33 protein-coding genes, 1 tRNA gene, 1 pseudogene and 1 riboswitch (1 of these 36 running past the window's edge) are annotated in these 41,270 nt (G+C 61.9%); of the genes and pseudogenes, 15 read left to right on the forward strand and 20 right to left on the reverse strand.

The features are described 5' to 3' along the window. The 8 genes from BMW76_RS27050 to BMW76_RS27085 all read left to right on the forward strand — a co-directional run. Positions 1-1,357, forward strand: partial view of a mannose-1-phosphate guanylyltransferase/mannose-6-phosphate isomerase gene (locus BMW76_RS27050; RefSeq protein WP_090870805.1) — the 3' portion only. It extends 248 nt beyond the left edge of the window; only the last 1,357 of its 1,605 coding nucleotides appear in the window; the start codon falls outside the window, past its left edge; the stop codon is at positions 1,355-1,357. 65 nt (positions 1,358-1,422) lie between these two features. Next, positions 1,423-2,808 carry an undecaprenyl-phosphate glucose phosphotransferase gene (locus tag BMW76_RS27055; RefSeq protein ID WP_090870807.1) on the forward strand — a complete coding sequence of 462 codons (1,386 nt, stop codon included), beginning with the start codon at positions 1,423-1,425 and terminating at the stop codon, positions 2,806-2,808. Positions 2,809-2,862: 54 nt separating this feature from the next. Further along, complete coding sequence (locus BMW76_RS27060) at positions 2,863-4,002, forward strand: polysaccharide biosynthesis/export family protein (protein ID WP_090870809.1); 1,140 nt, start codon at positions 2,863-2,865, stop codon at positions 4,000-4,002. 80 nt (positions 4,003-4,082) lie between these two features. Next, positions 4,083-6,305 carry a polysaccharide biosynthesis tyrosine autokinase gene (locus tag BMW76_RS27065; protein WP_090870810.1) on the forward strand — a complete coding sequence of 741 codons (2,223 nt, stop codon included), beginning with the start codon at positions 4,083-4,085 and terminating at the stop codon, positions 6,303-6,305. A gap of 59 nt (positions 6,306-6,364) precedes the next feature. Then, entirely contained in the window at positions 6,365-7,492 is a 1,128-nt protein-coding gene (gmd, locus tag BMW76_RS27070) for a GDP-mannose 4,6-dehydratase (protein ID WP_090870812.1), read from the forward strand. A 5-nt stretch (positions 7,493-7,497) separates the two neighbouring features. Further along, positions 7,498-8,481 (forward strand): GDP-L-fucose synthase family protein, encoded by a 984-nt coding sequence (locus BMW76_RS27075; RefSeq protein WP_090870814.1) that lies wholly within the window; start codon positions 7,498-7,500, stop codon positions 8,479-8,481. A 105-nt stretch (positions 8,482-8,586) separates the two neighbouring features. After that, complete coding sequence (locus BMW76_RS27080) at positions 8,587-9,729, forward strand: glycosyltransferase family 4 protein (protein WP_090870816.1); 1,143 nt, start codon at positions 8,587-8,589, stop codon at positions 9,727-9,729. 117 nt (positions 9,730-9,846) lie between these two features. Beyond that, entirely contained in the window at positions 9,847-11,187 is a 1,341-nt protein-coding gene (locus BMW76_RS27085; RefSeq protein WP_090870818.1) for a glycosyltransferase WbuB, read from the forward strand. A gap of 181 nt (positions 11,188-11,368) precedes the next feature. Here BMW76_RS27085 and BMW76_RS27090 read toward each other — a convergent pair whose 3' ends face one another. Continuing rightward, positions 11,369-12,073 carry a hypothetical protein gene (locus BMW76_RS27090; RefSeq protein WP_090870820.1) on the reverse strand — a complete coding sequence of 235 codons (705 nt, stop codon included), beginning with the start codon at positions 12,071-12,073 and terminating at the stop codon, positions 11,369-11,371. 200 nt (positions 12,074-12,273) lie between these two features. On the opposite strand from BMW76_RS27090, the gene BMW76_RS27095 reads away from it, so the two are divergent. Next, on the forward strand, positions 12,274-12,939 hold the full coding sequence (locus tag BMW76_RS27095) for a DapH/DapD/GlmU-related protein (RefSeq protein ID WP_090870822.1): 666 nt from the start codon (positions 12,274-12,276) through the stop codon (positions 12,937-12,939). Between the two features lie 255 nt (positions 12,940-13,194). After that, entirely contained in the window at positions 13,195-14,940 is a 1,746-nt protein-coding gene (locus BMW76_RS27100; protein WP_090870824.1) for an FAD-dependent oxidoreductase, read from the forward strand. A gap of 137 nt (positions 14,941-15,077) precedes the next feature. Here BMW76_RS27100 and BMW76_RS27105 read toward each other — a convergent pair whose 3' ends face one another. Continuing rightward, a complete protein-coding gene (locus tag BMW76_RS27105) occupies positions 15,078-16,337 on the reverse strand; it encodes a glycosyltransferase (protein ID WP_090870826.1) in 1,260 nt (419 codons plus the stop codon). A gap of 72 nt (positions 16,338-16,409) precedes the next feature. Then, positions 16,410-17,918, reverse strand: coding sequence for a hypothetical protein (locus tag BMW76_RS27110; protein ID WP_090870828.1), 1,509 nt, complete (start codon positions 17,916-17,918; stop codon positions 16,410-16,412). 383 nt (positions 17,919-18,301) lie between these two features. Between BMW76_RS27110 and BMW76_RS27115 the strand changes: the two genes are divergently transcribed. Next, positions 18,302-19,447, forward strand: a complete 1,146-nt coding sequence (locus BMW76_RS27115) for an acyltransferase family protein (protein ID WP_090870881.1) — start codon at positions 18,302-18,304, stop codon at positions 19,445-19,447. Positions 19,448-19,571: 124 nt separating this feature from the next. On the opposite strand, the gene BMW76_RS27120 is transcribed toward BMW76_RS27115, so the two are convergent. Continuing rightward, complete coding sequence (locus BMW76_RS27120) at positions 19,572-20,831, reverse strand: glycosyltransferase family protein (protein WP_090870830.1); 1,260 nt, start codon at positions 20,829-20,831, stop codon at positions 19,572-19,574. A 282-nt stretch (positions 20,832-21,113) separates the two neighbouring features. Here BMW76_RS27120 and BMW76_RS27125 point away from each other — a divergent pair, with 282 nt between their 5' ends. Together BMW76_RS27125 and BMW76_RS27130 are read left to right on the forward strand one after the other, a co-directional pair. Continuing rightward, entirely contained in the window at positions 21,114-22,361 is a 1,248-nt protein-coding gene (locus BMW76_RS27125) for an oligosaccharide flippase family protein (protein ID WP_090870832.1), read from the forward strand. Continuing rightward, a complete protein-coding gene (locus BMW76_RS27130) occupies positions 22,361-23,425 on the forward strand; it encodes a glycosyltransferase (RefSeq protein ID WP_090870884.1) in 1,065 nt (354 codons plus the stop codon). The genes BMW76_RS27125 and BMW76_RS27130 overlap by 1 nt, the downstream gene beginning before the upstream one ends. Positions 23,426-24,559: 1,134 nt before the next feature. Here BMW76_RS27130 and BMW76_RS27135 read toward each other — a convergent pair. The 6 genes from BMW76_RS27135 to BMW76_RS27165 form a co-directional block, all read right to left on the reverse strand. Beyond that, on the reverse strand, positions 24,560-25,489 hold the full coding sequence (locus BMW76_RS27135) for a plasmid partitioning protein RepB C-terminal domain-containing protein (RefSeq protein ID WP_090870834.1): 930 nt from the start codon (positions 25,487-25,489) through the stop codon (positions 24,560-24,562). Next, the gene (locus BMW76_RS27140; RefSeq protein ID WP_090870836.1) at positions 25,476-26,381 is read right to left on the reverse strand and encodes a plasmid partitioning protein RepB C-terminal domain-containing protein; all 906 of its coding nucleotides are present in this window, start codon (positions 26,379-26,381) and stop codon (positions 25,476-25,478) included. The genes BMW76_RS27135 and BMW76_RS27140 overlap by 14 nt, the downstream gene beginning before the upstream one ends. Then, positions 26,350-27,918 (reverse strand): recombinase family protein, encoded by a 1,569-nt coding sequence (locus BMW76_RS27145; RefSeq protein ID WP_177200515.1) that lies wholly within the window; start codon positions 27,916-27,918, stop codon positions 26,350-26,352. Before BMW76_RS27145 ends, BMW76_RS27140 begins: the two co-directional genes overlap by 32 nt. A 770-nt stretch (positions 27,919-28,688) precedes the next feature. Beyond that, positions 28,689-29,669, reverse strand: coding sequence for a plasmid partitioning protein RepB C-terminal domain-containing protein (locus BMW76_RS27155; protein WP_090870842.1), 981 nt, complete (start codon positions 29,667-29,669; stop codon positions 28,689-28,691). Beyond that, entirely contained in the window at positions 29,657-30,568 is a 912-nt protein-coding gene (locus tag BMW76_RS27160; protein ID WP_090870844.1) for a plasmid partitioning protein RepB C-terminal domain-containing protein, read from the reverse strand. Before BMW76_RS27160 ends, BMW76_RS27155 begins: the two co-directional genes overlap by 13 nt. Beyond that, positions 30,540-32,066, reverse strand: a complete 1,527-nt coding sequence (locus BMW76_RS27165; RefSeq protein WP_177200516.1) for a recombinase family protein — start codon at positions 32,064-32,066, stop codon at positions 30,540-30,542. Before BMW76_RS27165 ends, BMW76_RS27160 begins: the two co-directional genes overlap by 29 nt. A 193-nt stretch (positions 32,067-32,259) precedes the next feature. Here BMW76_RS27165 and BMW76_RS27170 point away from each other — a divergent pair, with 193 nt between their 5' ends. Then, positions 32,260-33,018 carry a haloacid dehalogenase type II gene (locus tag BMW76_RS27170; protein ID WP_090870848.1) on the forward strand — a complete coding sequence of 253 codons (759 nt, stop codon included), beginning with the start codon at positions 32,260-32,262 and terminating at the stop codon, positions 33,016-33,018. Between the two features lie 40 nt (positions 33,019-33,058). Here BMW76_RS27170 and BMW76_RS40540 read toward each other — a convergent pair whose 3' ends face one another. From BMW76_RS40540 to ydfG, 10 genes are all read right to left on the reverse strand, one after another. Then, positions 33,059-33,349 (reverse strand): hypothetical protein, encoded by a 291-nt coding sequence (locus tag BMW76_RS40540; protein WP_143062336.1) that lies wholly within the window; start codon positions 33,347-33,349, stop codon positions 33,059-33,061. A 565-nt stretch (positions 33,350-33,914) separates the two neighbouring features. Then, positions 33,915-33,990: transfer RNA gene (locus tag BMW76_RS27175), tRNA-Lys, on the reverse strand. Between the two features lie 236 nt (positions 33,991-34,226). Then, positions 34,227-34,976 (reverse strand): tol-pal system protein YbgF, encoded by a 750-nt coding sequence (ybgF, locus tag BMW76_RS27180; protein ID WP_090870852.1) that lies wholly within the window; start codon positions 34,974-34,976, stop codon positions 34,227-34,229. A gap of 15 nt (positions 34,977-34,991) precedes the next feature. Next, on the reverse strand, positions 34,992-35,498 hold the full coding sequence (pal, locus tag BMW76_RS27185) for a peptidoglycan-associated lipoprotein Pal (RefSeq protein WP_090870854.1): 507 nt from the start codon (positions 35,496-35,498) through the stop codon (positions 34,992-34,994). A 19-nt stretch (positions 35,499-35,517) separates the two neighbouring features. Beyond that, complete coding sequence (tolB, locus tag BMW76_RS27190; protein ID WP_090870856.1) at positions 35,518-36,810, reverse strand: Tol-Pal system beta propeller repeat protein TolB; 1,293 nt, start codon at positions 36,808-36,810, stop codon at positions 35,518-35,520. 126 nt (positions 36,811-36,936) lie between these two features. Next, on the reverse strand, positions 36,937-37,950 hold the full coding sequence (gene tolA / locus BMW76_RS27195) for a cell envelope integrity protein TolA (RefSeq protein WP_090870857.1): 1,014 nt from the start codon (positions 37,948-37,950) through the stop codon (positions 36,937-36,939). Beyond that, positions 37,947-38,393, reverse strand: coding sequence for a protein TolR (tolR, locus tag BMW76_RS27200; protein WP_090870859.1), 447 nt, complete (start codon positions 38,391-38,393; stop codon positions 37,947-37,949). Before tolR ends, tolA begins: the two co-directional genes overlap by 4 nt. A 10-nt stretch (positions 38,394-38,403) precedes the next feature. Next, the gene (tolQ, locus tag BMW76_RS27205; protein WP_087732635.1) at positions 38,404-39,081 is read right to left on the reverse strand and encodes a protein TolQ; all 678 of its coding nucleotides are present in this window, start codon (positions 39,079-39,081) and stop codon (positions 38,404-38,406) included. Between the two features lie 165 nt (positions 39,082-39,246). After that, positions 39,247-39,717: a tol-pal system-associated acyl-CoA thioesterase gene (gene ybgC / locus BMW76_RS27210; protein ID WP_090870861.1), complete on the reverse strand. Its 471-nt coding sequence runs from the start codon at positions 39,715-39,717 to the stop codon at positions 39,247-39,249. Between the two features lie 108 nt (positions 39,718-39,825). Further along, positions 39,826-40,572 carry a bifunctional NADP-dependent 3-hydroxy acid dehydrogenase/3-hydroxypropionate dehydrogenase YdfG gene (gene ydfG, locus BMW76_RS27215; RefSeq protein WP_090870863.1) on the reverse strand — a complete coding sequence of 249 codons (747 nt, stop codon included), beginning with the start codon at positions 40,570-40,572 and terminating at the stop codon, positions 39,826-39,828. A 190-nt stretch (positions 40,573-40,762) separates the two neighbouring features. After that, positions 40,763-40,877: riboswitch (ZMP/ZTP riboswitch) on the forward strand. A gap of 184 nt (positions 40,878-41,061) precedes the next feature. Between ydfG and glyA the strand changes: the two are divergent. Beyond that, positions 41,062-41,270 (forward strand): annotated as a pseudogene (gene glyA, locus BMW76_RS27225) (serine hydroxymethyltransferase); the annotation flags it as partial.

Here is a 41,270-nt window from a genome sequence, read left to right on the forward strand (position 1 = left end):
CGGCGAAGAGCATCGCTTCGTGATCGCCGAACAGCTGACGTGCAACGGCTGCACGCCGCGGCTCGTCGTCGAGCCGGCGCGGCGCGATACGGCGCCCGCTCTCACGCTCGCGGCCGCGCTCGCGTGCGCGAACGGCGATGACGCGATTCTCGTCGTGATGCCGTCCGATCATTCGATCGCCGATGTGCCCGCGTTGCAGCGGGCGATCGAGATTGCCGCGCGCCATGCGCAGCGCGGCGCGATTGCGACGCTCGGCGTGCCTCCGCGCGGGCCCGAGACGGGCTTCGGCTATATCCGCGTCGGCAGGAAGCTGGATGGCGAAGCGCGCGAGATCGACGGCTTCGTCGAAAAGCCCGCTGCCGAGCTCGCGCGGCAATACGTTGCGGCAGGCACGTACTGGTGGAACAGCGGCATCTTCGTGATGCGCGCGAGCGTGTGGCTCGCGACGCTGCAATCGCTTCAGCCCGACATGCACGCCGCGTGTTGCGCGGCGTTCGTGCAAGGGCAGTTCGAAGGCACGACCTTCCGTCCCGCCGCGGACGCGTTCACGCGTTCGCCCGCCGATTCGATCGACTACGCAGTGATGGAGCGACTGAACGTGTCGGCGGGCTGGACATCGACGGGCGTCGTCGTTCCGCTCGACGCGGGCTGGTCCGATCTCGGCTCGTGGGACGCCGTGTGGGCCGCACAGCCGAAGGACGAAGCGGGCAACGTGGGACGCGGCCGCGTGATGTTCGAAGGCGCCGTCACGAGCTACGCGCATTCCGAAGGGCGGCTTGTCGCGTGTGTCGGCACGACGAATGTGATCGTCGTCGAAACGGCGGACGCCGTGCTCGTCGCCGATCGCTCGCGCGTGCAGGACGTGAAGGGGCTCGTCGCGCGCATCAAGGCGCAAAAGGCGCCCGAGGCCGACGCGCATCGCAAGGTGCGCCGTCCGTGGGGCTTCTACGATTCGATCGATCACGGCGACCGCTTCCAGGTCAAGCGCATCGTGGTCACGCCAGGGGCCAAGCTGTCGCTGCAGCTGCATCACCATCGCGCGGAGCACTGGATCGTCGTGCGCGGCACGGCGCTCGTCACGCGAGGCGAGGAGCAGTTTTTGCTCAGTGAAAATGAATCGACCTACATCCCGCTCGGCGTGCGGCATCGGCTGGAAAACCCCGGCAAGGTGCCGCTCGAAATCATCGAGGTGCAGTCGGGTTCGTATCTGGGCGAAGACGACATCGTGCGCTTCGACGACACGTATGGGCGCTGCGGTCCGACGCAAGGCCAGAGCCAGTCGCACGGCGAAAGCCACACACAGGACCAGGACGAAAGTCAGGGCACGGGGCATGGCCCGACTACCGCGGCGACCTAGCGCGGCGCCGAAATGCGCAACACCCGGACGACACGCAACGAACGACGAATGGCAGGGTGACTGATATGCGGGATTTACAGGACTTTTTTGCGCGGGTTGCAGACGTGGCGCTGATCCTCCTCGGCGCCGCCGTGGCATCGCAGATCCGCTTCGATGAATTCTCGCAGCGAGGGTTCTACGACGCATTTGTCCTTTTCTCGGGGGCCTTCGCGCTCGCGATGTTCCCTGCGTTCGGAGTCTATGAGTCCTGGCGTGGCCGCTCGAAGCTCGCGCTCGCCGGACAGGTCGCGCTCGCGTGGCTCGTCGTGCAGGGCTGCGCGCTTGCGCTGATGTATTCGTTGCACCGCATCGACATTGTCTCGCGGCTGTGGTTCGCGTACTGGACGGCGATGGCGGGCGGCCTGCTGATCGCGTGGCGGCTGATTGCGCACGCGGTGCTCGCGCGCGCGCGCCGCGCCGGCTGGAACCTGCATCAGGTGGCGATCGTCGGCAGCGGCGGCCACTGTGACCAGATCCTGCGCCGCATCGAATCGCAGCCGGCCACCGGCTTTCGCGCGACGGCCGTGCTGAACACGCATCCCGAAGAGTCGCCGCTGACGAATCCGCGCGTGAACTGCTTCGACTCGCAGCAGGCTTTCGCCGAGTACGTACGCAGCAACGACGTGCACGAGCTATGGCTCGCGCTGTCGCTCACCGACGAGCGCACGATCTTTCGCATCGTCACCGAGTTTCGCAATGATCTCGTGAACATCCGCTTCATGCCGGACGTGCGCAGCCTTGCGCTGTTCGACACCAGCAGCGTGATCGAGCTTCTCGGGGTGCCTGCGATCAACCTCGTCGCGTCGCCGCTGTCGTCGCGCGCGCTCTTCAAGAAGGATCTATTCGACCGGGTGTTCGCCGCTTGCGCGATCATCGGCCTCGCGCCGCTTTTGATCGCGATCGCAATTGCCGTCAAGGTGACGTCGCCCGGTCCCGTTTTTTTCAGGCAGAAACGTAAGGGGGCTGATGGTCGCGTTTTCACAATCTATAAATTCCGTTCGATGCGTGTGCACAAAGAGGAAGCCGGCAAGGTCAGCCAGGCGACCCGCAACGATCCGCGCATCACCCGGATCGGCGCGTTCCTGCGCCGCACGAGTCTCGATGAGCTGCCGCAGTTCTTCAACGTGCTGCGCGGCGACATGTCCGTGGTTGGGCCGCGCCCCCACGCACTCGAACACGACGATCTGTATCAGAAGGTCGTGGCCGGCTATATCCATCGCTACAGGATCAAGCCGGGTATCACAGGTTGGGCTCAAATCAACGGCTTTCGCGGCGAAACCGACCGCATCGAAAAGATGGAGCGGCGCGTCGCGCACGATCTGTATTACCTGGGGCACTGGACCTTCTGGCTCGACATGCGAATCATCGGCGCCACGATCGTCAAGGGCTTCATTCATACCAACGCGTACTGAGATGGGGGCAAGTCAATGAACAAGGATCAAGCTCCCCTGCAAGGAGGAAATGTCATGAACCACAAACGAATAAGCGTGTGCGCGCCGCTGGTGCTGTCGATGTCCGTGATGCTGCTTTCTGCCTGCAGCATCGTGCCCGGACAACGGTTCGAATCACCTCCCACGCTGCCCGAGACGGGCGGCGAGTACAGCAGCGAACCCGAACAGAACGTGCAGATTCCCATCACCGATATCAACCTGAAACTCGTGCGCACGATGAACGGGCAGGCGACGCAAGTGGATCAGCAGATCGCGTCGCTGTTCAGCCCCAAGGCGCCCACCTACAAGCTCGGCCCGGGTGACGTGCTGCAGATCACCGTGTGGGATCACCCTGAGCTGGCGGCCGCGCTCGGCCAGCCATCGCCTTCGAGCAGCAAGAGCGATCCGGGCATCGGCTTTCTCGTCGACGCCGAGGGCAATATCCAGTTCCCGTATGCAGGCACGATCCACGTGGGCGGAAAAGATGCAGCGACGGTGCAGAAAGAGCTGTATCGCAAGCTGAGCGTCGTCTTTCAGAAGCCTGAAGTGACGGTGCGTGTCGCCGCCTTCCGTGCGGCGCAGGTTTATGTCGATGGCGAAGTGCATGCGCCGGGGCCCGCGCAGGTCAACGATATTCCGATGTCGCTGACGGAAGCGATCAACCGCACGGGCGGCTTCACGCCAAATGCCGATCAGAGTCATGTCGAACTCGTGCGTGACGGCCGTACGTATGAAATCAACGTGCCGGGCCTCATCAGGGCGGGTCGCGCTCCGACGCAACTCTATCTGCAGGGCGGCGACCTGCTGCGGGTCGGGTCGCGCGACGAGTACGGCATCTACCTGATGGGCGAAGTCAACAAGCCGGCGACGATCCTGCCGATGCGCGACGGCCGTCTGACGCTTGCCGAAGCGTTGTCGCAGGCGGGCAGTCTCAACCCGAACACGGCTTACGCGAAGCAGACGTTCGTGATCCGCAATTCGATGAGCGACAAGCCCCAGATCTATCACCTGGACGCGACGTCGCCCACTTCGATGGTGCTTGCGAACCAGTTCAATCTTGAGCCGAAGGACGTGGTGTACGTCGACAACAACGGTCTCGTGAAATTCAACCGCGTGCTGTCGCTGCTGTTGCCTGCAATCAATGCTGGCGTGACGGCTGCATTGCTCGCGAAGTAAGGGTGACGAATGCGTCGTGCAATAACGGGGTGCAGCAACGCAATGCTTCCGACAGTGTGGTTACTTGATGGATCACGCAAATGGCTATCAACTTTGACAATCGCTATACGGACGTCAGTTCGGATGAGATGCACCTGACAGATTATCTGCAGGCTATCGTTGCGAACTGGAAGTCGATTCTGTTGATTACGCTGGCCATCACGGCGCTGGGCACCGCCTACGCGTTTCTGGCGACGCCCGTGTATCGCGCGGATGTTCTTTTTCATGTGGTGGACAAGGCCGATAACAACAAGCAGGACGGCCTTCAACCGCTGACGGGCATGTTCGATACGAAGCCGTCGACGGCCGCGGAGATCGAGTTGATGAAGTCGCGGCTCGTGACCGAGGAGACGGTCAAGGCGTTGCACCTCGATATTGCCGCACGCCCCCACACACTGCCGTTCGTCGGCGGGCTGCTTGCCCCGCTGATGAATGGCAAGTGGGGCTTCAGGCTGCCGCCGTCGCTGCAGCTTCCGAGCTACGCGTGGGGCAATGAAAGCATCAAGGTGTCGCGGTTCGACACCGCAAAGGATATGTACGACAAGGACTTCACGCTGATCGCCGGACAGAACGGCGACTTCGTGCTGAACAGTCCTGACGGCGTCGCGATTCTCGAAGGGCATGTCGGCGAAAACGTCGTGCGCGAGACGCCCGTCGGCCCGATCGCACTGCGCGTCGATGCGCTCGTCGGCGCCCCGGGAACGCGCTACGACATGACGCGCGGCTCGACGCTGACGACGGTCGAACGCTTGCAGAAGTCGATGGAGGTCGCCGAGTCGACGCTGCAGTCGGGCGTGATTCGCGCGAGCCTCGAAGGCAGCGATCCGAAGCTCACGGCCGACATCATGAACAACATGGCGCGCGAGTTCATCCGCCAGGACATCGAGAGCCGCTCGTCGGAAGCCGAGCATATGCTCGCGTTCCTCGATCAGCAATTGCCGCAGTTGCGCAAGGAACTCGACGCCGCCGAGCAACGCTACAACACATTCCGCAACCAGCACGGCACCGTCGATCTGAGCGAAGAAAGCCGGTTGCTGCTGCAACAGATCGTCGACAACAAGACCAAGCTCGTCGATCTGCAGACGCAGCGCGCGGAGATGTCGCAGCGCTTCACGGCGAATCACCCGGCCGTGGCGGCGCTCGACGCGCAGATCAGATCGCTGCAAGGCAATCTCGCGACGATGGGCAAGAGCGTGCAGTCGCTGCCCGATACCGAGCAGACGGCGCTGCGCCTGTTGCGCGACGTGCATGTGGATACCGAGCTGTACACGAACCTGCTGAATAGCGCGCAGCAACTGCGCATCGCGAAGGCGGGCCAGGTGGGCGACGTGCGCATCGTCGATTTCGCTGAAGCAGCCGACGACCCTGTGCGTCCGAAGCGCCTGATCGTGATTTTGATCAGCTTCGGCGCGGGCCTCTTTATCGGCATCGTGTTCGCGTTCGTGCGCAAGACGCTGTATGGCGGCGTCGAACGTCCGGACGAACTCGAAGCCGCGCTGGGCGTGCCCGTGTTTGCCGTCGTGCCGCGCAGCGAGCAGCAGATACGCCTGCAGCAGGACGTGATGATGCGCCGGCGCGGCCTGCACGTGCTCGCCGAACAGGCGCCGCAGGATATCGCCGTCGAGGGCGTGCGCAACTTGCGCACCTCGCTGCAGCTGACCGTCGAAGACAGCCAGAGCAACGTCGTCATGCTGACGGGCTCGCGTCCCGATGCGGGCAAGTCGTTCCTGTCGGTGAACCTGTCGGCGCTCGTCGCGTCCGTGAACAAGCGCACGCTGGTGATCGACGGCGACATGCGGCGCGGAGACGTGCACTCGCACTTCGGCCTGCAGCATCAGCCGGGCCTGTCCGACGTGCTGCGCGGCGGCGATCTGCAATCGTCGATCCAGCGCGAAGTGCTGCCGGGTCTCGATGTGCTGACCAAGGGCTCATTGCCCTCGCATCCGTCCGAACTGCTGATGAGCAAGCGGTTCGAAACGATGCTCGAGGAACTCAAGAAGCAGTACGACCTGATCATCATCGATACGCCACCCGTACTCGCCGTCACCGACTCGACCGTGATCGGCAAGCACGTGGGGACGACATTGCTCGTGATTCGTCACGGACGCCATCCGGTAGGCGAGCTCGCGGAGACCGCGAAACGTCTGCGTAATGGCGGCGTGAATTTGCAGGGGGTCTTGTTGACCGACGTACCGCAGGCGGGCGCATTCATTGGCTCCGGCTATCGCGGCGGCTACTACGGTTACGAGAGTATCGCAGGCTAAACGCTGTTCCTGTGCGTCGGATCGCGTCGTGGTCCGACGTCATTCATCAGGAGAACGTAATGACTCACAAGGTTGCCTTGATTACGGGCATCACCGGCCAGGACGGCTCATACCTGGCAGAGCTGTTGATAGACAAGGGTTACGAAGTCCATGGAATCAAGCGCCGCTCATCGTTGTTCAACACGGACCGCATCGACCACCTCTACCGGGACGTACATGACCCGGACCAACGCCTGCAACTGCATCATGGCGACCTGACTGATTCGACGAGTCTCTTGCGCATCATCCAGCGCGTCGAACCGGATGAAGTCTATAACCTCGCGGCGCAAAGCCATGTCGCCGTATCGTTCGAGGAACCCGAATACACGGCCAACGCCGATGGTCTCGGCACGCTGCGTCTGCTCGAAGCGATCCGCATCTGCGGCTTCGAGAAGAAGACGCGCTTCTATCAGGCTTCGACGTCGGAGCTCTACGGCCTCGTGCAGGAAGTGCCACAGCGCGAGACGACGCCTTTCTATCCGCGCAGCCCCTACGCTGTCGCGAAGCTGTTCGCGTACTGGACGACCGTCAACTATCGCGAAGCGTACGGCATCTATGCATGCAACGGCATTCTGTTCAATCACGAGTCGCCCGTGCGCGGCGAAACGTTCGTCACGCGCAAGATCACGCGGGCGATCGCGCGCATCGCGGTCGGCCTGCAGGACGAGCTTTATCTCGGCAATCTGTCCGCACTGCGCGATTGGGGACACGCTCGCGACTACGTCGAAATGCAATGGATGATGTTGCAACAGGAAGCCCCCGAAGACTTCGTGATCGCGACGGGCGTGCAGTACAGCGTGCGCGAATTCGTGCAGCACGCGGCGGCCGAACTGGGGATCACCGTGCGCTTCGAAGGCAACGGCGTGCATGAAGTGGGCATCGTCGAGCATGTCGAGCGCCGTCATCGCAGCGATATGCGCGTGCAGCCAGGCGACGTGATCGTGCGCGTCGATCCGCGCTACTTCCGCCCGACGGAAGTGGAGACGCTGCTCGGCGATCCGTCGAAGGCGCATCAGAAGCTCGGCTGGCAGCCGGTGACGCCGTTCGAGTCGCTCGTCAAGGAAATGGTGGTATCGGACTATCAGATCGCGCGGCGCGATGCGCTCGTCACACTGGCCGGCTTCAAGGCGCTGGAACATCACGAGTGACGGCCATGGACAAGAACGCACGCATCTATGTCGCAGGACATCGCGGGATGGTCGGTTCGGCGCTCGTGCGCAAGCTCCAGGCGAGTGGCTATTGCAATCTCGTCACGCGCACGCATGCCGAGCTCGATCTGACCGATCAGGCAGCCGTGAACCGCTTCTTCGCGAGCGAACAGATCGACGTCGTGCTGCTCGCGGCGGCGCGCGTCGGCGGCATTCTCGCGAACGCGACACAGCCGGGCGAGTTTCTCTACGAGAACCTCGTGATCGAAACCAACGTGATTCACGCGGCCTATCGCGCGAATGTCGACCGGCTCGTGTTCTTTGGCTCGTCGTGCATCTATCCGAAGATGTGCCCGCAGCCGATTCGCGAAGCGTATCTGCTGACCTCCGAACTGGAGCCGACCAACGACGCGTACGCGATCGCGAAGATCGCGGGTCTCAAGCTCTGCGACGCGTACAACCGCGAGTACGGCACGCGCTACGTCGCGCTGATGCCGACCAACCTGTACGGGCCGAACGACAACTACGACCTGAAGAACAGCCATGTGCTGCCCGCGCTGATCCGCAAGGCGCACGAGGCGCGCCTGCACGGCGATTCGACGTTGACTGTGTGGGGCAGCGGCACGCCGCGGCGCGAGTTCCTGCACGTCGACGATCTCGCGGCGGCGACGCTCTTCGTGCTCGAGCACGATGTGAACACGGGTGTCTTCAACGTCGGTGTCGGAGAAGACCTGAGCATCCGCGAGCTGGCCGAGACGATCTGCGAAGTGGTCGGTTTCGAAGGCGAGTTGCAGTTCGACGCGAGCAAGCCGGATGGCACGCCGCGCAAGCTGCTCGACGTTTCGCGGCTGGCGGAAATGGGCTGGCGCGCGAGCATCGGCCTTGTCGAAGGAATCGGCAATACGTATAGGGAGTTTGTTGCACAGTACGAGGAGAAGCACGAGGAGAAATTCGCCACGCCTTCGTTTGAGATGGCTGCGCGCGCCTGAAGTACCGTTCCTGGTGACGGACGTTGCCTGGGACCGGGATTAAGGCGACGTCCGTTCTTTTTTCCAGGGCAGTCGACAGTTTCGACCGAATGAGGACTGTAAGAAATGGATGCGTCAGTCACGATTTTTCATAACGTCGTGTGGTCACGGCATAAGGGCGCCGTGTTCTCCGCATTGCATAGCATTTCGGCCGCGGGTGCGATCCGCTATTCGATGGTGCAGATCGCGGACACGGAGCACGATCGGCTGGGTTTTTCTGACGTCGATTATTCATTTCACCGTTATCCGATGCACAAGCTTTTCGACGGCTGCTACGAGGATGTCCCGACGATGCGCCTCACCGCGCGCCTCGTATGGGAAGTGCTGAAGGCCAGATCAGATCTGATCGTATTGCCCGGCTATCACCGGCCCGAGTATTGGGCGATGCTCGCCGCGTGCATCGTCAGCGGCAAGCGGCGCGCCGTGTTCTGCGACTCGACGGCGCGCGATCGTCCGAAGCGCCTCTTGACGTCGATTCCAAAGCGCGTGTTCTTCTCGCTGTGCGACGGCTACTTCGGCTTCGGCGAACGCAGCCGCGACTATCTGATGTCGCTCGGCGCGAAGGCCGACAAGATTTTCATTCCATGCCAGGCGGCCGCGCTGCCCGTCACGTTCTCGCCCGAACGTGCGCTTGCCGAGCGTTTGCGCTATCGCGCGGGCAATCCGCACGTGTTCCTGTTCGTCGGGCGTCTGTCCGAAGAGAAAGGCATCACGACGCTGATCGACGCATTCGCGGGAATCGCGAAGCGCCTGCCCGATCCGCAATTGCGGATAGTCGGCACAGGGCCGCTCGAAGGCGGGTTGCGCAAGAAGGTCAGCGAGCTGGGCATGGACGATGCGATTACGTTCGTTGGCAGCCTGCAGGACGAGCCGCTGTCGCGCGAGTACTACGGCGCGACGTGTCTCGTGCTGCCGAGCCGAAGCGAACCCTGGGGGCTCGTCGTCAACGAGGCGCTCGCGCATGGATGTCCCACTGTCGTCAGCGAGAGCTGCGGCTGTGTGCCGGAGCTCGTGCACGACGGTGTGAGCGGCTATCCATTCACCGCGGGCGATGCGGCGGGCCTGCAGCGCACGCTTCTAAAAGCGACGGAAGCATTCGCGGACGCCGAAGCGACGGCGCGCGGCTGCATGGACGTGATACGGCGTTTCGATCCGCCGTCCGCCGCGGCCAACATCGCGCGCGGTTGCGCGCTGATGCTGAGCGATTGAGATCGATTGATTGCGCGCCCACCACGGCTTGACCACGCCGTGGCCGCGCAAGGTAGTGGCTGGAAGGCGTAGCGCCGTCCGCTGCCGCATGACGGGCATTCGACGTGGATGTCAAATATGAAGATCTTGATCTATGGCCTCAATTACGCGCCCGAGCTTTCGGGAACGGGGAAATACACAGCCGAAATGGCACAGATGCTGGCGGAATGCAGCCACGAGGTGCGCGTAGTCTGCGCACCGCCGTACTACCCCGAATGGAAAGTCGCAGCAGGCTATTCGATGTGGCGCTACGCGCGCGACGTCATGCGTGGCGTGCGGATCTGGCGAGCGCCGCTATGGGTGCCCGCGCGGCCAAGCGGCTTGAAGCGGATGGTGCATCTGGCGTCGTTCGCGCTGTCGTCGCTGCCTCTGCTCGCACGACAGATCGCATGGCGCCCCGACGCCGTGATACTGATCGCGCCGACGATGCTGTGCGCGCCCGGCGCGCTCGCGCTCGCGCGCGTCACGCGTGCGAAGGCGTGGCTGCACATCCAGGACTACGAAGTGGACGCGGCCTTCGATCTCGGCCTGCTGAAAAGCGGGCGCGCGGCGCGCTTCGCCTACTGGGTCGAGCGCGTGATTCTGAAGCGCTTCGACGTCGTGTCGTCGATCTCTAGCCAGATGGTCGAGCGCGCGGTCGGCAAAGGCGTCGAGACGGAGAAGACCGAGTTCCTGCCCAACTGGGTGGATACGCGCGCGATCTTTCCGCTCGAGCGCGCGAGCGAATATCGCGAGACGCTCGGCATTCCGGCTCGCCATACGGTGGTGCTCTACTCGGGCAACATGGGCGCGAAGCAGGGCATCGAGACGCTTGCTGCGGCGGCCGCCGCGCTCGACGCGCGCGACGACATCAGCTTCGTGTTCTGCGGCAGCGGCGCGGCGCGGGCGGATCTCGTCAAGCGCTGCGAAGGCTTGCGCAACTGCCGCTTCCTGCCGCTGCAGCCGGCGTCGTCGCTCAACGAGTTGTTGAACGTCGCCGACATTCACGTGTTGCCTCAGCGCAGCGATGCCGCCGATCTCGTGATGCCGTCGAAGCTGACGGGCATGCTCGCGAGCGGCCGCGCCGTGATCGCGATGGCGCGCCCTGGCACGGCACTGTACGAAGCCGTCGCGGACAACGGCGTGATCGTGCCGCCAGAGGATACGGGCGCGCTCGTCGAGGCGATTGCGGCGCTCGCCGGCGATGGCGCGCAGCGTGCAGCGCTCGGCGCAGCGGGGCGGCGTTACGCCGAGACGATGCTCTCGCCGATTTCGACGCTGTTGACGCTCGATACGCGTCTCGCACTGCTCACGGGGGAGGGCACGCCCACGACGGCGGGTCCGCCTGCCGAGGCTCCATCCGTCGCGGCACCCGCAGCGAACGGGGGCGTTATGCCGGCGCCTGTCGACGAGTCGAAAGTAGGTGAAGTGCAGCAGTGAAGCGCAGCAGTGAAGCGCCGCGCCGGCTTTGATTGCGCCGCGCCTTCGACGGACGCGTTCGAGCGCCTCAAACGCCTGAAATGAAGAGGCCGCATTCGAACGTCACGAAAGCAGTTCGAATGCGGCCTCTTCGTTTTTCCATGTCACGTGGAGTCGATTGACACCGATGCAGCGAACACGCTCACCAAGGCGACCGGTAGATTTCGCGTCCCCCTTTGTTGATGTAGGGGTTGCCGTAGACGGCATTGGCGGCAACGCCCGCATCGCCGGGACCCGTCGCACCGCCGCCGCGCTGTCCCGCCGCTCCAGCCGGGCCCGCGACGCCGCCAACGGCTCCGCTCACTGCCGCGCCGCCAACGGCACCGTTCACTGCCGCACCGCCGTTCACCGCCGCGCCGCCGCGCGCGGGCCGCTTGATGGCGACGGCAGGCGCAGCGCCTTTGCCGCCTGCCGCGCCTCCATTGCCGCCGTTACCGCCCGCCGCGGCAGGGCCACCCGCGCCCTGCGTATTGGGCTTCGCGACGCGCATGCGTTCGCTGTTCAGCAGCGACTCGCGTTCCGAATCGGGTGTCGCGCCGTCCATTCCATAGCCGCCGAGCGATGCATTCGGACCGCCGAGCAGACGCTGCGCGTCCTCTTGCGTGCGCTGCGCGGCCGTCTTCTTTGGAGGCGCGCCGTTCGCATTGTTTTTGGCTGCAGCGGCGGCCTTCGCTCCATTGCCGGGTGCAGCGTTGTTGTTCTGCGCATGCGCGCACGGCATCAGCGCAACGCTCGACAGCAGCGCCGATGCGAGCGCGATCGACTGCAGCCACGCACGCGAACGATTCGCACTGCGCAGCGGATATTCAAGCGGCAAGCGTTGTCGCGAATGAAGATGAGCAGCCATCGTCGTCTTCCTCCCGTGCAAACGTCGAAGTTTGCTTCCATGGTGAACCGGACGCTCTGCATGGATCCGCCAAAACTACGCCTGGCGCGGCCAGCCATCATCCATGCCGCTGCACGGACAAGATAATCGATGACGAAAGGGCGCGCGACAGACGGCCTGATGACGGGACACGAGACGACGCTCCATCACGGGAGAAGAGTATGAACAATACGATCGGCTCCACGATCGGCCAGGATGCGCAGAAGGAAGGCTTGCATGAAACGCGCGCATCGGAGCCGGCCGCCGCGACGCAGCCGACGGGCCGCGTGATCGACCTGAGCCTCGCGGGCAAGGGTAATTACGTCGCGTCGCGCGGTTTTCTCACCGAGCTCATCTGGTTCTTCGTCGAAGCCTGCGTGATCAACAACAAGCTGCTGCCCGTATCGTCGGTGCGCGTTGCGCTGCTGCGGCTCTTCGGCGCGAAGATCGGTACGAACTGCCGCTTCGTGCATCCCGTGCGCGTAAAAGCGCCATGGAATCTCACGGTCGGCGACAACTGCTGGTTCGGCGTCGATGTGTGGATCTACAACCAGGCACCCATTCGTATCGGCTCGAACGTCTGCATTTCGCAGGGCACGTTTCTGAGCGCAGGCTCGCATGAGATGCGAACGAACATGGATTTGCGCGTCGCGCCGATCGTCATCGAAGACGGCGCGTGGATCTCGTCGAAGTGCGTCGTGCAGATGGGTGTGACGATCGGGCGATCGGCCGTGGTGACGCCGCTGTCGGTCGTGCACCGTTCGCTCGACGCGGAAGGCGTATACGGGGGCAATCCTTGCCGCTTCATTCGCAAGCGTTTCGACGGGGATGTGGGCGGGGCCACATAACGCGCATCGTATGCATGCTCTGTCTGCCGGAAGCGCGATGTTGGCGGATGAACGGCGTAGCGCAGAGCCATCATCCTACGTAGGCATGCGCGGCTGGGGGAAATCACTACCTGCCGCGACGCGCCGCGATGGCGCAAACCTGCAACGCGTTGCTGCACGACGAGCCAGGCTCACAGGCTCGGCGAGGGGCCAGAACGGACGGAGTCGCACACGGCCGTAGAAGGTACGAACAGAACACAAGGCTGGGAGCAGGGGATGTTTATCGATACCCGCAGTGTCGAAGAGGGCGTCGCTGTGTCGACGACGGTATGCATCATCGGGGCAGGCGTCGCGGGTATCACGCTCGCGATGGAACTGGATCGCGCGGGCATCGAATGCTGCCTGCTCGAAAGCGGCGGCTACAAGGCAGACGACGACACACGCGATCTCTATCGCGGCGACAACGTCGGCATCCCATACACATTCGCCGACGGCTGCAGGAGCCGCTATCTCGGCGGCAGCAGCAATTGCTGGGGCGGCTGGTGCCGGCCGCTCGATCCCTGGGACTTCGACAAAAAGGACTGGGTTGCGAACAGCGGCTGGCCATTCGGCCTCGACGAACTCACGCCGTACTATCAGCGCACGCACACGCTGCTCAAGCTCGGCCCGGACAATTTCGACCCGGCATGGTGGGAGCAGCAGATCAACCGGCACGACGTGCGCCGCTATCCGCTGGTGTCGGGCAACGTGCGCGACACCGTCTCGCAGTTCAGCCCGCCAGTGCGTTTCGGCAAGGTGTATCGCGAAGTGCTGCGTCGCTCGGAGCGCGTGCGCGTGTTCCTGTACGCGAACGTGGTGAACATCGACACCGACAGCGAAGCGAAGGAAGTCACGGGCGTCGATATCGCGACGCTCTCGGGCAAGCGCGTCCGCATGAACGCGAAGCTCTTCGTGCTCGCGACGGGCGGCATCGAAAACGCGCGCCTTCTGCTCGCGTCGAACAAGGTGCAGGCAGCGGGCCTCGGCAATGGAAACGATCTGGTCGGCCGCTTCTTCATGGACCATCCGCGCCTGATGGCGGGCACCGTGAAGTTCTCGAAGCATTGGGCGCGCAACAAGCTTTACGACATCAAGTACCACTATCAGAACCCTGCCGTCGCGGCGCACGGACAGCAAATCTCGTCGCAGTTCGCGCTGACGCAGGACGTGATTATTCGCGAGAAGCTGCTCAACTCGCGCGTGTGGTTCTTCTCGCGTTTCTTCGGCGAAGGCAGTGCGGGATCGGAGGCGCTGATCCGCTGCCGCGAGGCGCTGCATCGCAAGGAGCAGCCGGGCCGGCGCGCGCGCGACGACTACATGACGATGGCCATGCATCCCATCGATACGATCGGCTTCGGGCTGACGCGTCTGTTGCAGTTGCGCGCGCTGATATCCGACGTGAAGCTGCAGGCGATCGTCGAAGCAGAGCCGAATCGCGACAGCCGCGTGACGCTATCCGATCGCAAGGACCGGCTCGGGCTGCCGCGCGTGAAAGTGGACTGGCGGCTGACGGAGCTCGTGCAGCGCACGTTCGACCGCACGTTCCAGCTGCTCGCCGACGAGCTGAAGATGACGGGCGTCGGAGAGGTCGAACTCGACGAGCCGCTGACGGGACGCACGTCGTGGCCCGCGAAGCTCGAAGGCACCTGGCATCACATGGGGACGACGCGGATGCACGATTCGCCGCGCGAGGGCGTCGTCGATCGCGACTGCAAGATGCACGGCGTGAGCAATCTGTATATCGCGGGCAGTTCGGTGTTTCCGACTGTCGGGGCGAACTTCCCGACGATCACAATCTCGGCGCTCGCGCTGCGGCTCAGCACGCATCTCGTGCAACGGCTCGGCAAGCCCGACACGGCGACCGTGGTGCCGATCGGCGAGGCCGCCAACGCGCGATTCGGCAACGTGCCGAATCCCGAAGTGAGCACGCTGCCGATTGCGGCGCAGTCGCTGGTTCGGGCTGGGGGGAATGAGGCGGTGTAAGGGGCGGCGGCATGCGCTCGCTTTAAGGCGGGCGCTCGACGAGCGAATACGGATATGGATATGAACGCAAAAATCCCGCGACAGGTGTCGCGGGATTTTTTATCTGGGCGCAGCCTCTTGCGATGCGTGGCGCGGGTTCAACTGACCGAATGCTCCCTCTGCGCCGCCGCCTTCGAAGCCATACCCGCACCTGCCCCCGGCGCATTCTGCTGCGCATCGGCCTCGCGTGACGCCATCGCCGTCGGCACCGCCTGAGGCTGCAGCAGTGCCGTCAACGCATCGACCATGCTCGCGATCCCAAAGCGCGCGTCGAACGTTCTGCGCGCCTGCTCGCGCATCTTCGCCTTGTCGAAGGGGTCGAGCGAGTGCCAGTTCAGCAGGTTGCGTTGCGTGCCGCTGATGGTATCGCTCGATACCAACCCCGCGTGGTCGCTTTCCACCTCGCGCCACACGCCGACCTTGTCGGACAGCAGTACAGGCAGGCCGCACGCCAGCGCCTCGGCAACGGCGACGCCGAAGTTCTCCTGATGCGACGGCAGCGCGAACACATCGCTCGCATAGAACGCGCCCCACTTCATATCGCCTTGCAGCATGCCGGGCCATGTGACGCGTTCCTCGATGCTGCATGCGCGCGCCAGTGCCTGCAACGGACGCTGCCAGCCCGTCGCATCGGGACCGGCGATCACGAGATGCGCGTCCGGGTCGCGCTGCGCATGATCGGCAAATGCGTGGATCAGCAGATCGCAGCCTTTCTTCTCGTGTATGCGTCCGAGAAACAGCACGATCCGCTTGCCGCGCAATTGCGGATATGCGCTCAGGAAGGCTTCGCGCAACGCTCGCGCATGTGGTGGCGGCGCGTTGGTGCCGAACGGCACGACGCGCTCGTTCGCGCGATACAGCCAGAACGACTGGCGCGCGAGCAGCCGCTCTTCCTCCGTCGTGAAGATCACGGCGGCCGCGTCGCGCAGCACGCGATATTCGGCCCACGGCCAGTACGCCCATTTCTTCAGGTGCTTGAGCGGATAGGTGCGCTTGAACCACGGATCGAGCATGCCGTGCGTGTACACGTAGTAAGGCACATTGGACCCGTGCAGCGCGCGCCATGCGCCGAAGCCGTGGTACTGCCACAGGCCATGCACGATCACCGCATCGAAGCGCTGCGCTTCGCGGCCCAGCCACGGCACGTAGCTGGGCGTGAAGCCGTAGTAATTGCGACCGGGGCCCAGCGCATGCACGGGCAGCGGGAAGTCGCGCACATAGGGCGCATCGGTGGCATCAAGCGATGCCACTTCGATCTCGTGACCCAGCGACGCCATCGCGACGCCGCTCTGTCGGACGCCCTCAGTCGGCCCGCCTGCACGCGGATCGACTGTCGAAAGCAGATGGAGGATTTTCATTGGCAAGTCATGCGGCGTAGTGCGAATGGAAATGGCGTGACGCAATCGAACCGGGTGTCCGGCGAGGGGCCTTCATGCGGATGCAGGCACGCCGCGCTGACGCAGGCCGCCCGCGCGGCTGGCATCGAACGGCTCGGTGTCGCTCGTGTCCTGAAGCGCGTCGTGCTGCGCGGCGGATGCAAACGGCGCGGGCCGCGTCGGCTGTTGCGTTGGCCCGGGCGTCGGACGTCTTGCGCCGACCGGCGTCCTCGACGCCTGCGGCGGCACGACGGGCTCGACGCGCGAGCGCGCTTTCGCGTCCAGCTCACGATGCAGCCGGCAATAGGTGGCGACCGTCAGGCCGAGCGCGATGCCGAATACGAGGCCGGAGAAACGCGGGCCGAGCGGATTGCCGCCGATCGACGTCGCGGGCAGCGCGGCCAGTTGCAGGATCGCGCGGCCGAACACGGGCAAAAGCGGCGCGCCGGGCGAGCGCGCGCGCCATCGCCGGTAGGCGAGCGAGCAATGCCAGAGCACGAAGACCACCGCGACGGGCAGCGCGATGCCGAACAGAATTCCGCCCGCGAACAGCTGGTAGATCCAGAAGTTGTGGCCCGCCGCCCACTCGTGGATCGCGTAGAAATCCTTCTTCGTGATCTGCCCCGCGAGATCGGGCAGATACTGCGGCGAATAGCGATAGTAGTGGCCATAGCCTTCGCCGAGCAGCAGTGTCTGCGTCGACGACGTGACCTGGTCGAACTGGTCCTTGATTTCGGCAAGACGCGTGATCGTCGTCGGGTCCTTGCCGGTTTCGGTGTTGGCGGCGGCGTCGAAGCGCTGCGTCCAGTGCTTGCTGACGGACGGAAAGCTCCATACGGCGGCAGCGGCCATCGAGCCGATCACGACGCTCACGATGAACACGCGCACGGCCGAGTTCAGCAGATGACGCGCCGATGGCGCGCTCATCCACGCCGCCAGCAGAAACAGCATCACCGTGCCCACCAGCAGGCTGCGCGTCACGCTCAGCAGCTCGATGAGTACGGTGGCGAGAAACGTCGCCAGCATGAACGGCGAGAAGCGCCGCGCGAGCACAAACTCGTGCAGCAGCACGCCTTGCAAGGCGAGCAGCGTCACGGAGACGATGCGATAGCGCACGTCGGCGATTGCACCGAGCCCGCCGCTCGTCGCGATGCCGAAGATCAATGTGAAGATCAGCGCGACCAGGTTGGCCCAGAACAGCGCCTTTTCCATCTGGCCGATGCGGTCTTCGTGCCATGGATGGCAAGCCATTTCATAGCCGAGCAGAAACAGCAGGAAGGGCAGGATGACGCGCATATAGTTGCCGAAATCGTTGCCCTGCACGAATTGCGAGATCAGGCTGCACGGCACGCTCAACACGAGACAGAACGTGACGAAGCTGCGCAACGGGGATGAATGCTTGAAGCGCGGTGCGATGAACATCAGCGCGACGGCGGCCGCGAGGACGGGGAGGACGAGCAGCACCTGGGCAGCGTGACCCGAATCCGCGTCGGGAGCCTTGTAGTCGAGCGCAAGCGGAAAGATGCACATCCAGATCCACAACGTAGCGTACTTGTTGCGCATCGACGATTCTCCCTCTCCCTGTGGGGTGTGCGGTGCGTTCATCGTGGCAGGGCGACGCGCGCCACTGTTCAGTCTGAATATAAATGGCCGGCTTCCGCTCAAGTCCGCGCGAGGCGTATTTCGCCTGGGTTCTGGCGGGGTCGACCGATGCGGCCCGACGCCGTTCATCAGACGGTTTCGTACCTCTAATGACGCTGTCCGAGAACGACGGCAACTTGGCGCACATGTGCACGCAGTAGCAAGCAACATGACTGGCATACTGTGCCAGAAGTGCCCGCTGAACGCGGCCATGCATGGGCCAAAACAGGCAGGCGAATCTCCCGCACGGCGGCTCGCAAACAACGAAACGATCAACGCAGCAAACGACGTCGAAGGGGAACAGCATGAAGCTATTCGGCAGCGCGGAATCGATGGTGCGGGGCAGATCCGTCGAACTCGACTTCGTGCGCGGTATCGCGATCCTCGCCGTGATGGGCTTTCACTTTCACACCGTCAACACGGGCAGCACGCTGATCTCGATCATCGAGTATCCGCTGAAGAATTTCGGCCGCGAGGGTGTGAACCTGTTCTTCACGCTGAGCGGGTTCCTCGTCGGCGGACTGTTGCTGCGGCAATACGCGGAGACGGGACACGTCGACGCACGCCGCTTCATCGTGCGCCGGATGTTCAAGATCTGGCCCGCGTATTACGTGCTGATCCTCTTTCACGCCATCGTCGGACGTCACCCGCTGGATTCGTTCCTGTGGCAGAACCTGACCCATCTGCAGAACTACTTCGGCACGTCCATTTCGCAGACGTGGAGCCTCGCCGTCGAAGAGCACTTCTATCTTTTCCTGCCCGCAGTGTTGCTGCTGTTCGCGCGCTGGCAGATGCGCGCCCGCTCGATCATCGGCGTGCTCGGCGGCATCTGCGTGATCGTGCTGATCGCGCGTTGCATCGAAGTGGCGAGAGGGGGCGTGGACCCCGCGTTTTTCTATACGCAGTACCGGATCGATAGTCTGCTCTATGGCGTGATCCTCGCCGCCATCTACTGGATGAAGCCGGACGTGTATCAGCGTCTTGCGAAAAAGACGGGGCTGCTGCTCGCTGTCGTCGCCGTGCTCGTCGCATGGCTCGCATTCGCGACGAAGCACATTCCGCTCGACGAGAGCATCGGCTACACGATTCAGGCGCTCGGCTTTTGCGCATTCATCGTGCTGATGCTCGAGCACTCGGCCAAGGTGCGCACGTCGTTCGCGTATCGCGCGATCGCGTGGCTCGGCGTCTACTCATACGGTATCTATCTGTGGCACTCGCTCGCGCTCGCGCCCGGCGACATGGTGATCCACAAGGCGACGGCGCTCGGCTTGCCACCCATCGTCGTGTGGGCGCTCGCGCTGTCCGCGCAGGCGGCCGTCGCCATCATTGCGGGCTACGCGATGACGCGCGCCGTCGAGTATCCGTTCCTGCGACTGCGCAATGCGCTGTTTCCGGCCAGGCGGAATGCGTCGGTGCGCGAAGAGATGCCTGTCGGCGGGCAACTTTCCTGATGCGCGGATGCTATGGATGCCTGCGCAGCGATAATTGCCCGTGACGCATGCACATCAACGACACCACGCGAGCGCGCCGCGTGACTTCGGCGCGAATGTCGCCGTTGCTCAAGAGAAGCGGGGCTCAGGCGCGCGTCGCGACCGCTTCGGTGATCGCCTGACGCAACGTTTCCTTGAATTGCCCGAGCGTGTTGCGCGCGAGCAGATGATCGAGCGGCCGCCGATGCGGTTCTCCGCTGCGCCACTTCGCGGCAACGTCATCGAGCGCGTGCTTGATCGATTGCGCGGACAGATCGTCGAGGCACGGCCCCAGTTGCCCGCCGCGGCAGAACCAGCCGATCAGCCCCTCGCTCGTCGCGACGACGGGCTTGTCGAAACGGTACGCCTGAACCAGCACGCCGCTCATCCCGTAGTGGCCCTTGTAGCCGAGCCATACGGCGTCGCAGGCGGAGAACAGGTCGCGTTCCGTCTCGTTCGAAATGAAGCGGTCGAGGATCACGGGCGCCGGCTTGAGGATCGGAATGAACGCGCGCATGAAGCCGCGAATGTCCGGGTCCTGTTCGCCCGCGAGCAGCAAGGTCGGCGCGTCCGTCATGCCCGCGAGCGCCTCCGCGAGCTCGCAGACACCCTTGCGCTCGCTGATCGAGCCGTAGACGAGCAGATAGCGGCCGTCGGGATCGAGCCCGAGACGCTCGCGCGCAACGAGCGGGTCTTCGGCTTTCGCATCGGGAAACGGATCGGCGACATACTCGACCTTCGCGCCATGTTTCGGCTTCGCGCGGCCGACCCATTCGGCCAGCGTCGGATCGATCGACAGCAGCGTGCGCAGCCCTTTCGTATGCACGGCGCGGCGAAACAGCAGCGATTTCAGCGTATTGACGAGCGGCCGCCCCGGCGTGCGCACGCCGACCTTGCGATGGTGGAACGTCGCGCGCATCGTGATGGCGATCCACGGCGTCCTGCCGAACGGCGTACCGAGCAGCGGCAGCGCGTGAAAGAAGTAGTCGACGTAAGGCACGACGACGAGGCGCACGCGCTCGACACGTTTGACGGAGTCGTATGCGAGCTTGAAGTAGGCATGAAAGCGCGCGTAGCTGACGCGCTTCAGGCCGCGGCCCTGACGCTGGCTTTCCGCATCGACGAATGCGATCTGCAAATCCTCGCGGTTCGCGGCCATGATCTCGCGCGCGAGCCGATGATCCTCGTTCGAGTTCTCCGTTACGACGAGGCACGGGTAACCCGCTTCGAGACAGGTCTGCGTGATCCATTCGACGTAGCGCCAGCGATGCCCCGTGAAATTGGGCTCGATGATGACGACGTAGCCGAGCCTGGCGGCGTCGGCGATGGGCGCTTCGACGGGCACGAGGTGAGTTGCGCGTTCCATGGTGATCCTGACGAGCACTGTTGGGTCCACCTTAGCATTCCGCTTTCGGTGCGAACCGACAATTTCGCCATATCTTTGGCGCGAACGGACAGCCTGCGCCGCACGTTGCCGATTCTGCCTGGCAGATGGCGTTCGCGTGCGGGTATGGCGAGTTACCTTGAGGAATGTGTTTGCGCCGGCGGGCCGCGCCTTGTCCGCGCGTGGCGCGAGACATGACGCAGCGCTTTAACACCGTGCTTTCTCACGACGATGCACTGCATTGACGGAACAAGGAGAAGAAGATTGCGGACGATGAGGCTACCGGCGTTTTCGTTCAAGGCAAGTCTGGGTTCGAGCGCGGCGACGTGGGTGTTGCTGCAACAGGTGTTGATGCGCGGGCTCGTGGCCGTCAAGTTTCTCGCGATCGGCCGCATTCTCGGGCCGGAGGCGATCGGCAGCGTGAGTGTCGCGCTGCTGGCCGTTGCCATTGCGGAGGCGCTGTCCGATACGGGCCTGTCGCAGGCCGTGATACAGGGGCAGGCCGCGCCGACACGCGATGAACTCGGCGCAGTCTGGACCACGCTTGCATCGCGCGGCGTGCTGATCGGCGCGGCGCTCGTCGCGCTTGCGCCGATCATGAACAGCCAGTTTCATCTGGGCGGCGCGCTGCTGCTGTTGCAGCTTGCGGCACTGCTGCCGCTGCTGCGCGGCGTCGCGTCGCCGGCGTATTACGTCGTGCAGCGCGACCGGCGCTTCCAGCATGTCGCGCTCGTCGAGATATCGGCCGCATTCGTCGATTGCTGCTTCGGGCTGGCGCTCGCGCTGGCGGGCGCGGGCGCGTATTCGGTGCTGCTCGGCATGATCGTCGGCGAATCGCTGAAGACGGCGCTTACGTGGATCACGATGAATCCGCGTCCGCCCATTCGTCTGCGCTGGTCGGGCATCGGCCATTACATCGGATTCAGCCGCTGGATCTGGGCGGGCAGCGTCGTCAATCTCGTGCTGAACCAGTTCGACAAGGTGGTGGTCGGCAAACTGTTGGGGCCGGCGCAACTGGGCGCGTATCAGATGTCGTCGCGGCTCGCACAGATGCTGCTCGCCGATGCCGCGATCGCGATGTCGCAGTATCTGTTTCCTACGTTCGCGGCGCGCCATCGCGCCGATCCCAAGGTCGCCGCGCGGCTTTTCAGGCGCTATATTGGTTTGATCGCACTGGGGCTCGTCGTTGTCGTGATCGTGCTGAGGCTCGCGGCGCACCTGCTCTTTTCGCTCATTCTCGGACCGGCATGGCTGCCCGCCGTGCCGCTCTTCAAGATCTTTGTGATCAACATGGCGATCGGCGCGCTGATCGCGGTGCTGGTCTCGTATCTGCGCGCGGTCGGCGACGCGAAGGCGACCACGCAGGCGTCGGTGATCCAGGTCATCGTGCTGCTCGCCTGCGTGCCGCCAGCGACGCACTACTGGGGCGTCACGGGCATTGCATGGGCCATGACGCTCGGACTGAGTTGCGCGGCGATGTGGATGGCGTATCGGACGGCAAGGGTGCTTTGATGCGGATTCTTCATCTCGTGCTTGAGCCGCGTCTGTCGGGCGCGGAGGTGCTTGCGAAGGATCTCGCGATCCATCAGCAGCGCGAGGGGAGCGTGGTCGGGGTGACCTCGCTGTTGCCCGAGCACGCGGATTTCGCGCTGCTCACGCGCGAGCTGGAGAGTCACGGCGTCGAGTGTGTGTTTCCTTGCAGGCGTTCGACACTGCCGGGCAAGCTCGTTTTCCTGGCCCGCATGCTGCGGCATTTCAGGCCCGATGTCGTGTTCGCTCACGCGACGATTCCCGCTTTCTATGCACGCGCGCTGCCGACCAAAGTGCCCGTGATCTACGTAATGCATTCGGCCGTCAACGATTTCGAGCGGACGCTCTTTCGCTACGTCGAACGGATATTGTCGTCGCGGGCGAGGGCGGTGATCGGGGTATCGCCGGCCAATCTGCATGACTATACGAAGAGTGTTCGCGCGCATCCGTCGCTGACGCTGATTCCGAACGGCGTCGACACGACGCGCTTCGCATTCGACGATCGTCCGCGCGATGGCGATGCGCCGCTGCAGATCGTGCAGATCGGGCGATACACGTCCGTGAAGAACCAGTTGCAGACGGTGCACGCGTTTCACGAGGTCGCGGCGCAGGTGAAGGATGTGCGGCTGCAACTGTATGGCGTCGTCGAGGACCCGGCTTATCTCGCGGCGGTTCAGGATCTGGTGAAGAAGCTCGCGCTCGAAGCGCGCGTGAGCGTGGAGGGGCCGCACCCGGACGTGTGCGGTGTGCTTCGGGCGTCGAATGTGTTCGCGATGCCGTCGCGTTCCGAGGGGCACAGCATCGCGTTTCTGGAGGCGCTGGCTTCGGGGATTCCCGTCGTCGCCAGCACGATCATGCCCTTCCAGTTCGCAAAGGCGCTGCCGTGCGTGCAACTGGTCGATACCGACGATACGGCCGCTTATGCCGCCGCGCTCCTCGGCGCGCTCGCGCAGCCTCGGGCGCAGCGGACACTCGTCGGGCTGACGCTGAAGGATACGGCCGAGCGGTATCTCGATGTCGCAAGGAAGGTTGCGGCGCGGGTTTGAGCGCCATTGCGCGGTGATGACTGTGCGGCGACGTTGCGACCCGACCAATGACACGCTGGAATCAAAGCACTTCGAATTGGTCCGCCACTCCTTTGCCGCCGCTGATTGCTGATGCACATCCGTGACCACGACGTGCGGCGGCGTACCCGCCTGATTGCCCACTGAATCTCAGGAACTCCATGTCGCGGAAAGAATGCTCTGCAGAAGTGGCCTTTCCATTTTCAGCGGTATGACGTATGTGAATACGGACGTGGCACGTCCTTGATTGACCACGCCAGCGTGGGATGCCGGAGTTCCTGAAGGCGCGGTCACTTGCAGACGTTTTGCCCAACCGGCGCTGCAGCCTCACCTTCAGCAAGCGAATGACCGCTGGTTGTCGTCGTGCACAATATGAGTGATTTCGTATTCTTACAGTCACGGGAGGAGGGGAAGTGGGGATTTGCCGTAAAGCTCGTCTCAGGGAGACGAAGCTCGAAGACTAGCGCTCGAACCTCGCTCGCCGGCGAAAACGATAAAATTTCTGCCATCAATCAAGAGGACTAAACGACGCTGCTCAGACGTGGGACGACAAGTCCGCCCGGTGCGCAACGATTGTCCACGACCGTGTTCAGTATTATTGCAAGAATTGCGTGTCCGGATGTACGCAGCAAATGAGCGGGTAGAACGGTCCTAGTGTAGTGACCAGCCCCCAGGTCATCGCTTCAAGTCCGAGTGAAGTCGCATTCTTGAACCGAAGTCGCATTGGCGCGGAAAATCCATGTATCGCAAACGCTTTCCGAGCCATGTAGCCAGAGACCGGAATAGTGGCGGCAAAAGTCACATCCCTTCTGTGAGCAGCGGCAACGTCTTCGCTGTCACCAGAAGCATGCACAGCATGCAATCGACTCAGCGTCCACACGATGCCGGAGATAGTAGCAATCAGCCAAGTAGACACTCCTACGAGCATTTGGGCGCCAAAGCTACGACAGGAAACCAACAGCCGTTTGCTCCGTGTCATCGGCTCACCCAGGCCGAACATGACGTTTCCCCTTTGTATTTTTGTAGGCTTCGATAGTGACCATATCCGCTGGTCTGCCTGGCATCAGTTAGGTGCCGCACCAATCGAGACGTCCCACAGCACCTATTGACCCAGTTTCACCTCATTACCTGTCGCGACCGCGAACGAGGACCGGCTAAAGTAACCGAATCATGCAGATTTGCGTAGTGACCCGGCGCGTTGATTGTCAACCAGCTACGGATGTCCTTGTTCTCGAGCAGGGTGGTCACATAGCTGAGTGAGACCGCCAGATGCATGTGTTCAACGCCATAGCGCTCTTCCACGTCCGTCACCTTCGTCTGAAGCGATGCAATTTCGCGCTCAAGACGGTCAATCTGTTCCTGTACTGCCTCGTCTTTGCCTTCGTTCGACGCCGGCACATATATCAGTTGCTCGGGCGGCGTGGCCAGTTTGATAGCTCGCGCAAAGGCCGAGCTGAAGTTATCCTGGCTGCACATCAGCTCCGCCGCCTCGAGCTGACGCAACGGCCTCATGGACTTCAATATTTCGTAGGTTGCGGCCGGACAATTTTTGTCTGCAAGAAGTGCGGCCACATCATGACCGATGCCTGTAAGCAATTTGACTTTGGCCTTGACGGTCCGCTCATTAACTCCGAGTACGGCTGCAATGCGCTCTTGAGAAACTCCACGCCTGACAGCCTGTGCAATCATTCGTGCGTCCTGCCCGGCGGTCAGACGATTTACATGCCGGTTATAGGTGTACGTCTCGTCTGCAGTCGCAAAAAGACAAATTGCGCTTTCCTTGCCAAGACGGCGGAACGCCTCTAGCCTCAAGCGACCGTCCAGCACCACGTAGTAGCCTTCGGCATCACGCTCCTGGATGACAACAAGCGGTTCGACAAGACCCAGTGTGGCCACCGATGCGAGCACCTGCAGAAATTTCTTGCAGTGCGTGGCGCTTGCGACAAGGGGGCGATGGGGACGCAGGACCGCGACAGGAAGTTCAACCGTTTGCCTTTCAAACGCAGCCCGGACGGCTCCGGGTGGCGAATCGTCATGCAGATTCATGGCTATTCACTCCATTGATACGGTCGGCAAGCACGCGTGGCATGCTCGCGAGGTTCTCCTGACGCAGGAGGTCGACAAATTCCGCATTTTGCAGTAACTCTCGTAATGACGAGACCACCAACGAGAGCTGCGCATGCACCATATCGGCTTTTTTAATCAAGAGATGTTGTCGTTCGCTTTCGCGGACGTAAATCTTGCGTAGCGTTTCTGAATTGAGCGCGCCTCTTGCCGTAACCGGACGCGTTCGTGATTTCTGACATCCACGGCTCTTCAGTCTCTGTTCGATGATGCGACGGACGACTGCGAGCTGTCGGGCCTTCAGGGTTCCGTCTGCATACGCATCTGCCAGTGCGAGCTGGAGTTCTGTATCCGTTGACCGTGCAATCGAGATGGCGAGCCCGACGGGCAATGTGCCGCGTTCCACTGCCCCCACGAGGCGTTCTTCGCCTTGCCCCAGCAAGGTGAGCAGACTCTGCAGATACGATAGCGAGAGCCCCACTTTGACGGCCACTTCATCGAGCGGTTGTCCACTCTTCACCAAACCGTCGACATCACGCAAAAGTTCGACCGGAGCGTGATTGCGTCGCGCGACGTTCTCGACGAGGCTCATTTCCAGGCAGCCTCGTTCATCAGTTTCCACCACCCGTGCCGGAATGGTGGTATGACCGAGCGTGCGCACCGCTTCAATTCGGCCCTGGCCGCAGACAAGGTCATACGAGACTTCCCCGTCGGGTCCAGTGTGTGGACTGACGGTAATCGGCCGTTTCAGCCCGACTGAAGCTATGCTTTCGATGATTGCCCGGTGCTGCCTTTTTCCGCGTCCGCGTGGATTGATTACCCGGATGCGGTCGAGCGGAATATCAACGATACTCGTTGTCGTCAGGGGATTCATGAAGTGCCTCAATCGTTGTACGTGCACAAAGCGTCAGAAGAGCGGAGAGGTCGTGCATCCTGAATCCGTCTACGCCGGGCACACGGGAGTGACAGAGGGTTGTCTCGAATCTGTCTTCAAGAACACCCTCTGGCAGCAGGTAAAAGCATTCGAGAGACAACCTGGGGCGGGGGAAATATCCAACCAGAACCAGGTCGGCGGGGTAGCGCTGCGATTTCGTGGCAACTGCGTACGGTTGTAAAGTATTTTCCTTGCGACCCAGTGTGACCGAAACCTTTATTCTGAGCTCATGGTTGATACAGAGCACCGAGAGCTTTGCGTTGTGTTCTACGTGATGTCCCGATTCCTCCAACTGTGCAATCAGGCCAGACACCCGTTGCGCCATCGTCTTTTTTGCCTGGATTCGATGGTCCACGTATGCGATATCGAAAGCGGGAAAATACCCGACGCTACGATAGAGGGTCTCAAGTGAGGCAATCCGGTGCCGCGCTCTTGATTTTCCCGGTATATCCAGTCGATTCTTGATTTCGCGCACTGACAACTGACCCGTCTCGTGTAGAAGCCGGCATATGCTGGCGAGGAGTTCGGGCGTGTCGACTTTGGACTGATACCGCCTCAGGCGAGCTTGCGCGGCGTTGAATATCTGCTGGTCTACTATCGGCTCAAATGCTCCATCAGTCCGGAGCCAATGTGACGGAGGGTTTCGTACATATATGCCGTGCAGCTTTTGTGAGCAACGGTTCCAGATCATGTTGCCGACGTATTTTTCGTTTCGAAGCAACTCGTGAATGGTGGCGTTCGACCAGGGGCGGCCATAGCCGTTATACAGGCCGAATGCATTGAGTCTTGCCGCAATCCGGTAAATGCCGAGTTTGTCGTCCACGTACCAATGGAAAATCTCTCGAACCAGTGCGACTTCGTTCGGCGGACCGGGGACGAGTACAACGTGGTCGGTCTGGATGCTCTTGTGTTCTGCGAAGCGCAGGCAACCCTTAGGCTGGCGGTTTGCGTCGACAAGCATTCGGCGTAGCCCGTAACCCGGGGGCGAGCCCTGCCAGAACCCGTGTTCGACGTGTCTTGACTGTCCTATGAAGACCTTTTCCGACAGCTCGCGGCTGAATTCGCCGGCCATCGCGCGCTTGATAGTCTTGATGATGTTCGACGTGGGGGAACCGTCGTTCGCGAAAGGCTCTGCACAATAGATGACCTTGACCCCTGCCTGGCGGCAGAGGTACTCATGATAGGCGCTTTCATCGACGTCCTGAAATCGCCCCCATCGGCTGATGTCGTAGACGAGGACGGCATCGAAAAGCCTCGTTTGGTCGAGCACGTCCTTGAGCAATTTCATCAGCGCTGGGCGATTACGAAGGGTGACGCCTGAGCGGCCGTCATCCTCGTAGGTTTCGACGATATCGATGTCATGGTCGCGCGCATACGCCGCAATCGCGGTTTTCTGATTCTCTGGCGAATATTGCTGATGGTCGGTCGACATGCGTACGTATTGCGCTGCGCGCAGGCGGACGCCGACATCGGCCACGGCTGTGGGCGAGTGCATCGGGGAATGGGGCAGGCTGGGATATTTATTGATACGCCGCTATAACGCGAAGTCAAGGCGCGGATTCTTGATAATGTTGCGTCAATGGACACGTACTATCAGTAGACTAGAATGTCCGGGTAGATAACTTCGGTGTATGCGTGATGAGCACACCACTTAATCTTGACCTGCGAGGACGAGCGGAACTGTTGACTTACCTCGTCATTTCGCAATTGCTAGCTAAGGCGATTACGGATGAATGGCTGTCGCCGCAACACACCGTCGAGTCGACGAGACTATGGCTTTTGAAGAATGGTGGTGGGGCGGACTTGATGCAGCGAGTTAGACTGTCCAGCTATGCTCTCGACCTCGCAAAGCGTGTTGCAGAAAGCAGGTCAGAAGTTTTGGACCGGGATATAGCGACCGCGCTGATAACTGAGAATCTGCGAGTTGATTTTCGCGTTGCAGTCGCCCGGGAGATTTACCAGACATGTCTCAACCATCTGGGCAATATCGGATGGATATAGTGACCGTGCTTCTGTCGGCACATATCGTCCCCGGCGTGCGAACCAGGTTGCACGCTGGGTAGTTAACCTGTCCTCGTTGAGGCCGGTAACGGCTCGCGGAGAGCCGACCAACCGACAGGCGAGCGCACTGGTGTAAGTACAGCGCGAGTTTTGACAGAGGCGGCCGGTCTTGCCTGTGCACATGTTGGGGCGGCGGACAAAGCCTTCTACTGCGGTAAAACGGGTTTGCTGTTTGCGTCAGCCACCTTACAAACTTGCCTGGGTCGGTCTTGAATTGGTCCTTCTATCGCCGTGGTGCTTGATACGGGACCGGTTTGATTTGACGGCCGGCAAAAGGTTACCCGACTCGTCGCTGATTGCCTTCAGCTCTGCAGAAAACTCTGGATGATGAGCACCCATCCATACTGCGATGTTTGGGTTGTGCATGAGAGTCGCAATGTAAGCGGCTGAAACCGTCAGGTGCAAGTGGTCGACGCCGTACTGTTCATCGGTTTGAGCGATGGTCGCCTGAAGTGTGGCAAATTCCCTTTCCAATCGCGCAAGCTGGGAAGTGAGTTCCGAGTGCGTCTTACCTGACGAATGTTTTTGCCGTTCGAGCTGGCTTTCGGGCGTTGCGGCCAGAATTGCTTTTGCGAAGACGGACGAAAAGTTGGTCTGTCCACGCATGAGTTCCGCAGCCTCAATCTGCCGCAGTGGTTTCATCAGTTTTAGCGTCGCATAAGTGGTTGCTGGACAGTTCTTGTCAGCAATAAGCGCGGCAGCTTCCCGGCAAATTCCATCGAGCATCGTCGCACGTCGTCTGACTGTATTAACGTCGATGCCAAGCGACGAAGCTATCCGTTCCTTCGGTACACCTCGCTCAATCGCCCTGGCTATCATTCGGGCATCCTGCGCAGGTGTCAGCCGGTTGATGTGCTTGTTATAGGTGTAGGCTTCGTCGTCGTTTGCAATGAGACAGATTGCTTCCGATATGCCGAGCCGATGCAGCGCCTCTATCCTCAGACGCCCGTCGAGTACCCGATAAAATTGTTCGTTCTCAGGGTCGCGCGCGACAATGAGGGGTTCAACGAGGCCAACCGTCGCGATGGAGGCGAGAATCTGCAAGAACTTCCTGCTGGTCGTGGCATTGTCGGGCAGGCGTCGAGACGACCGCAGTTTGTCCAGGCCTAGAGTGATGGGATGCACATCGAAGGCTTGCTTCAGCGTTGTCTTTGTCAGTCCGTCCATGTTGGCACCCCACTGTTAATTCGCTGCTCCAGCACGCGGGGCAACGTGGTCAGCTTCTGTTGGTCGAGAAGCTCAATGAATTCCTTTTCATGCATCAGCACGCGCAGCGCGTGGACGATGAAAGATAGTCTGGCGTGTACAACCTCGGCCCTTTTTGCCAGCAATTTATGACGGTTGCTTTCGCGCATATACACACGGCGCAGATAGTCCGGACTCAGCTGCTTGCTCCGCGAACCGGGATTGATGCCGGACGGCTTCAGTTTGCGCTCGCCCGTAGCAATTCTTCGTTCGAGGAGCTTCCTGACGACGGCTAGCTGCTTGCCCTTCAGTGTGCCATTTATGTAGGCGTCCATGAGGGCCGACTGCACCTGCTCTTCCTCCGCACGCGCGATGTGTATCGCGATGGCGATGGGAATTGTCCCGTTGTCGACTGCAGCAAGCAGTCTCTCCTCTCCCCGGTCCAGCAAGAACATCAGACTTTGCAGATAGGCAGCCGATAGCCCGACCTTCGTTGCAATATCTTCATCCTCGTAACCGTGCTGGCGCAAATCCTGGATATCACGGAGCAGTTCCTGTGTGGAGTGGTTACGCCTCGCCACGTTTTCTATGAGGCTCATCAACAGGCAGTCTGCCTCATCCTTGACGACAATCCGAGCTGGTATCGTTTCGCCGCCCAGCAACCGGATGGCTTCAAGGCGACCCTGACCGCACACGAGGTCGTATGTGTATCCATCGCTCGAGGCCAGCCTCTTGCTCACTGTAATCGGCTTTTTCAATCCGACGGCGGCGATGCTGTCGATAATTGCCTGATGCTGCCGTTTACTTCGGGTTCTTGGATTGAGCACGCGAATCCGGTCAATGGGGATAGATTCAACCGGTTGCAGAGATTGGCCGTCCATTGCACACCTCCAGACGGCAACGCGCCGTCAGCTCAAGCAGAATACTTTCATCCGGGAATCGAAACTTCTCGAGAATCCTCTCGCGTCCCTTCCCAACGGATATCGCCAACTCTCTACCCGGCGGCAGGCTGCCGCGTGGGAAGACGTGTACGTCGACAAGCGAGACGAATGCAGCGTCGAGTCGTATTACCGCGAGAAGATGGGGGGACGAGCGAAGCGGCCAGCGCACTTTCCAACGCGGACTTCGACAATCGTAGTGACGCACGAGCCTCGCTACAAACCTGATGCTCAACTCGTTATCGACAGTTACAGTGTCGCCATCGGCCGAAAACGTCAGTGAGTGCCCTCTGATTCGAAGTTCATCTGCGATACGCTGGACCCGTGCGTTAAGTGCCGACCGTGCCGCCCGAAACACTTCCGGAGACATGCCATGACAACCCGGCTCATAGCCGATGCGTGAGTAGGCATTGAGAATGCTTCCGAATCGCCGGGCGTATGTTTGGCCGGCGGGCAGTGACCATTCGCGGTCGATTGCCCTTTGGGTGACCTTGCCGGTCGACTGCACAAAACCCTCGAGGCTTGCGAGTAGTTTTTCGTCGCTTTGGAACCTCGTACGCCGACGGCGTATGTCCTGTGCAGCTTCAAACATCGACGGGGCAACGACTGCTTCAAATGCATTTGGCGAGCGAACCCATTCGGTCTCTGGATTTCGCTTCCAGCTCGCGTTGAGTTTGGTAGAGGTGCGACCATAGATGTTCGTTCCGGCATATTTCTCGTTGTTGAGAATGTTGCCAACCAGCTGAGCGCTCCACTTGCCTCCGCGCGCGTTGCAGATGCCGAATGCGTTGAGTCGCTTTGCGATTCTGCAAGGACCGACGCGTTGTTCGACGTACCATTCGAAGATGCGACGAACAAGCGCTGTTTCGGATGGAGTGCCTGGGACTACTATGACGCGGTCTGTTTGCAAACTCTTTCGTTCGAGGTCCTTGAGTGGTCCTTTGACCTGGCGTGCAGAATTGACCAGTATCCGCTGTAGTCCAAAGCCGGCGGACGAACCTTGCCAGAAACCTCGTTCGGCGAGCCTGCATTGTCCAGCGAACACTTTACGCGACAGTTCACGGCTGTATTCGCCAGCCATGGCGCGCTTGAACGCCTTCAGGAGACTGGAGGCAGGGGTGCCGTCATTGTTAAAGCTCTCTTCGCAGTACAGCACCTGCACACCTGCCTGCCGGCACACGTACTCGTAGTGGGCGCTTTCGTCAACGTCCTGAAACCGTCCCCATCTGCTGACATCAAATACAAGCACCAGTTCGAATCCTCTGTCTGGACTATGGACGTCTGCGAGCAATTGTTGTAGGCCCGCGCGGCCGTGCAAAGTCACTCCGCTCTTTCCGGCATCCTCGTACGTTGCGACGATTTCGATGTTCTTACGCGTGGCAAACTCTGAAATAGCGAGCTTCTGATTTTCGGGGGAATACTTCTGATAGTCGGTCGACATGCGGATATGCTGGGCCGCACGATGTACGCTTGACGACGGGGGATACTGCGACACCCTGGACATTGCAGCCCCGGACGGAAGTAGTGCTGCTTTATTGATAGGTTGCTGGAATTTCAAGTCAAGCGTTGCTGACGAAAGTCACCAAAAATTCACGACGCGAGAGCAAACAACTCCATTACATGGAGCGACAAGCATGGGTAGCGCTAGTGACAGTGGTATCAAAGCACTTGTGTTTGACGTCTTCGGGACCGTTGTCGACTGGAGGAATGGCGTCGCCCGAGAGGTAGCCCCTTTCATAGCGTCGCAGAAGCTGACTGTCGACCGGTTTAAGTTCGCCGATGCCTGGCGACGGGAATATGTACCGGCCATGGCGGAAGTCCGTGCCGGCAATCGCGGATTTGTGCGACTCGATGTATTACATCGGGAGAACCTCGAGAAGGTGCTAACGGGATTGGGCATCGACCCTCAATCCATACCGGCGGCGTCGCTCGACGAACTCAACCTCGCCTGGCACAAGCTGGACCCTTGGCCTGATGCGGTACCCGGGCTCAGCCGGTTGAAAGAGCGATTCATTATTGCGCCCTTGTCGAACGGAAACATACGTCTCATGCTGGATATAGCCAAGCGCGCTGGTATTCCTTGGGACGCCATCCTTGGGGCCGAAGTCGTTCGCATGTACAAACCCGCGCCTTCTGTCTATCTCGATACGGCGGAACTGCTTTCGATTGAACCAGCGGAGCTGTGTATGGTGGCTGCCCACAACGATGACCTAAAGGCCGCAAAGGCGTGTGGGCTGAAGACGGCGTTTGTTTCGCGTCCTCGCGAGCACGGTGAAGCGCAAACCAAAGACCTGTTTGCAGAAGGCCAATGGGATTTTGTCGCGAGTTCGTTCATCGAGCTCGCGGACATGATGCTGGTGGGGGAGAGCCAGCGGTTGCCACCAGCCAGTTGAGTCGCTGGCGCCTCAGACCCAGAACCGTTAGCAGTACAAGTCAACTTCGCTCGATCCATGTTCTTCGCGGGATAGATTTGCACAGGGGCGGACCCGTTTCAGCTACGGATCTGCGCGGACTTGCCAAGACACGGCGTTCGCGCTTCTCACACTGGCTCTTTCTTTGGGCGATATGCTTGTACGCGCGGCGGGTGACGTTGTCCAGTCGCACCAGAGCGTCGACAAGCCACTGTAAATGAGCGGGCCAGTCGGCCTCGCTTGCGATGTCAAAACCGAGCTTGCTGGTGCCAAAACGCTTGGCATCGTTCATCGTCGCGAGTTGCGCACGCATCGCCTTGGTGGTTATGCGTGGCTCAGGCCGTCGGGCAGCGTCGCACCGGCGGGCGTGTGGCCGGGCTGAGCCGGCGCGGTGCGCACGCGTCGTGCCATTCAGGTTCCTTTAAAACAGGATGAGAATGTCGCGGCGGGCTGTCGGTGTCGATGTTAATTGACGCTGGCAAGGGTAGCGCGTCAATCAGTCTGCGGGACGTACGCGTGACTTGACGGTGACGCTCACCTGCCAAGTCGTGCGAGGACGCCAGATTCCCGCCATGTCAGTCTCACGCGGTAGCGTGCAGATGCGCACATGGTGCGGATGGGGTCCCGCGCAGACCCGCACGTGCTAACGGTGTCAAAAGGCGGACAGGATTCTGCCGGATTGCTCCGTGAGGGTGCAGCGCAACCGGTTCAGGCCGACCCATCTTTATGCGCGGTCGTCTCTCCTTTGTGGCGCGAAGGCGCATCGGTCGGCAACCAGATGCCCTTCGGTGTGCTTCCCGTCGCACACCATGCGAACCATATGCGCAAAAGAAAAAGGGCTTGCATCTGCAGGCCCTTGATCTCGCTCTGGTAATCTTTGGTAGGCCGTACTGGATTCGAACCAGTGACCAACGGATTAAAAGTCCGCTGCTCTACCAGCTGAGCTAACGACCCGAAAGAGAAGCGAAATTATATCGGCGAGGGCGGGGACTGTCAACAATGCGCCGAGCAAACCGGCCGCCGACGGGCAGTCCGAAAAGCAAAAGCCCAAAAACGAAAAGCCCGAAACGGCTAAGTTCCGGGCCTTTCGGCGAGAGGCACGCGTATCGGTTATCGAACCTCGACACTGCGTGATTTACGGCATCTACATCCAGCAAGCGGGCGCCAGGCGCGAACCGGACGCCGCAAGATCACTTGATCTGCGAAAGCTTGCTTTGCGCAGACTGTGCGACATCTGAGCCGCCGTATTGCGCGACGATCTGCTCGAGCGTCTTTCGGGCGGCGGCCTTCTGCCCTTGTTCGAGCTGATTGTTCGCGATTGCCAGCAAGGCTTCAGGCGCGCGCGGATGCTGCGGATACTTCTGCACGACGCCTTGCCAGACGGCCGTCGAGCCCTTGTAGTCGCGCAGCGCATACAGCGCGTTGCCGAGCCAGTACTGCGCCGTCGGCTGATACGGGCTTTGCGGGTACTTCGCGATAAAGCTGCGGAACGATGCCGCCGCATTCTTGAAGTCCCCGTTGCGGAACTGCTGCGAAGCCGCGTTGAACGACTCCGTTTCACCGGGCTGCACGGTGCCCTGGACGCCATCGACCGTCTGTTGCTGCGGCTCGAACTTCTTCAGACGACCGTCGAGGTCGGTGTAGTAGTCCTTCTGCTGCTTTTGCAACGTGGCGAGCTGATTGGCGAGGTCTTCGTTCTGCCCACGCAGCGTCGCGACCTGCTGGTTCAGCTGGTCGAGACGGTTGGATTGATCGAGGATCGTGCGTTGAGCCGCCGACAGCTGGCTCGACAGACTATCAGTCTTGCTGCGCAGATCGAGGATCGCCTGGCGAGCCTGATCGTCGTCGAACATGCCTGCGTGAGCGGGCAGGGCCATCGCGGCCGTCCCTGCGACGCAAGCGGCTGCGGCCATGCGCAGCCAGGAGAAACGGTGCGTCATACGGCTTGCCACCTATTACTGTTGATAGACGAGGTCGGCGCGGCGGTTCTGTGCCCACGACGCTTCGTCATGACCCGATGCCACCGGCTTTTCCTTGCCGAGGCTCACGGCTTCCATTTCCGAATCCGAAACGCCCTGCAGCGACAGCGCGCGGCGGACGGCTTCAGCACGCTTCTGGCCGAGTGCCAGGTTGTACTCGCTCGTGCCGCGCTCGTCCGTGTTGCCCTGGATCAGAATGTGACGCTGCGGATGGCCCTTCAGGTACTGTCCGTGTTGCTGCAGCAGCGGCTGGTAGTCGTCCTTGACCGAGTAGCTGTCGAAATCGAAATAGATGCTGCGTTTCGCGAGCGGGCTGTTCGGATCGTTCAACGGATCGACGTTCACCGTGGCGACATCGTTCGGGTTGGGTTGCGCGCCTGCGCCGCCCTTGTTGGCGTTCTCGTCGAGCTTGACGCCCGAATGACAGGCAGCCAGCGCGCCGACCATGGTCACGGCAAATGCGATTCGAAGTTTGGACATCATGCTTCACTCTCCTTGTGTGTTATTGCATAAACGGGCCCCAGGAAGGCTCGCGTACGCTGCCCCCCTGAACGGACAGGACCTGCCGCGTACGACCGTCGGTCGAAACTGCGGCCAACACGCCACGGCCGTTCACCTGAGTGGCGTAAAGAATGTACTGACCATTCGCCGCGAAGCTCGGCGATTCGTCATGTGTCGTATCGGTGAGCGCCGTCGCGACGCCAGACTGCAGATCCTGGATGTACAGCTTGAAGCCCCCACCCGTGCGCGAGATGTATGCGAGTTGCTTACCGTCTGCGCTCACGCGCGGACTCGTATTGTAGTTCCCGCTGAATGTCACGCGCTGCGCGCCGCCCGAGCCTTCGCCGCTGGCGGGCATCTTGTAGATTTGCGGCTGGCCGCCGCGGTCGCTGGTGAAATAGATCCACTGACCGTCGGGAGAGTACGACGGCTCGGTATCGATCGAGGTGCCTTGTGTCAGACGACGCAGGCCGCTGCCGTCGGCGTTGACGGCGAAAATCTGCGTATTGCCGGTGCGCGACAGGGCAACGGCGAGCGTGCGGCCGTCAGGCGACCATGCGGGCGCACTGTTGTTGCCCTTCTGATCGGACACGACGACGCGGCGGCCCGTCGGCAGATCGTGGATGTAGACGATCGGCTTCTTCTTTTCGAACGACACGTACGCGACCTTCGTGCCGTCCGGCGACCAGGCGGGCGAAATGATCGGCTCCGGGCTGGAGAGCGCGATATGCGCGTCCTGGCCGTCCGAATCCGAAATCTGCAGCTGGTAACGGCCGCCCGTCTTGATCACATACGACAGGCGCGTCGCGAACACGCCACGGCCGCCCATCAACTTCGCGTAGATATAGTCTGCGATCTTGTGCGCGCTCATGCGCAGGCCGCTTTCCGGACTGGTCAGCTCGAGGCCGCCGAGGTTCTGCTGCTTGACGGTGTCGTACAGCTTGAAGCGCACCTGGTACTGGCCGTTCGGCAGACGCGTGACGCTGCCCGCAACGAACGCATCAGCGCCCTTGGCCTTCCACGCGCCCAGATCGACCGAATCGCCTTCCGAAACGGGCGTGCCGCCGGCGTCGATGTTGGTGAATTTACCGCTACGCTGAAGGTCCTGGCGGACGATCGCGCTGATCTGCTGAGAAGAATTTGCCTCGTTGGCGAAATTGGCCGTGGCAATCGGGAACTGGGTGGACCCTACGCCCGTCACGAGGACGTTGAGTTGTGCATGGGCGGCACCGCCGGCGGCGATCAGGCACGACGCTACGAGCGCTCGCAGGCCTAGCTTGGTCATCAAACTCATTCTGTATAGATTCCCCAAAAACGAATTTCTAACACTCCAGGATTACAAACAGACCGCCATACGCAGAATTCGTTCCCGGTCGCCCGCCTGTAAGGCGGGCGGACCGTTCGACGCGGTTCAACGCATTCAGGCGGCCGGACGCAGTGTGATCGTAAAGCTCGCGGGCGTCTTGCCGTTGACGTCTTGCGGCATCGGGTCCGAGCGCTGGACGGCGCGCAACGCAGCGTCGTCCCATGCCGAGTTGCCGCTGCTGCGCGTGACGGTCGCGCTCAGCAACGTGCCCGTCGGCGCGCAGCGGACGGCAACCACGGTTTCGAGGCCCGCCGTGTCACCCGACCAGACGATGTTCGGACGCACGCGGCGCTGCACCTTCTCGGCATAGCCTGGCGACGCGGCGTTGCCGCCCGCACCGCTGCCCGTGCCGCCCTTCGCCAGACCGTTGCCCGTCGAGCCTTCGCCGCCTGCCATACCCTGCATCGCGGCGAGACGCTCGCGGCGCTCCGCGTCGAGCTTCTTCGCGGCTTCGGCTTGCGCCTGTGCCTTGGCCTTCGCGGCTTTCGCCGCCTCAGCCTTGGCCTGTGCTTCGGCCTGGGCCTGCTTCGCTTGCTGTTCCTTCTGCTGCTCTTCCTGCTGCCTCTTCAACTGATCCTGCTTCTGCTGCGCCAGTTGCTGCTGCTTCAACCTTTCGGCTTGCTGCTGTTGCTGCTGCTGCTTGAGCTTCGCGGCCGCGGCGGCTGCCGCCTGATCGGCGGCCAGCTGCTGCTGGCGTTTCGCTTCCGCTTCCTGCTGGGCCTGCAATCTCTGCTGACGCTGCTGCTCGGCGAGCTCTGCCTGACGCTGGGCTTCCTGCTGTTTACGCTTCTTTTCCTGCAGCGCGATGTCAGCCTCTTCGTCGTTGACCTGCGGCGCGGGCTTCACGGGCGCAGGCGGCGGCGGGGCGGGGCGCGGCGCCGGCGTATCCGGCACCTGCGTCCACAGTTCGGCTTCCGCGCCCGCGGGCGTGCTGTTCTGCCAGTGGATGCCGTGATACAGGAAGAACCCGAGAAGCACGTGCATCAGCGCGGCGAGCGCGAACGCGCGCCCCGTGCCGCGCTCGCGCGGCGGCTGCAGCGGATAGACGTTTTTCGGTCGGCGGATCATTGCGATTTGACGAGCAGCCCAACGCGCTTGACGCCGCGAGCCTTCAGGTCGGACATCACGTTCATCACGACTTCATACTTCACGGTTTTGTCCGCGGCGATCACGACGGGCTGATCCGGATGCGATGCCTCACGGTCGGTGACGAAGCTGCGCAGGTCGGCTTGCGACATCGTCTCCTGCTGGGTCGTGCCCGCGTCGTCCTTGTACTTGACGCTCATGTTGCCGTCCGCGCGGATATTGACGACGACGGGCGGCGTCTGCTGCTGGGGCGCGGCGCCGCCGACAGTCGGCAGGTTCACGATAGACGGCGCGACGAGCGGGGCCGTCACCATGAAGATCACGAGCAGCACGAGCATCACGTCGATGTACGGCACGACGTTGATATCGGACATCGCGCGGCGCGAGCGGCTGCCGCGCATGCTGGAACGAACTGAACCGGCCATCGTGGACTCCTTAATGGGCCTGGCGTTGCAGGATGTTCGAGAACTCTTCGATGAAGGTTTCGAAGCGGATCGCGAGGCGATCGATGTCGTGCGCGTAGCGGTTGTACGCGACGACGGCGGGGATGGCGGCAAACAGACCGATGGCTGTTGCCGTCAGCGCTTCGGCGATGCCGGGCGCGACGTTCGCGAGCGTCGCCTGCTGGACGTTCGCGAGACCGCGGAACGCGTTCATGATGCCCCACACCGTGCCGAAAAGACCGATATACGGGCTGACGGAACCGACGGATGCAAGGAACGCGAGATTGGCTTCGAGTACGTCCATTTCGCGCTGAAATGCGGCGCGCATGGCGCGGCGCGCGCCGTCGAGAATCGCGCCCGGATCGTTGATCCGCTTTTCCTTGCCTTTCAGAAACTCACGCATGCCCGATTCGAAGATACGTTCGAGCGCCCCGATCGTGTGACGGTTGTTCGCGGCACTCTGGTACAGCGCCTGCAGGTCGCCGCCCGACCAGAAATCGCGTTCGAAACGTTCAGTCTGCGCCCGCGCGCGGCGAATCGCAAACCACTTGCGGAAGATGAAAGTCCACGACATCAGCGACAGCAACAGCAGCAGCCCCATCACTGCCTGCGCCAGCAGGCTCGCATTGAGAACGAGAGAAATGATCGAAAGATCTTGAGTAGTGTTCATAGAGTTTCGCTGTAACGTCCCGGGAGGGGCATCCGGCTGAAAGGCGGTTCGAAGCGGTCGGTTGGCGTTCAGTCGGCAAACCGGAAGCTTCGGCGGATCCTTCGCCGAACCATGCTTGGTCTTGTTGTGACCGTTACGAATTCACTGTCGAGGTAACAACGACACTTAAATGCCTGCCGTTGACACGCTCGCGCCGTTTGAGTCCGATCCGCGCCGAAGGGCAGCGAGAACAGGCGGAGGAATGGCGGCCGGTTTCATCGCCGTCGAGTCGACGCAGCCCACGCGGATCGTGCCCGTTGCCAGCAGCGTGTCGTCGCGCCAGGCTTCCTGAGCGAAGTCCACCGACGCGCGGCCAATCCGCTCGACCCGAGTGACGATGCGAAGCACGTCGTCGAGCCGCGCGGGCGCGCGATAGTCGAGCGCGGTGCTGCGCACGACGAACAGCGCGCCTGTTTCCTCTGCCAGCTTGCGTTGATCGACTCCGCAGATCCGCAGCCACTCGGTGCGGGCGCGTTCGAAAAATTTCAGGTAGTTCACGTAAAACACGATGCCGCCGGCGTCGGTGTCTTCGTAATACACGCGAATCGGCCAGATGAAGCCGGTTTCCGCGTCAGACTGGCTGTCAGACATATTCATAGCCGCGCATTTTACCGGAACGCAAAAGCGCGCCGCATTTTTGGGCACATTTGTTGCGCGGGCGCCGCGCGTTCCCTTGCGGCCGCCGGCATTTCGTTGCGGCGATGCTCAACCCCGTTGGATGTTCAGGCCGGCGAACGACTGTGCGACAGGCATCAGCTCGATCGTGTTGATATTGACGTGCACGGGGCGCGTCGCGATCCAGTAGATGGAATCGGCGATGTCTTCGGGCGTGAGCGGCTGCACGTTCTGATAGACGTTTGCCGCCTTTGCGTCGTCGCCGCGAAAGCGCACGTTGGAAAACTCGGTGCCGCCGCACAGGCCCGGTTCAATGTCGGTCACGCGAACTGGCGTGCCGTGCAGGTCGGCGCGCAAATTCAGGCTGAACTGGCGCACGAACGCCTTGGTCGCGCCGTACACGTTGCCGCCCGGATACGGCCAGGTGCCCGCCACCGAGCCGAGATTGAACACATGCCCGCGATTGCGCTCGATCATGCCGGGCAGGAACGCGCGCGTGACCTGCACGAGGCCCGTGCAGTTGGTCTCGATCATCGTCGTCCAGTCGTCGAGCAGCGCGCGCTGGGCCGGTTCGAGGCCGAGCGCGAGGCCGGCGTTGTTGATTAGCACGTCGACGGCTGCGAAGTCGGCGGGGAGGGCAGCGGGCGCCGCCTCGACGGCCGCGCGGTCGCGCACGTCGAGTTCGAACGGCAGCAGGTTCTCGCCGAGTTCGTCCGCGAGCGCCTGCAGACGGTCCTTGCGGCGCGCGGTGGCGACGACGCGGTGGCCGCCTTTGACAAAAGCCCGGGCGATAGCGGCGCCGAACCCGGCGGACGCCCCGGTAACGAACACGATCATTGCTGTTCCCTGGTCGGTGGAGAAAGGCCACAAGCCTACTTTCAATGGCGAGCTGCGGCAAGGATGACCCCGCCGCGCGGAGGCACGTCCGGGCGGCAGGTCGGGCGGCGCTGCGGGGCTTCTGGCGGCGGGCGCGGCGCGCTTGCCTGTTCGGTTGCCTATTCGCACTGGTTCCAATAAACTAACGCGCTCACCCCTGCGTGACTGGCGATAGAACCCGACGCTGTCAAGCCTGACGGGTTCAAGGTGGAGCATCCCACCGTGAAGCGCAGGGTGCCGTTTTGCCGTTCGCCTGGGCAGCCATGTTTCGAGCGCGCCGTCGTTTGCGCTGCCAGTGGTTGTCCTGCCTCGCGTGTGCGGCACCTCCTTCACGCGCCACGTCAAGGCTCCCACCATCAGCAGCGGCCAGCAGTGCTGCGTACCCACTACGCTCCCGGCACACGACCTGCGCACGATCCGGTCAACCTGAACACACTTAACGGAACCAGCATGTTTGACAGAGCCCAAAGCACCATCGCCAACGTCGACCCCGAAATCTGGAAGGCAATCCAGGACGAAAACCGGCGCCAGGAAGAGCATATCGAGCTCATTGCTTCCGAGAATTACACGAGCCCGGCCGTGATGGCCGCGCAGGGCTCGCAGCTCACGAACAAGTACGCCGAAGGCTATCCTGGCAAGCGCTATTACGGCGGTTGCGA

Origin of the sequence: Paraburkholderia diazotrophica, assembly GCF_900108945.1 — a bacterium.
GTDB lineage: Bacteria > Pseudomonadota > Gammaproteobacteria > Burkholderiales > Burkholderiaceae > Paraburkholderia > Paraburkholderia diazotrophica.

What these genes read in the sequence shown, in the direction of transcription:
- BMW76_RS27055 (WP_090870807.1), top strand. Translation starts at nt 1,423, where the DNA reads ATGCGGGATTTACAGGACTTTTTTGCGCGGGTTGCAGACGTGGCGCTG.
- BMW76_RS27060 (WP_090870809.1), top strand. Translation starts at nt 2,863, where the DNA reads ATGAACCACAAACGAATAAGCGTGTGCGCGCCGCTGGTGCTGTCGATG.
- BMW76_RS27065 (WP_090870810.1), top strand. Translation starts at nt 4,083, where the DNA reads ATGGCTATCAACTTTGACAATCGCTATACGGACGTCAGTTCGGATGAG.
- gmd (WP_090870812.1), top strand. Translation starts at nt 6,365, where the DNA reads ATGACTCACAAGGTTGCCTTGATTACGGGCATCACCGGCCAGGACGGC.
- BMW76_RS27075 (WP_090870814.1), top strand. Translation starts at nt 7,498, where the DNA reads ATGGACAAGAACGCACGCATCTATGTCGCAGGACATCGCGGGATGGTC.
- BMW76_RS27080 (WP_090870816.1), top strand. Translation starts at nt 8,587, where the DNA reads ATGGATGCGTCAGTCACGATTTTTCATAACGTCGTGTGGTCACGGCAT.
- BMW76_RS27085 (WP_090870818.1), top strand. Translation starts at nt 9,847, where the DNA reads ATGAAGATCTTGATCTATGGCCTCAATTACGCGCCCGAGCTTTCGGGA.
- BMW76_RS27090 (WP_090870820.1), bottom strand. Translation starts at nt 12,073, where the DNA reads ATGGCTGCTCATCTTCATTCGCGACAACGCTTGCCGCTTGAATATCCG.
- BMW76_RS27095 (WP_090870822.1), top strand. Translation starts at nt 12,274, where the DNA reads ATGAACAATACGATCGGCTCCACGATCGGCCAGGATGCGCAGAAGGAA.
- BMW76_RS27100 (WP_090870824.1), top strand. Translation starts at nt 13,195, where the DNA reads ATGTTTATCGATACCCGCAGTGTCGAAGAGGGCGTCGCTGTGTCGACG.
- BMW76_RS27105 (WP_090870826.1), bottom strand. Translation starts at nt 16,337, where the DNA reads ATGAAAATCCTCCATCTGCTTTCGACAGTCGATCCGCGTGCAGGCGGG.
- BMW76_RS27110 (WP_090870828.1), bottom strand. Translation starts at nt 17,918, where the DNA reads ATGCGCAACAAGTACGCTACGTTGTGGATCTGGATGTGCATCTTTCCG.
- BMW76_RS27115 (WP_090870881.1), top strand. Translation starts at nt 18,302, where the DNA reads ATGAAGCTATTCGGCAGCGCGGAATCGATGGTGCGGGGCAGATCCGTC.
- BMW76_RS27120 (WP_090870830.1), bottom strand. Translation starts at nt 20,831, where the DNA reads ATGGAACGCGCAACTCACCTCGTGCCCGTCGAAGCGCCCATCGCCGAC.
- BMW76_RS27130 (WP_090870884.1), top strand. Translation starts at nt 22,361, where the DNA reads ATGCGGATTCTTCATCTCGTGCTTGAGCCGCGTCTGTCGGGCGCGGAG.
- BMW76_RS27135 (WP_090870834.1), bottom strand. Translation starts at nt 25,489, where the DNA reads ATGAATCTGCATGACGATTCGCCACCCGGAGCCGTCCGGGCTGCGTTT.
- BMW76_RS27140 (WP_090870836.1), bottom strand. Translation starts at nt 26,381, where the DNA reads ATGAATCCCCTGACGACAACGAGTATCGTTGATATTCCGCTCGACCGC.
- BMW76_RS27155 (WP_090870842.1), bottom strand. Translation starts at nt 29,669, where the DNA reads ATGGACGGACTGACAAAGACAACGCTGAAGCAAGCCTTCGATGTGCAT.
- BMW76_RS27160 (WP_090870844.1), bottom strand. Translation starts at nt 30,568, where the DNA reads ATGGACGGCCAATCTCTGCAACCGGTTGAATCTATCCCCATTGACCGG.
- BMW76_RS27165 (WP_177200516.1), bottom strand. Translation starts at nt 32,066, where the DNA reads ATGTCGACCGACTATCAGAAGTATTCCCCCGAAAATCAGAAGCTCGCT.
- BMW76_RS27170 (WP_090870848.1), top strand. Translation starts at nt 32,260, where the DNA reads ATGGGTAGCGCTAGTGACAGTGGTATCAAAGCACTTGTGTTTGACGTC.
- BMW76_RS40540 (WP_143062336.1), bottom strand. Translation starts at nt 33,349, where the DNA reads ATGCGTGCGCAACTCGCGACGATGAACGATGCCAAGCGTTTTGGCACC.
- ybgF (WP_090870852.1), bottom strand. Translation starts at nt 34,976, where the DNA reads ATGACGCACCGTTTCTCCTGGCTGCGCATGGCCGCAGCCGCTTGCGTC.
- pal (WP_090870854.1), bottom strand. Translation starts at nt 35,498, where the DNA reads ATGATGTCCAAACTTCGAATCGCATTTGCCGTGACCATGGTCGGCGCG.
- tolB (WP_090870856.1), bottom strand. Translation starts at nt 36,810, where the DNA reads ATGAGTTTGATGACCAAGCTAGGCCTGCGAGCGCTCGTAGCGTCGTGC.
- tolA (WP_090870857.1), bottom strand. Translation starts at nt 37,950, where the DNA reads ATGATCCGCCGACCGAAAAACGTCTATCCGCTGCAGCCGCCGCGCGAG.
- tolR (WP_090870859.1), bottom strand. Translation starts at nt 38,393, where the DNA reads ATGGCCGGTTCAGTTCGTTCCAGCATGCGCGGCAGCCGCTCGCGCCGC.
- tolQ (WP_087732635.1), bottom strand. Translation starts at nt 39,081, where the DNA reads ATGAACACTACTCAAGATCTTTCGATCATTTCTCTCGTTCTCAATGCG.
- ybgC (WP_090870861.1), bottom strand. Translation starts at nt 39,717, where the DNA reads ATGAATATGTCTGACAGCCAGTCTGACGCGGAAACCGGCTTCATCTGG.
- ydfG (WP_090870863.1), bottom strand. Translation starts at nt 40,572, where the DNA reads ATGATCGTGTTCGTTACCGGGGCGTCCGCCGGGTTCGGCGCCGCTATC.